This window comes from Arthrobacter sp. JDC6 (genome assembly GCF_056484025.1).
Window position 1 is genome coordinate 3479692 of sequence record NZ_CM151278.1, and the last position, 57671, is coordinate 3537362.

Genomic DNA, 57671 nt, shown 5'->3' on the forward strand with positions numbered 1-57671 from the left:
GCATCGGGGACCAATGGCCCTAGGGGGCGGATGGGGCGGCGGCCAGAATTGGAGCTCTCCATACCCCCGGCAGGCAGGACGAATCACGATGTTCACGAAACGCACCGCCCTTATTGGCACCGCAGTGGCGCTGGCCGCTGCGGCTTTTGCGGGACCGGCACAGGCAGCAAGCAGCGATGGCGCGCAAGTCAGCAAGCCCGGCGAATGCGGCACTTACAGCGATCCCCGGTTCTGCCATTCAGGTGTCACAGTCAGCACTGACGTCTCCACACCCAGCGGCCTGGAATCGTCGTCGTACAACTCCTCCAGCACCTATCCGGACGATCAGTCAGCCGGTTCCACCGTCCGGACCCGGATCAATACCCATAGCCTCGATCGGAATGGGGAGTCCATCGAAGTGGGCCAGCACTATGCGCAGACCACCGGGCGGTGCACCGACCGGGAAGACAGCCAACAGGTCAGGGACCGGCTCCTGTACAACCGCGAGGTGTACTACTGCAGGTGAGCGCAGGCTGGACACACCTTTCCGGGGGCACCCGCGCAACGCACCTAGGCCTTCTGCTGCCGCCAGAACACGGAGATCCCGAACGTCACGGCACAGAGCACCAGCATGGCCAGCACCATCCGCATCCAGCTGTCCTGGTGCACCCCGCCTGATGCGAACACGCCGATCATCACGGTGGCGGTGATCGCGCCCACGTAGCGGCAGGTCTGGTAGATCCCGGCCGCCACCCCGCGGTCCTGCGGCCGGGTGGACACGAACATGCCCTGGTTGGAGGCGATGCTGACCGTGCCGTACGGGATGCCCATCAACGCGGTCAGTACCACCACAACGGGGATGGCCAGCGTGCCGGTCAGCAGCCACATGAGCGCCGCCACCACGGTCAAAAGGACGACGCCGGCAAGCAGCACCCGCCGGACACCGAACCTTCCCATGGCGGAGACTGCCCACGGGGTGGCTACCACGGACATGCCGGCCAGGGGCAGCATCAGCAGCCCCACCACGCCGGGGTCGTAACCGCCGGCTTCCTGCAGCAGCTGCGGGAGGCCGAAAAAGACGAAGTAGTACACGCTGCTGAACACGGCGAACGCCAGGTACACGAGCATCAGCGGCCGGTTCCGGCCCAGCAGCCGCAGGTTCAGGAAGGGTTTGGCGAAGCGCAGCTCCCGCCAGGCAAACAGCCCCGCGACCACGGTTCCGGCGGCCAGCATCCACCACCGGTAGTCCGGCGCCACGTTCAGCGCAGCCATCATGACCAGGAGAAGGGCGGCGATGAACCCGGCAATCCCCGGGACGTCGGAGTCCCGCACCAGTTCCGCCAGGCTGCCGCGCTCCCGGACCTGGTCCGGCGGTGCGGCCTTCCGCACGGTCAGCAATGCCGCGAGTGCCAGCGGGACGTTGACCAGGAACAGCGACTCCCAGCCCACGAAGCCCACCAGCAGGCCGCCGACCACCGGGCCCACCGCGGCTGCGGACGTGTTGGCCATCTGCAACCGGCCCAGCGGGCGGGCCGAGTCCACCTTGGCCCGGTGCGCCAGAGCGCCCACCATCACCACGGCACTGGGATATGCGGTGGCAGTTCCCAGAGCCATGACCGCCCGTGCCACGCAGAGCAGCGCGAAGTTCGGGGCCAGCGGGGCCAGCGCGCAGGTGACGGCTACCAGCCCCATGCCCAGCATGAACATCTGCCGCGGGCCGAACCGGTCGGCGAGCCGGCCCATCACCGGCTGCCCGGCTGCGGAGGCCAGGTAGAACGAGGTGACCACCCAGGTGACGGCAGCAACGTCGAGCCCGAAGTCGGCGCGCAGCACCACCAGGGCCACGGCGATCATGGAGGAGTTCAGTGGGTTCAGTGCCGTGCCCAGGCTGAGTCCGGCGACGGCCAGGGCAGTCCGGGGGTTGTTGCTCACGGTAACAGTCTGGCCTAAAGCTTCCACCGCAGGCGACTCGGCGGGTCTCCCGCGCAGGGTGGCGTGCGCTATTTTCCTGCCACTCCCACCGGGAAGAGTGCGTCCTCCACCGCCCTGGTCAGGTCCCGGATCACCTCGGCCTGGCCCTCATCCGCCCCGCCGGCGGGGTTCTCCGTATAAATGACCAGCGCGAAGGTCGAACCGCGGTAGCTCAGGAGCGCGGCGTCGTGCAGTTCCCCGGACACTTCCCCGTACTTGTGGTACACGTCCACTCCGGACCGTGATCCCGCCGGGATGAGGTCCTCGTTGTTGGTGTCCTGCATGTAGCTGAGCAGCTGCGCCGTGTTGTCCTTATCCAGGAGTTCGCCTGCATAGAGCTTCTTCAGGATCAGGGCCATGTCCGCCGCGGTCAGGAGGTTTTCTTCGGGGTCGTAGGTGACGCCGATGGAGCCCGCGTAGGCGATCAACTGCGGGTACCCCACGGCATCCATCAGCAACAGCCAGGAGTCGTTGTTGCTGTCGTTGACCATGGCCTTGAGTTGGAACGCGGCGTCGTAGTCGCCCATGGGATCCTCCAGGCCCGCCTGCCCGTTTTCCACCAGGTGATAGTAGGCGGCAGCAGTGAGGATCTTGGCCGTGCTGGCCGCGGTGAACGTGTCCTGGTCGCCGAACGTCCGTTCCGCACCTCCGGACACATCGGCGAGCGCCAGCCCAATCCGGTATTCGGCCGCGTCACTGAGGATGTCGTCCACGCTGTCCTGCAACGACGGCGGAGCTGCCGCCACCGGCGCTGCGGGTACGGCCGGCTGGGTGGGGACCACGGCACCGGTGAGTGGCTCGGACCGGACCACGGCCAGGGTGATGGTCCCGACGATGACCAGTACTACCGCAAGGGCCAGCCACAGCAGCCTTCTGTGGCCCCGGTTCCTGCCCGGAGCTGGCTTGCCGTTTGATGGCCTGCCCGGCGGTTGCAGCGGAGCACCGCGGCCTGGTGTGGGCACCATGGGGTGCACGGACATACAAGGGCTCCTGTCCCGCCTCGGCAATCAAAAACAACACCAGCGCGGCGGTGGGCCGCGCTGACAGATGCTGATTAAATCACCGGCGGTTGGGAGCTTCCTGAAGGCTTGCGGGGTGTTCCGCCGGCTGTAATAGGGATGCGCTAGCCGCGGGCGCGGGCGGACAACGCGCTGTCCAGGAATTCCAGGTGCGCCGGCGCCACAGGCACCACGTTGGCCGAGTATTCCGGGTGCTTTGCAAGGAACTTCTTGATGAACGGGCATACCGGGATGATGCTGCTCCCGGCCTGGACCGTGCTGTCCAGGGCAGCCGTGGCCAGCCGCCCGGCAAGGCCCTGCCCGCCGTATTCCTCGTTGATCACCGTGTGGTAGAAAATCCGCTGCGGCGACTCCCCGCCGTCGTACTCCTTGTACACCGCCTTGCCGATCACGTTGCCGGCGTCGAGGATCTCGAAGCGTTCGCGCCCGGGATTGTGGCGGACGGTGATGTCACTCAAGGGAAACTCCTTCGTTTGCGGTTTGTGTTGCCCGTGCAAAGCCTAACCCGGCCCGGGCAACAGTTATTTCCGCAAGCAAGGGGCCCTTGGTGGCATCCCCGCCCGCCGCCGCGTCAGCTTAAGTAGCCGTTGGGATTGAGGACGTACTTGGTGGCTGCGCCGGCGTCGAACTCCGCGTAGCCCTTCGGTGCCTCCTCCAGCGGGATGGCCTTGGCGTTGACGTTCTTGGCGATGTTGACCCTGTCATTCAGGATGGCCATCATCAGTTGCCGGTTGTACTTCATCACCGGGCACTGGCCAGTGGTGAAGCTCAGCGATTTTGCCCAGCCGGTGCCGAGGCTCAGTGACAGTGCGCCCTTCTTGGCGGCCTCGTCGATGCCGCCCGGATCGCCCGTGACGTACAGGCCGGGGATACCCAGGGCTCCACCAGCGGCCGTGAGCTCCATCAGGGAGTTCAGGACCGTCGCCGGCGCCTCCTTGGCATCGTGGCCGTGGCCCTTCGCTTCAAATCCCACGGCGTCGACGCCGCAGTCCACCTCAGGGACGCCCAGGATCTGCTCGATCTGGTCCTTCGGATCGCCCTTGGTCAGATCCACTGTTTCGCAGCCGAAGCTGCGCGCCCGTGCCAGCCGGTCTTCGTTCATGTCGCCCACGATGACGACGGCGGCCCCCAGCAGGTGCGCGCTGGTGGCTGCCGCAAGACCCACGGGACCGGCCCCGGCAATGTACACGGTGGAACCGACGCCCACCCCTGCCGTGACTGCGCCATGGAACCCTGTGGGGAAGATGTCCGAAAGCATGGCCAGGTCCATGATCTTCTCCATGGCCCGGTCCTTGTCCGGGAACTTCAGCAGGTTCCAGTCTGCGTACGGCACCAGAACGTAGTTGGCCTGGCCGCCGACCCACCCGCCCATGTCCACGTAGCCGTACGCGGCGCCGGGGCGCGCGGGATTCACGTTCAAACAGATGCCGGTCTTGCGCTCCTTGCAGTTCCGGCAGCGGCCGCAGGCGATGTTGAACGGCACCGAGCAGAGGTCGCCCACCTTGATGAACTCGACATCGCGGCCCACCTCCACCACTTCGCCGGTGATCTCGTGGCCCAGCACCAGGTTGGGCGGAGCCGTGGTACGGCCGCGCACCATGTGCTGGTCCGATCCGCAGATGTTGGTGGCCACCGTTTTGAGGATCACTCCGTGGTTGACCGGGCGTCCCACGTTCGCGGGGTTGACACCTGGCCCGTCCTTGAGCTCAAACGTCGGATAGTCAATGTCGATTACTTCCACCTTGCCGGCTTCTTTGTAGGCAACGGCTTTGTTCCCTGTCATCTATCGCTCCTGTAGTCAGGCGTCCGGTGGGACGGCCGTGATCTGGTTGGGTGGCACATCCCGCGAGGGGAACAGCCCTGGCCGATTGGTGCGTCCTGATATGTGAAGTGGTCAGGCAACGGTTCCGGGTGGGGATTCGCCCAGTCTAGGCACGGCCCACCAAGGGGTCTAGGGGTATGAAGCCCCTTGTTTAGGGGAGCAATCCATGAGGGATACCCCTATAGTGGCGTACGCTGCACCAACCGGTTCCGCTGCCCTGGAAACGGCGCAGGCCAGCTGGTTTTCCGAACACGTTCTACCGTTGAGGAGCACCCATGAAAACGCGCACCATTGGACAACTCACAGTGTCCGCCCTGGGCCTTGGCTGCATGGGCATGAGCGAGTTTTACGGCGACGGCGATGAGCAGGAGTCGATCGCCACCATCCACGAGTTCCTGGATGCCGGCGGCTCCCTGCTGGACACAGCGGACATGTACGGCCCCTTCACCAACGAAAAACTGGTGGGCCGCGCCATCGCCGGCCGCCGCGAAGAAGCGGTCCTGGCCACCAAGTTCGGAAACGAGCGCCGCGAAGACGGTTCCTGGGTGGGCATCAACGGCCGCCCCGAATACGTCAGGTCCGCCTGCGACGCCAGCCTCCAGCGCCTGGGCGTGGACCACATCGACCTGTACTACCAGCACCGGGTGGACAAGACCGTTCCCATCGAGGACACGGTTGGCGCCATGGCGGAACTGGTCCAGGCCGGAAAAGTCCGGCACCTTGGCTTGTCCGAAGCATCCGCCGCGACCATCCGGCGGGCCCACGCCGTGCACCCCATCACCGCCCTGCAAACCGAGTATTCGCTGTGGGAGCGGGAGCCTGAAACCAAGGTGTTTCCCGTGCTCGCGGAACTGGGCATCGGTTTTGTGCCCTACAGCCCGCTGGGCCGTGGGTTCCTCACCGGGCAGATCCGCAGCGTGGACGATTTCGCCGAAGACGACTTCCGCCGCCACTCCCCGCGTTTCCAGGGCGACAACTTCACCCGCAACCTGGAACTCGTGGACCGGGTCAGGGAGCTGGCCGACAGGAAACAGTGCACTCCCGGCCAGCTGGCCCTCGCCTGGCTGCTGGCGCAGGGGGAACATATCGTCCCCATCCCGGGCACCAAGAAACGTGAACGGCTGCGCGAGAACCTGGGCGCCGTGGACATCGAGCTCAGCCAGGACGAGCTTGAGCTGCTGGACCAGCTGGCACCGGCCGGAGCAACTGCCGGCGCCCGCTACCCCAACATGTCCACCATCGACACGTAAACGCACCAACGGCGCTAAGGAGAACCATGGCAATGAACGACGACGAAGCACGGGTGCTGGACCAGTGGAGCCACCGGCTGGCCCAGGCGCTGCAGATCCTTGACCTCAACATGGACCAGGAGCTGCTCCTTGACCTGGCCCGCAAATCCTCCGAGAACGTAATCCATGCCGCCGCCCCCGTCACCACGTTCCTGGTGGGCTACGCGGCAGCGCTGGAGGCAGGCACGGGCAGCGCCGGGAACAGGGAAGCCGCTGGTGAAGCCATCGAGAAGGCTGCCAAGGTGGCGTTCCAGCTGATCGACGACGGCGCCCACGGCGGGCCGGCGGGCAGCGGGTGGGCGGACACCGGTCAATAGCCGGCGAGGACAGTCAGCCCGCGGCGGTGGGCTCGTCCTCCAGTACCTTCACCGGCTCCAGGCGGACGATGACCGCCTTGGACACGGGTGTCTGGCTGCCCTCGGCCACGCTGTCCAGCGGAACCAGGACATTGGCCTCGGGGTAGTACGCCGCGGCACAGCCCTTCGCGGACGGATAGGACACCACGCGGTAGTTCCAGAGGACCCGTTCCACGTTGTCCTTGTATACGCCGCGGATGTCCACGCGCTGCCCGTCGGCCAGCCCCAGTTCGGCAAGCTCTGCCGGATTGACGAAAACCACTTCGCGGCCCTTCCTGATGCCACGGTAACGGTCGTTGTTGCCGTAGATGGTGGTGTTGAACTGGTCATGCGAGCGCATGCTCTGCAGGATCAGGGTGCCGGCGGGGCGTTCCACGTGCTCAAGTTCGTTGACCGTCAGGATGGCCTTGCCGGTGGGAGTGTGGAAAGTCCGTGAATCCCGCGGGCCGTTGGGCAGCACGAAGCCGCCGTCCTGCCGGATCTTGCGGTTGTAGTCCCCGCACCCGTTGACCACGCGGGAGATGTGGTCCCGGATGAGGTCGTAGTTCTTCTCGAAGCCGGCCCAGTCGGCGTTGATGGTGTCTCCCAGCGTCGCCTTTGCCAGCCGGCAGACTATCGCCACCTCGGACAGCAGGTTGGGTCCCACCGGTTCCACCGTGCCGCGGGAAGAGTGCACCGCGCAGACGGTATCCTCCACTGAAACAAACTGCGGCCCGGTTTCCTGGCGGTCGATCTCCGTCCGGCCCAAGGTTGGCAGGATGAGCGCTTCAGCCCCGGTGACTCCATGCGAGTGGTTTAGCTTGGTGGAGATCTGCACGGAAAGTTCGGTGTTCTCCATGGCGCTCTCGGCCGTTGAGGTGTCCGACATCGCGCCCACGAAGTTGCCGCCAAGCCCCACAAAGACCTTGATGCCACCGTCGCGCATCTGCCGGACGGTTTCCACGGCATCCGCGCCGTGTTCCCGGGGCGGTTCGAAGCTGAACTCCTTGCCCAGGGCGTCCAGGAAGGCAGGCGGCATCTGTTCCCAGATGCCCATGGTGCGGTCACCCTGGACGTTGCTGTGGCCGCGGATTGGGGAAGCCCCGGCGCCGGGTTTTCCGATGTTGCCGCGCAGCAGCAGGAGGTTGATGATCTCCTTGATGGTGGCGACGCCCTTTTTCTGCTGGGTTATGCCCATGGCCCAGGTGATGATGACCTTGTCCGCAGCCAGATAGCGGGCCGCCAGTTCATCGATTTCCCCGCTGCGCAGACCCGTGGCTTCGAGGACCGCGGCTTCGTCGAGGTTGGCCAGGTGCGCCCGGAGTTCAGCCAGCCCCTCGCAGTGTTCCTGGAGGAAGGCGTGGTCCAGGACGTTGCCCGGATTGGCATCCTCGGCATCCAGCACCCGTTTCGAAACGGCCTGCAACAGGGCCATGTCCCCGCCGATCCGCACCTGCAGGAACTGGTCGGCAATCTGGGTGCCGTGGCCGATGACGCCCTTGACCTTTTGCGGGTTCTTGTACCGCATCAGTCCGGCCTCGGGCAGCGGGTTGATGGCGACGATGTGGCCGCCGGCCTCCTTGGCTTCTTCCAGTGCCGTCAGCATGCGCGGGTGGTTGGTGCCCGGGTTCTGGCCCATGACGATGATCAGGTCGGCCTTGCCGAAGTCGTCGTAGGAGACGGTCGCTTTGCCCACGCCGATGGTCTGGCCCATGCCCCAGCCCGAGGACTCGTGGCACATGTTGGAACAGTCGGGCAGGTTGTTGGTGCCGTAGGCCCGGATGAACAACTGGTACAGGAAGGCGGCCTCGTTGGAGGTGCGGCCGCTGGTGTAGAACGTTGTCTGGTTGGGGTTGGGCAAGGACTTCAGCTTGTCCGCGATGATCGTGAAGGCATCCTCCCAACTGACCGGACGGTAGTGGTCCTCCCCCGCGGGCTTGTACACCGGTTCGGTGAGCCGGCCCTGCATCCCCAGCCAGTACTCGGTGCGCCGGCGCAGTTCGCTGACGGGATGCCCGGCCCAGAATTCGCTTCCGACCACCACAGGGGTGGCTTCCCAGGTGACCGCCTTGGCCCCGTTCTCACAGAATTCGAAGGTCTTGCGGTGGCCCGGGTCCGGCCACGCGCAGCTCATGCAGTCAAAGCCGTCCTTCTGGTTCAGCGCCAGCAGGGTCTTGCGCGAGCGCTCCACGCCCATGTGCTTGAGGGCAGGCTGCATCGAGTGGTAGACGCCGGGCACGCCGGCAGCCCAGGTCTTGGGATGGCCGCTCACCTCAAGTTCGGATTCGTCGGGTTCTTCGACCTTCGGGTTTTCGCGCGCCACGTTGGGTTCTCCTTGCTTGCCGGTCCCAGATGCGCCTGCTGCCCAGCCGTTTCGGTAATTTCCACAGTTGTTGAGGCTGCCCCTGAAGTCAAGGACGGCCGCTGGCCGGCAGGCCCGTGGGCTGACACCCTGTCCGGCCTGCTTTTCCACATACGCCCGAAGGTTTACGACGGCGGCGCGGGGCTGGCGTAGGGTGGTTCCTACGGCTGAAGCAAGCGGCCGCAGTTTTCTTCTGTGCGGAGCCGCTTTCCATGGCCGACGAACCAGCCCTCCGGGCCCTTGCTGAATCACCCTTCTCGCTGCCCCACCTGCGGGACGGCCAATTGGCTGGCATGGCAGCCCTTGCGGACGGCCGCGACGTCCTGGCCGTGATGCCCACCGGATATGGCAAATCCGCCATCTACCAGGTCGCCGCCCTGCACCTGCACAGGACCACCGGACGTCCCGCCGTCGTGGTTTCACCGCTTATTGCCCTGCAAGAGGACCAGTTGGACGGCCTGGCCCAGGCGCTCGGGCCGGATGCCGCTGTGGCCATCAACTCCTCGCACAGAGACGCCGAAGTCGAGGCTTCATGGCAGGCCGCCGAGGATGGCCGGGCCGTGTTCCTGTTCCTCGCCCCCGAACAGCTGGCCAAGCAGTCAACCGTAGACCGGATCAAAGCCCTGAACATCTCCCTCTTCGTGGTGGACGAGGCCCACTGCGTTTCCTCCTGGGGCCACGATTTCCGACCTGACTACCTCGCCCTCGGCAATGTCCGGGAACAGCTGGGCAATCCGCCCGTGGCTGCCTTGACCGCTACGGCCTCCCCGCCGGTCAGGGACGAGATCGTGGAGCGGCTGGGCATGAACCAGCCACTGGTCCTGGTCCATGGCTTCGACCGGCCCAACATCAGCCTCGATGTGGTCCGCCACCATGAGGACAAGGGCAAGCGCAAGGCCGTCCTTGAGCAGGTGGCGGAGCTGGCCGGGAAGGGTCGAGGCCTGCTGTATGCGGCCACCCGGAAGGACACGGAGAAATACGCGGCCAAGCTTGTCAAGGAGGGGCTGCGCGCGGAGGCTTACCATGCCGGCCGTTCCGCGAGGGACCGGGAACACATCCATGAGCTGTTCCTGGCTGACCAGCTGGACGTCGTGGTTGCCACCACGGCGTTCGGCATGGGCATCGACAAGCCGAACGTCCGGTTCGTGGTGCATGCCGACATTCCGGAGTCGCTGGACTCCTACTACCAGGAGATCGGACGGGCAGGCAGGGATGGCGAACCCGCATCCGCCGTGCTGCATTACCGCTCCGAGGACCTGGGCCTGCGGAAGTTATTCGGCACCCACTCCCCCGACCCCGGTTCCCTCCTGGCCGTGCTGAAGATTCTCAAGGCCGCCAAGGCTCCCGCGCCGAAGGCGTCCCTGGCCGAGCTCACCGGGTTACCCGCCCGCCGCATCACGGGACTCATCAACCAGCTGGAAGAGGTTGGCGCCGTCAGCACAGGCAAGCGGGGCATCCGGCTGACCTCCAAAGCCAAGCTGCCCGCCCTGGTGGACGACGCCGTCGAACTCGCCGAAGCCCGGCAGCGCGTGGACCAGTCCCGGCTGACCATGATGCGTGCGTACGCGGAGACGGACGGCTGCCGGCGGCAGTTCCTGCTGGGCTACTTCGGCGAGGACCTGCCGGAGCCGTGCGGAAACTGCGACGGGTGCGCTGCTGCCGCTTCGGGGGACGCGGGGCAGCCGGACAAGGGGAAGGCGGGAAAGAAGTCCCACGCCAAGCAAAAGCAGGGGAAGAAACAGCCGGGCAAGGCGTCCGACGGCGGCGGGCCGGCTTCCGCCGCCGCCGAGCCTTTCCCGCTGCAGTCCGCGGTGGTGCACAAGGAGTGGGGGCCCGGCCTGGTGATGCGGCACGAGGACGACGTCATCATGGTGCTCTTTGAACAGGAGGGGTACAAGACGCTGTCCCGGACCGCCGTCATGGAGCACGAACTCCTGAAGCCCGCTTAGGTAGGCTGGAGGGACCCTCCGACGAAAGGCCCGCCGCGTGGAAGTATCTGCTTATATCTGGACCCTGACCATTGCGGGAATCGTGGGGCTGCTGGCCTTCGACTTCTTCTTCCACGTCCGTAAGGCCCACACGCCCTCCCTCAAGGAATCCGCCACCTGGTCCGCGATCTACGTGGGAATTGCCGTGCTGTTCGGGCTGGCCGTACTGGTGTTCGGCGGACCCGACATGGGGACAGAATATTTTGCCGGCTACGTGACGGAGAAGGCGTTGTCAGTGGACAACCTCTTCGTCTTCCTCATCATCATGGCCAGTTTCAAGGTGCCCCGCGCGGACCAGCAAAAGGTGCTGCTGTTCGGCATCGTGTTCTCCCTGATCGCCCGCACGGCGTTCATCTTCCTAGGCGCGGCACTGATCAACAGTTTTGCCTGGGTGTTCTACATCTTCGGGCTCATCCTGCTGCTCACCGCCGGCAACCTGCTCAAACCCGACAGCCACGACGACGACTCCGAAGGCCTGGTGGTCCGGCTCGCCAGGAAGCTCCTGCCGGCGTCGCAACACTACGACGGCGACAAACTCTTCACGGTGGAGAACGGCAAGCGGGTCCTGACGCCGATGCTGCTGGTGATGGTGGCCATCGGCGGCACGGACATCCTGTTCGCCCTGGATTCAATTCCGGCCATCTTCGGCCTCACCCAGAACGTGTTCATCGTGTTCACCGCCACCGCGTTCTCGCTGATGGGCCTGCGCCAGCTGTTCTTCCTGATTGACGGCCTGCTGGACCGGCTGATCTTCCTTTCGTACGGCCTGGCGGTCATCCTGGGTTTCATCGGCGTGAAGCTCATCCTGCACGCCCTGCACGAGAACACCCTTCCCTTCATCAACGACGGCAAGCACGTCAACGTGGTGGAGGTCAGCACCGTCGTCTCGCTGGGCGTCATCCTGGGTGTCCTGGTGGTGACCATCCTGGCGTCCATCTTCAGCCCCAAGGGCAAGGCCAAGAACGCGGTGTCCGGGGCGCGGCGCCACGCCACGGAATACATGGACCTCAACTACGAGACGGACATGGCCGAACGCGACAAGATCTTCGCCAAGATGTGCCGCGAAGAAAACCAGATCCGCAAGCTTCCCGAGAAGTACAAGCGGCTGGTCCGCAACGAAACCGAGTTCATGGAGCTGCTGCGCAACGCCCACGCGGAGCACGACAAAGCCCAGGTCCGGGCTGCCGCAGCCGAGAGCTGACGCCCGGCCGGCTTGCGGGGTGGATTACCGGCCCAGCGCGGCCGCCCCGCTGGCCAGGCTGGTGATCCGCGCCCAGTCCTTGGCCGCGACGGCGTCCGCCGGAGTGAGCCAGCTGCCGCCCACGCAGGCCACATTCGGCAGCCGAAGGTAATCCGGGGCGGTGGCCAGGCTGATGCCGCCGGTGGGGCAGAACTGCACGTGCGGGAGGGGCGCCCCGATGGCCGCCAGATAGGACGGACCGCCTGCAGGCCCGGCGGGGAAGAACTTCATCGCATCCAATCCGGCTTCCAGGACGGCCATTACCTCGCCCACGGTGGCGACGCCGGGCAGCACCGGGACGTCCAGGGACAGCATGTGCTTGAGCAGGGCCGGGGTGACACCGGGGCTGACCAGGAATGTGGCACCCGCTTGGACGGCGGCGTCGGCCTGGCCCGGCGTGAGGATGGTGCCGGCGCCCACCAGGATGTCCGGCACCTCCTCGGCGATCAGCTTCAGCGAGGTCAGCGCGGAGTCGGTGCGCAGCGTCAGCTCGATGGTCTTCACGCCGCCGTCCACCAGGGCACGGGCCAGGGGCACCGCATCCTGGGCGTCGTCGATGGTGACCACCGGGATGACAGGTGAAACGCCAAGGACGCCTGATGCGTCAGCCATGGTTGATCTCATTTCCCAGGCCGTCCGGCCCGTTGGTTTCGATGATGCGGTACCAGTGCAGGAGCAGGTTGCGGAAGCCGCCATGTTCCGCCAGGTCCTGGTCAAAAACGGGCCGGAAGCCCAGCAGTGCAGGCACCACGCTGTCGGCGTCCCTGGCGGCCGGCAGTGTTGCGTTCAGCTCCGCGGCCAGCGGATCGTTGAGGTCGGTTTCCAGGGTGGCGGCCACATGGTGCATCCACGCGGCAATGGCGAGCGCAGCCCAGCGGGGTTCGCGGCCGGCGTCGAGCGTTCCCCTGATGGTGGGCAGCAGGCGCAGCCCTATCTTCTGGGAACCGTCGCTGCCCACTTTCGCGGTGGTGTGGCCCAGGGCGGGGTTGGCGAAGCGGCGGAGCACCTCGTCGCAGTACTGCTCCCCGCCCAGCCCGGCCGGGAGGGTGATGGTGGGCAGCGCTTCCTGGAGCATCATGCGCCGGCAGGCGGTGTGGAACGCGTCCACGGCCACGGCGTCGCTGATGGTTTCCTTGCCCGCGGCGAGCCCCAGATAGGCCAGCATCGAATGGCTGGCGTTCAGCAGCCTCAGCTTTGCTGCCTCCCACGCGGCGACGTCGGTGCTGAACACCGCCCCGGCATCCTCCCAGCGCGGCCTGCCGGCGGCGAAATTGTCCTCAATCACCCATTGCTTGAAGGGTTCGGCCACCACGGCGGCTTCGTCCCGAAGGCCAAGTTCACGTTCGACGCCGGCCAGGTCGCCTGGCGTGCTGGCCGGCACCATCCGGTCGACCATGGTGCTGGGGAAGGTTGCGTTTCCTGCCAACCAGGCCAGCAGGGGTTCGCTTTCAGGTGCGGGCAGGGCGGCCGCGAAATTCCGGACCAGGGTTCCGGTCAGTTCGCCGTTGCCGGGCAGGTTGTCGCAGGACACCACGGTGATGGCTCCGGCACCCGTGAGTGGCCGTTGCTGCAGGCCACGGACAATTTGCCCGATGGCGGTACGCGGCGGGCGTCCCGAGAGGTCCGCCTGGACATCCGGGTCCTGCAGGTCAAGGGTGCGGGTTTTCGGATCGAACCGGTATCCCTTTTCCGTGATGGTGAGGGTGACGATTTTTGTGGCCGGTGCGGCGATCCGCTCGACCACCAGTTCCGGGTTGTCGCGCCCGGATATGGCGTCGACGATGCTGGAGACCACACGCAGCGGGGCGGCGTTGCCTCCCCGTTCTGCCACGGTGAACAAGCCATCCTGGGGCGCCAGTTGCCGGGCCACGGTGCTGGAACGCTGGGTGACCCCGATGATCCCCCACTCGAAGTCGCCGGCGGCAAGCATTGCGTCTTCCGTGAAGACCGCGGTGTGGGCGCGGGCGAAGGCTCCCAGGCCCAGGTGGACGATGCCGGGCTGCAGTTTGTCCCGCTTGATGCCGGCGTGGTGTCCGCTGGTTGCCAGGGAAGATGTAGTCAGGCGTTCGATGGCTGCGCTCCTTCGGAGAAGTTCCCGGAGGCGTGCGCCCTGGTCTGTTCGAATGTGGGGATGCAACCGGTACCGCCCTTACCGCCCACCACCAGCGACGATGCGGCAGCCCCGAAACGTGCCGCCGTCGGGAAGTCGTCGCCCAGCACCAGACGCGCGGTGAGCGTCCCAACGAACGCGTCCCCGGCACCGGTCTGGTCCACCACGGCGGGGGCGGGAACCGCCGGCACCCACGCAGAGCCGGCACCTTGGGCGGCGTCGCCGCTCCATTCGAGCTGGACCCCTTCCGCCCCACAGGTGACGGCAACGTTGGCGGTACCCAGCGAGCGCAGCTTGGCCGCGGCCTCCTGCGGAGAGGCAACGCCCAGCAGCGCATCCGTCTCGCCGGGGAATGACGGCGTGACCAGGAAGGCCTGCGGCGCCAGGGCGGTGAGTGCCGCCGTCGCCTCTTCCACGGTGGTGAGGCGGGGGCGGTAATTGGGATCGTAGACAAAGCGTGTGGCCAGGCCGGCAGCTTTGACGACGGCGGCGCGCGACGTTGGTGAAATGGCGCAGGCGATGCCGCCCGCCACCAGGGCCCCGGCTGCCGCGACAACTTCGGGATCGACGTCCTCCGGGCCCAGGGTGGAACCCACGCTGCCGCTGCGGGCGTAGGAGAACTCGCGTTCGCCGGCGGGATCGCTGTGGACCAGGTAAACGCCCTGCTGGCCGCGCCGGAACTTTAGAAGGTCGGTCGAAACGCCCAGTTCGGCGATACGGGCGGCAATGGCGTGGCCCAATTCGTCATCGGTCAGCACGGACAACAGGCCTACCGTGGCGCCTGCGGCGGCGGCGGAGGCTGCGACGTTGAGGGCGTCGCCGGAGATGCCAAGCTGCGCGGGAACGCCGTGGGCAAAGGGAAGGTCGGTGGCGACTTCGACGAGGATCTCCCCCATCACCACCACGTCAAAGGGTTGGTGGGCTGCAGTGTTCACCAGTCGTGCACCGATCCGTCCAGGCGCCGGTTCACCGGCAGGTACTTGGGGTCGAAGGGGAAGCGTACGGCGGCTTCCTCATTGAACTCTACGCCGATGCCGGGAGCGTCCCCAGGGTGCATGTAGCCGTCGCTGAAGGTGTAGGAGGTGGTGAAGACTTCCCCGGCGGGGTCGCGGTGGCCCATGTATTCCTGGATGCCGAAGTTGGGGATGCTCATGTCAACGTGCAGTGCGGCTGCGAACGAGGCCGGCGACAGATCACCTGCGCCGTGCGAGCCCGAGCGCACGCCGTAGAGGTCTGCGAGGGAGAAGATGCGGCGCAGGTGCGTGATGCCGCCGGCGTGCGAGACGGAGGTGCGGATGTAGTCGATCAGGCGTTCGGTGATGAGCTGCTGGCAGTCCCAGATCGAGTTGAACACCTCACCCACGGCCACGGGGGTGGTGGTGTGCTGGCGGATCAGGCGGAATGCCGACTGGTCTTCGGCCGGCGTCGGGTCCTCAATCCAAAACGGTCGGTACTGCTCAAGGGAGGCGCCAAGCCGCCCTGCTTCGATGGGCGTGAGCCGGTGATGGACATCGTGCAGGACGTGGACGCCGTAGCCGAACTCCCCGCGGACGTGGGCCATCATTTTCGGGGCGAAGTCCAGGTAGGCGGTGGTCTCCCAGGTGTCTTCCTGGGGCACGTTGCCGCTGGCCGGCTCGTAGAGTCTGCCGTCCACGGGGGCGATCCCGTAGGTCTTGTCCAGGCCGGGCACGGCTGCCTGGGCGCGGATGGCCTTGTAGCCAAGGTCCAGGTGATGCTGGAAGTCTGCGCTGAGGTCCTCAAGGGTGGTGCCGCTGGCGTGTCCGTAGACCATCACGCCCTCGCGGGCCGCGCCGCCCAGGAGTTCATAGACCGGCATGCCGGCCGCCTTGCCCTTGATGTCCCAGAGTGCGACGTCGATGGCTGCGATGGCCGTCATGGTCACCGGGCCGCGGCGCCAGTAGGCGCCCTTGTAGAAGTACTGCCAGGCATCCTCGATGCGGCGGGCATCGCGGCCGATGAGCAACGGGCAGAGGTGCTCGGAGAGATAGGAGGCTACAGCCAGCTCGCGACCGTTCAAAGTGGCGTCGCCGATGCCGGTGATGCCGTCCTCGGTTTCAATTACGAGCGTGACGTAGTTCCGTCCGGGCGACGAAACCACAACCCGTGCGTCGGTGATCTTCACTGGGAGTCCTTCTCATGGTGGTATGCAATGTTAGGTGGCGGTAAGTGCCCGCTGTGAGGGTTCAGAACGGGCACTTACCGCTGTTTTGGTGGGGTGGGTGTCAGTCCGAGCTGAGGTGGAGCATGACCTTGCTGCTGCCGGCCGCGGGGTCCGCGGCCGTTTGCATGGCTTGCGCCGCGTCCTCGATGGCGAACTTGTGGGTGATGATGGGCGAGACGTCCAGGCCGTCCTTCATGGCCTGCAAGGCATCGGTGATTTCATCCACGAACCTGTAGGACCCGATCCAGGTGATTTCCCGGGTGACCAGGTCCCCCAGCGCGGAGGCCGCAGGGGTGCCGGGCAGGTTGCCCACCTGGACGACGGTGCCGCCGCGGGCCGTGGCGCGCAGGACTCCGCCCAAAACGGCAGGGATCCCGGTGGCCTCGAAGACGAGCTCCATGTCCGTGGGGAGCGCAGTGTCCGAGACGTTCAGTACCTCGTCTGCGCCCATGGCCTTGGCAATCCGCAGGGACGCGTCGCTGATGTCGGTGGCAATCACGGTCCGGGCTCCGGCGTACTTGGCGGCCGCCGTGACCAGCGACCCGATGGGCCCGGCACCGTTGACCAGCACGTCGCGGCCTCGAAGGCTGCCGGCGCGGCTGACGGCATGCATGGCAACGGCGAGCGGCTCCGCCAGTGCCCCACGGAGGGTGTCCACCCCGTCCGGAAGCGGCCGGACCTGGAATGCCTTGGCGAGTTTCCGTTCGCTGAAACCACCGTCGGTGTGGGGGTCGAACGCCGCCGAACCGAAGTACCTGATCTGCGGGTAGAGGTTGGTCCTGCCCTGCAGGCGGTCCGGCAGCGCGCCGTCCCCCACCAGTTCGGCCGGGTGCACCGTGACGGGCTGGCCCACTTCGAGATGTTCGACGCCGGCGCCCAGCTTGGCGATCCGGCCCGCCACCTCGTGCCCCAGGATGAGCGGTGACTTCAGCGCCGCGGTACCCGACGCTCCGTGGCGCCAGTACGAAAGGTCGCTGCCGCAAATGCCGCCCCATTCGACGTCGAGCACTACCTCTCCCGGCCCGGCGACGGGCTCGGGCCGGTCATCGATGCGGAGGTCGTTGGCACCGTGGACGACGACTGCCTTCATACTGCGTCCTCCAGGCGGACCATGTCGCGGCCGCGGACCTCGGGGCCAACAGCTGCGGAGACCAGGGTGATCAGCGAGTAGCCGATGACCATGGCGGCGAGCGGCCACCAGTGTCCGGTGACTGCGGTAAGCGTTGCCGCCAGCAGCGGGCCGATGGCTGTGGCCAGGATGCCGCCGATCTCCTTGGCGAGCGCCAGTTGCGTGAAGCGGGTGCGGGCACCGAAGAACTCGGCCATGGTGACGCTTTCCATGGCGAAGAGGCTCAGCACGCCCAGGTTCAGGCCGATGACCATGGCGATGGTGATAAGCGCCGAATTGCCGCTGGTGATCATGAGCATCATCGGGATGGCGTAGAGGGCAGTGAGGGCGCTGAGCACCAGGTACAGGGGGCGGCGGCCGAAGCGGTCACCAAGGAGGCCAATCAAGGGGATGGTGACGAAGCCGAGGATCGAGCCGTACATGATCGCGTTGGTGCCCACGCTCTTGTCCGTCATCAGGACGGTGGCCAGGTAGCCCACCAGGAAGGTCTGCACCAGTCCGGAGTTGCCGGCCTGGCCAAAGCGCAGGCCCAGTGCGATCAGGAACGCCTTGCCCTTCTTCTGGTGCAGGGCAGCTTCGATGGTGCTGGTTCCCGCGAGTTCGGGGGCCTTTGCGGCTGCGCTCTTGATCTTGTCCTTGGTGAGTGCCACGCCGTCAACCACGTCGGCACGCTGTTCGAAGACCGGGCTTTCCTTGATGGAGCGGCGGATCCAGACGGCGAACAGCATGATCACGAAGCTGGCAAGGAACGGGACGCGCCAGCCCCAGCTCAGCAGGTCCTCCTGCGAAAGGGAACTGACCAGGATGGCCCACAATGCCGAGGCGCCCAGGGTTCCGGAGTTGGTGCCCAGGCAGACCAGGGAAGAGATGATGCCGCGTCGGCGAGCCGAAGCGAACTCCGCCAGCATCACCGTGGCACCCGCGATTTCCGCGCCGGCCCCGAAACCCTGGATGAGGCGCAGGGCCACCAGGAGGATGGGTGCCCAGATGCCCACCATGGCGTAGGTGGGAAGTACGCCGATCAGGGTGGTGGAGGCACCCATCAGGGCGATGGTGATGTACAGGACCTTCTTGCGGCCGATGCGGTCGCCCATGCGGCCGAAGTAGACAGCACCGAAGAGGCGGGCAACGTACCCCACGCCGTAGGTGGCCATCGCGGCGATCAGGCCGATGACGGGGCTGACGTCCGGGAAGAAGATCTTGTTGAAGACGATGGCGGCTGCCAGGGAGTACAGCTGGAAGTCCATGAATTCCATGGCCGTGCCAAGCCAGCCGGAGACGGCCACCTTTGCGAGGTCGCGGGTGTTCCGGGCTTCAACCTTGCTGCTGGTAGGCGGTGCAATGCTTTCGGTCATCAGTTGCTCCTTTGCAGGTGATGCTGTCTAGGGGGAGGAAAAACGTTGAAGGGGATTGAACAGCGGAAAGCTGTGGACTGCCCGGCCGGGCCCCTCGGATGGGCATCAGTGAACCGGCAGCACTTCGATTTCTACTACCATACAAGCACTACCATTCTAGTGTGTCAACGGGCTAGACTAATGGCATGGCAACGGACAAAAGAGGTGCTTCCCCCCGGCTTTCGGTGCGCGACCAAACCCTCGAGACGCTCCGCAGCAGGATCATCTCGCTGCAACTCCCGCCGGGCGAGCCCCTATCCGAGAACGAGCTGGCGCAGGAGCTGGGCGTCAGCCGCACGCCGGTACGCGAGAGCCTCATCCTGCTCCGCGAGGAAGGACTGGTGCAGGTCTTTCCCCAGATCGGCTCGTTCGTCTCGCTGGTGGACCTGGCGCGGGTCTCCGAAGCGCAGTTCATCCGCGAAGCCATCGAGTGCGCGTCGCTCCGGGATCTCGCCGTGGACGCGGAAGGCATCGGCGTCCTGCGGGGTATTCTCAAGGCGCAGTCGGATGCTGACGCCAGCGGCGACGTGGAGGAATTCTTCCGGCTGGACGAGGATTTCCACCGGGAACTCCTGCGCCTGGCCGGACACGAATCCGCCTGGAGTGCGGTCAACTCCGCCAAGGCACACCTGGACCGGGCGCGCCGGATGAGCCTGCTGGACACCCGGCCCGTTTCCACCTTGATCGAGCAGCACACGGCCGTGGTGGACGCACTGGAAGCCAACGACCTTTCCGATGCGGACAGCCGCCTGCGCCTTCACCTTCGCGCCGTCTTCGAGGACGTCCAGCGCATCCAGGAATCCACCCCGGAGCTGTTCTCCGACGCGGCTGCCCGGCGTCCTTCACGGCGGAGCGTTGCCCGCCTGACTTAAGTCACCCAAGGTGTGCGGCCGACGACGGCGGGAAGTCCCGCCGTCGCGCGCGCCCTGGTCAGGCTGGCTGATCAGGAGCTAATCAGGAAGGCATGCCTCCATCGAGCCGTAGTGCAAGTGCGCACCGCCTTGGACGAATTGCCCGAAATTGGGTGCGTCTTCGTCATCAGCCAGGTCCTTGAAGTAGTTCACGTCAAGCTCCCCTGCCTGCGCCTGGGTGGAAACAATAATTCCGACGCAACTGGCGGCGTCGTTGGTTGCCTGGGCCGGAGCGGCGCTCCCAGCGAGGATGGACAGCCCGGCGAGGCTGAAGATGGCAGCGCGGCGAAGAAGGACAGTCATGACTGGAACCGTTTCTGGGATATGGGATTTCCGTTAGCTGCCGGCGGCGGCCAAGGCCCGCAGCAGCCGATAGGGCCGGTTGGTTGCCCCCAGATCGCAGACCCAAACGCGGCGCCGGAGTTGGATGGGCGCCTTCTTCATCTCCCGGCCAGGCGCTTGTGGCGGCTGCCCGCACTGAAAGGGTACTGCTGCGGGAGTCCGGCGTCCACGGAAATTCCAACCACCCAAATGGGCTAACCAATTACCCACGGTGCCTGTTTGTCAGTCCCTCTTGCTAGGTTTGATTCCAGGCCAGGGAAACCGTCTCCGGGCCCGCAAACAGTTGGGGAGGCCCCGTGTTTCTGCTGGACGCTGCCGGTCATCATGCCGGATCCGCTGCGCCGCCGGACCTGGTCTTCTCCGCCAGCGACCTTGTGGCAGCTTCCGAGTGTGAGTACCGCACGCTGCGAATCCTGGACGAAAAGCTGGGGCGTACTCCCAAGGCAGAGTTCCCGGTCGATGAGATGCAGAAGCGCGCCGGCGAACTGGGCGACCGGCATGAACAGACCGTGCTGGCCAGCCTGGTGGCCAAGTACGGCCAATGGGACGCGGGCCGCGGGTCCGGCGTCTACTCACTGGACCGCGGCCAAAACCTCCGGGGCGAGCTTCAGGCGAAACACGCAGAGACCGAACTTGCCCTGCGGTCCGGGGCGGACGTCGTGTTCCAGGCCACCTTCTTCGACGGCGAGTTCCTTGGTTACGCGGATTTCCTGGTCAATGAGGCGGCAGGCACCGGGAACCCCGGCCGGTACGAGGTCTGGGACACCAAACTTGCCCGGCACGCCAAGGTGGGGGCCCTGCTGCAGCTGGCTGCCTACGGCGACCAGCTCCTCGGGATGGGGCTGGATCCCTCCCCCGCCGTCACGCTGGTCCTCGGCACCCGCGTCGGCGACGATTGGCTGCGGAGCAGCCATTCCCTGCCGGACCTGCTGCCCGTTTTCCGTGAACGACGGCGGCGCTTCCGCCAACTCACAGCCACCCACCGGGCGGCCGATGGTCCCGTCCAGTGGCAGCAGCCCGGCGTCGTGCATTGCGGGCGCTGCGACTACTGCGCCGAGCAGGTGAAGTTGCACAGGGATCTGCTGATGGTGGCGGGCATGTCCGTGGTCCAGCGACGGAAACTTCATGCTGCGAAGATCACCAGCATCGATGAACTGGCAGCCATGCCGGCCGGCGAAGCCAGGAACTCCGTGGCCCGGCTCCGCGCCCAGGCGAGGATGCAGCTGGGCCTGGACCAGCCCGCAGGCTCGAGGACATTTACCAAGGATGGCCAGCCGCACACGGTCTCCTACACGGTCTTTCCGGACAACACCATCGGATCGCTGCCCGCCCCCAGTGCCGGGGACATCTTCTTCGACTTCGAGGGCGATCCGCTGTGGCAGGACCCGGCCACCGGCGCGTGGGGCATTGAGTACCTCTTTGGCGTCATCGAGGCCCCGGTGCCTGGTGCGGAAGGCGATCCCGTCTTCCGCCCGTTCTGGGCGCACTCCCGTTCCGGGGAGCGCCGCGCCTTCCTGGACTTCCTGGACTACGTGGAAAAGCGGCGTGCCCGGTACCCGGACATGCACGTTTACCACTACGCCCCGTACGAAAAGACCGCGCTGCGGAACCTTTCGCTTGCGCACCAGGCGGGCGAGGACACGGTGGATGACTGGCTCCGGCAGGGGCTGCTGGTGGACCTGTACGCCACGGTGCGGCATTCCCTTCGGATCTCGGAGGCGTCGTACTCCATCAAGAAGCTTGAACCGCTGTACATGGGAGACAACCTCCGGTCCGGGGACGTCAAGGACGCCGGCGCTTCGGTGGTGGCCTACGCCGCCTATTGTGCCGCCCGCGATGAAGGGCGGCAGGACGAGGCCGACACCATCCTGGCGTCGATTTCCGACTACAACCGGTACGACTGCCTCTCCACCCTTCGGCTGCGTGACTGGTTGCTTCGAATCGCTTCCGTGGCCCGTGCGGACGCCCAAGCGTCAGGGGACGCCCCTGCGGCGGCTGCTTTGACCGTTGCTCCCCCGACAGATCCCGCAGTCGACGGACGCCAGGATGCACAGGACGAAACCGCCGAAGAACGTCGGCTCCGCGAGTATCTTGCCGGCCTGCCGGACAACCGCCCGTGGACTGACGACGAGCGTGCCATCGCCATGGTTGCGGCAGCCACCGGATATCACCGGCGTGAGCGCAAGCAGTTCTGGTGGCAACACTTCGACCGGGTCGAGGCGCCGCTGGAAAACTGGTCCGACCAACGCAACGTGTTCGTTGTATCGTCAGCGGAAGTCGTCTCGGACTGGGCGTTGGCCAAGCCCCGGGAACGGATGCAAACCCGCGTCCTGAAGCTCCGAGGCACCATGACGGAGGGCTCCGATTTCCGCGCCGACTCCAACTGGTGCCGGCTGTACGACGCCCCGGGACCTGATGGCATGACCGCCCCGGACGCTGCCCCGGGGACCAGGGCCTACTCCTTCGGGACCAGGATCAGCGAACTGGAGCCGGCACCGGACAGCCCGGAACACTTCGTGACCATTGCCGAGCGGGAGACCGGGAAAGTTCGCGCCTATCCGCACCTTCCGGTGGCACTCACGGAGGACCAGCCCCTGGCCACCGCCAGCATTGAAGCAGCCATCGCGGACATCGCCAGCGCTGTCGGGGCTTCGGTGCCGTCCCTCCCCGCGCAACCGGGCCTGGACATCCTGCGCAAGTTGCCGCCGCGGTTCCACTCGCTGCCAGGGCCGGCGGACGTCCGGCATGGCGACGATGGTTCAGCCGATTACGCGGGGGCCATCACCGAATCTTTGCGGGACCTGGACCACTCCTATCTGGCCGTCCAGGGTCCGCCAGGGACAGGCAAGACCTACGTTGGTGCCCACGTCATCGGCAGGCTGGTGGCCGAGGGCTGGAAGGTCGGGGTGGTTGCCCAGTCCCACAACGTGGTGGAAAACCTGCTCTGCCGGGCAATCGAAACCGGCGGAGTGGACCCCCAGGTGGTGGGCAAGAAACTGGCCGCACCCCATCCTGTCCCCTGGAACCTCACCTCAGAAGGCGACGTGTCCCGCCTGCTGGCATCCCCGGGCGGATGCCTGGTGGGCGGCACCGCGTGGACCATGACCGGCAAGGAAGTCCCCGCCGGGTCCCTCGATCTCCTGGTCATTGACGAGGCCGGGCAGTTCTCGCTGGCCAACACCCTGGCGGTCAGCGTCGCGGGTACGCGGCTGCTCCTGCTGGGCGACCCCCAGCAGCTCCCGCAAGTCACCCAGGGCGCGCACCCGGAACCAGTGGACCAGTCCGCGCTTGGCTGGCTCGCGGCCGGCCACGCCACCCTTCCCGTAAGCCTGGGCTACTTCCTCGCCGATACCTGGCGGATGCATCCGGACCTGTGCCGGGCAGTGTCGAACCTCGGCTACGAGGGAAGGCTGGCATCGGCTCCGGCCGCGTCCCTTCGCGAACTGGAGGTCCTGGCGCCCGGGGTGGAGACGGTGTTCGTCAACCACACCGGCAACGCCACCGCGTCAAAAGAAGAAGCTACAGAAGTGGTAAGCCAGGCCCGCCGGCACCTGGGCCTGAAATGGACCTGCGGCCCGGACACCGAATCCCGCCCCCTCGGGCAGCAGGACCTGCTGGTGGTGGCCGCCTACAACGCCCAGGTCCACCTGATCCGCAGGCACCTGGCGGAGGCCGGACTGCCCGATGTCCGGGTGGGCACCGTGGACAAGTTCCAGGGCCAGGAAGCTCCCGTAGTGCTGGTCTCCATGGCATGCTCGGCCGTCTCAGAGGCTCCGCGGGGAGCGGAGTTCCTGCTCAACCGGAACCGCATCAACGTGGCGGTGTCCCGCGGCCAGTGGCGCGCGGTCATCATCCGTTCCCCCGACCTCACCAGCTACATGCCGCACAAGCCCGCGGGGCTGGAGGAACTCGGGGCCTTCATCGGGCTTAGTCCGCGGGATTAGTGCGGGACAGGCCCCCTGACGGCGCCGCGGGAACGTCGCTGCCGCGGGAGCGACTCAGTGCGCCCGGAAGCCGCGGAATTGACCGGAGGCTTCGGATATCGATGCCTCCACGTTGTCCACCCGGCCCGGCGTGCGGCCGGATTTGAGCCACTCCAGGAGCTGGCGCACCTTCGGCTCGGGCCCCTCGGCCACCACGGAAACCGAACCGTCGTCGAGGTTCTTCACTTCGCCGGAAAGTCCAAGGTCCTCAGCCTGGCCCATGGTCCGGAAGCGGAAGCCCACAGCCTGCACCATGCCGGATACGCGCGCGTCCAGCCGGATATTGGCCTGCGCCGGGTTTTCCTGCGCGGGCCCTGCGTGCCTACCCATGGTGGACCTCCTCGTCCGCAGCTTGCCGTCCCGGCCGGGCCGCGCTACCTGTCACCGTTGTTTGGAAACGACAGTCAGCGCGGCCCGGCCGGGCGGATGCATCCCTTAGTTGATGGTGATGTCGCGGGTGGCGTGGTTGTAGCGGATGGTCACCTTGCCGCCGGCGTGGTGCAACTCGTGGTTGGGACCGTCGAACGTGCCGAAGGCACCGTAGTTCTCAGTCCAGGATCGGTTGAGGGCGATCTTGAAGGTGTAGAACCCGGCGGGAAGCTCGGCGCTCTTCTTCCACAGCTGGTCCAGGAAATCGAATTCCATCTGCGCTTCGTCGTACTGCGGTGCCCAGTTCTCCGGGGCACCCAGGATGGTGTTGAAGTCACCAGCCAAGGCCACAGCTTCGGGCTGCGGAAGGGTTTCAACGTCCGGGCCCTCGAACGGCTCGGTGGCGGCGGAGGTCTCGGCAGCGGGGGCTGCTGCTGCCTTGTCCTTGGCCGAAGCCTTGCCCTTGCGTACTGCCTTCACTACGGGTTCGACGGCGTCTTCGATCGCCTTGGCTGCCTTGCCCACCGCCGAGGCGGCCTTCTTCGCGGGAGCCTTCCTGGCGGTCTTCTTCGGAGCCTCCTCCTTGGCCGGAACCTCCAGCGTCGCCGCGGCGGCGGAGACCGGGCGGACAAAGCCTTCGGGAGCCGTGGGAACGGGAGTATCGGCAGGGACGGGAGTGCCGGCGTCGAGCGCTGCGGCGAAGGAATCAGCGTCGGGGAAGGCGACGGTAGCGCGCATGCCGTCCTCGGTGATGGTCCAGCCCGAGCGGCCCTTGATCAGCCAGCCGGCCTTGACCAGCTTGGCGGTGGCGGAGGTGAGGGTCTTGTGGCCGCGCGGGATTCCGCCGCTGAGAAGTTCTGCCTCATGCTCGTTGAACGGCACGCGGGCAGTTGCTTCCGCCAGGACCTGGCCTGCATTCAGTGCATCGCCGGACCACACGCCTTCGGTCAGGACATCGAGCACGGTCTTGAGTCGAAGGTAGGTGTTTTCTGCGGTGGACTTGGCCATGATTCCCCTTATATAAAAGCGATCGGTCTTAGGCATCTTGCCAACAGCCCATTAAATCGCGCGACTTTAATTGGTAAATTCTGCGTGTCGTGACCGACTATGAAGCGGATTGTGCCGCAAGTGAGGCGGAGGTCTCGGGTAAGGGCTGTCTGCATAACCCTCAAGTGCTGGCATGGATGCTGCCCTGCACTCCCCAGACACGCCTGCGGCACTTAGTTTACCGGGCAGAAAGACCGGCTGTTGCCCCCGACACAGCAGCGGTCAGTCGGACACTTCCCTGCCGTTCAATTCCGCCAGCAGCTCCGCTTTCCGCTCCTCTGACGCGAACGAGGAATGGATGGAGTTCGCTGCGAGGCGTGCCCTGTCGAAATCAGAGAGTTCAAACACCGAAGTCAGCTGCGCAAAGTTGTCATCCACGTAGCCGCCGAAGTAGGCGGGATCGTCTGAGTTGACCGAGACGTTGAGTCCGGCGGCCAGCATCGCGGGCAACGGATGGTCGGCCAGGGTGTCTACGGCACGGAGCCGGACGTTGGACAGGGGACAGACCGTCAGGGGAATGCGTTCGTCCACCAGGCGCTCCACCAGGTCGGGGTCATCCATGCAGCGGATCCCGTGGTCGATCCGCTCCACGCCCAGGAGGTCCAGGGCTTCGATGATGTACGACGCCGGGCCCTCCTCCCCCGCGTGCGCCGTCAACCGCAGGCCTGCTTCACGCGCCTTCGCGTACAGCCGCTCAAACTTGGACGGCGGGTTTCCCACTTCGGCCGAATCCAGGCCGATGGCACCGATGGGCGCATTCATGGCCAGCAGCCGGCCGAGGACTTCCAGCGCGGAGTCCTCCGGCAGGTCCCGGAGGAATGCCGCGATCAGGATGGTGGAGAGACCGTAGTCCTCCTCCGAGGTCTCCAGCACCGATGCCACACCCCTGACGCACGCCTCAAGGGGAATGCCGCGGGAGAGGTGCGCCTGCGGGTCCATCATGATTTCCGCGTGCCGGACCCCGGCGGCAGCAGCCCGCTCCAGGTAGGCCCGGGTCATGTCCGCAAAGTCCTGCTCGGTTCGCAGCACCGCCATGTTGGCGTAGTAGAGGTCAAGGAAGGACTGCAGATCCGTGAACTCATACTTCTCGCGGAGTTCGTCCAGACCGGAATACGGCAGCGCAATACCGTTGCGCTCGGCCAAGGCAAAGATGAGCTCGGGCTGCAGCGTGCCCTCGATGTGCAGGTGCAGTTCTGCCACCGGGAGGGGCTTGGCAGGGGCTGCGGGTTCCGCAGGGTCCGTTTCGGTTTCGGGCATGGTGCTGCCGCCGGCAAAGTTGTCCATCCGGTCAGGATAGTGCCCCTCCCGGTTTTGCGCCTGCCCGGGACTTCGACGCCTTAAAGACCGCCGGCTCCCCGCAGATGCACTGCACCTACCCGACACCCCTGCTGGAATCTCGATTTGATAACGCCAAAGCGATGTCCTAGCGTGAAATGCATGCCCGCCCGGCGGGCTCTTTGATTGCCCGGTGCTGCCTCCACCAGAACTGCCCAGCGGCAGCCACCGACAGTGACCTCTATTTGTCAGGGGCGGGCAGTGGCGCGACGATCTCCGGGGACGGAACCAGCGCTGGTGGCCTTCAGGAGCATCACCATCATGAAAAACACCAAATTCCGTACTGCCGCACGCCGTGGAGTCACCCTGGCCGCCGTCTCCGCGGCAGGTTTGGCCCTCTCAGCCACGGCGGCCAACGCAGCCACCCCGACCTCCACCTGGGATGCACTCGCCCAGTGCGAGAGCGGCGGCAATTGGTCCATCAACACCGGTAATGGCTTCTCCGGCGGCCTGCAGTTTACCTCCAGCACCTGGGCCGCTTACGGCGGAACCGGCTCCCCCGCGGATGCCAGCCGTGAACAGCAGATCGCGGTAGCGGAGCGGGTCCAGGCCTCCCAGGGTTGGGGTGCCTGGCCCTCCTGCGCGTCCCAGCTCGGCCTGAGCGGTGGCGGCGGAGCCCCGGTCCAGAGCGCGCCCGTCCAGGCTGCTCCCACGCAGAGCGTCCAGGTTCAAAGTGCCCCGGCTCAAAGTGCTCCGGTTAAGCAGGCACCGGCGCCGCGGCATGCTACGTCGGTTGCCCTTAGCGGCGAGACCTACACGCTGCAGGCCGGGGATACCCTGAGCATTGTTGCCGACAAGCTGGGCATCCAGGGCGGCTGGCAGCATCTTGCCGACGCCAACCTGGACACTATTTCGGATCCGAACCTCGTGTTCGAGGGACAGGTTATCCAGCTTCCCGCGTAACGCCTGAGGCGGCATCACCAGCGGCCCCCTGGCCGCCCGCCTTTTGGAAGGCGACACAGACAGGTCGGCGATAGACAAATTCCGTTGACCAAAAGACGACGCCGGCACACCCCCACAAGGGATGTGCCGGCGTCGTTCTTTTAATTCCCGGGCCGCTGCCGGAGTCGGCAGGGAACCGCCGGTCAGCTGGCCGGCAGTTCGCGGACGATCCGCACCTTCCAGGCGGAGTCGTCGCTGGTGTCCAGCAGGGCAACCGTGCCGTGCGCAAGGTTCAGGGCGACACGCTTGACGGCCAGCAACTCCAGGTAGAGGTGCTCGTTCATGCGGCTGGGGGTGTCGATCATGTATTTCACGGCGTCGCGCACCTTGCGGTAGTTGGCGCTGCGTTCGCGGTGCATGTGCAGTTCCAGGGCGGAGCGCTGCTTGAGCCGCGGTTCGTGCCGGTTGAGCAGCGTCACTGCTGCGTGGACCGCAACGACCAGGGCGAGTGAGACTCCGTAGATCCACACGCCGCTGGACAGCAGGAACAGGGGCAGGTTGCCAATGGCCACAAGCGCGATGACCACGCGAAGGGCGGCGATCCGCCGGACCGTCCTGGCCACGGTGGCCATGCCGTCGCGGAACCGGTGCTGGTCCTTGCGCGCGGCGGCGGGATCGATGGTGAACTCGTCGAGGACCAGGATTCCCTGGGCTTCCGGGGCCAGCATCTGCCCGAAACGGGGCAGGGCGGTGCGGGCGTGGGCGACTGCTTTGTCAGGTGTAGATGTCATGAGAGAGCTTCCGAAACGCGGTTGGGGTTGCGGTGATCTTAGTGGTTTAACCTGAACGTCGTATGCATGCGTCCACTATTTGGACATTAACCCCTCCCCGATGTGGCCGTTGGCACAGCAATTGGCACTTCCGCCGGGGACCGTCAGACTGAATAGATGCAAACCTTCCTCCCGTACCCTGACTTCCGCCAAAGCGCCAAAGCCCTGGACACTGCACGGCTGGGCAAGCAGCGGGTTGAAGCGCTGCAGACCCTCCGCGCCCTGGTGATTCCCGGGTACGGTTGGCAGACCCACCCCGCGATCCGCATGTGGATGGGCCACGTGCCGGCCCTCACCATGTATGGGCTGGCGATGGTGGACGAATGGATCGAACGTGGCCACCCGGACAACACCCGGGCGAACATCGCCGAGTTTGCGCCGCAGGCTGCCCATCCGGACTACGCCGCCAAGATCATCCTGCCGCCCTGGCTCGGGGACCCCGACTTCCACCTGAGCCACCGTTCCAAGCTGGTGCACAAGGAACCGAAGTTCTACACGTCCGTTTTCCCGGACGCCATTCCGGACATGGACTACGTCTGGCCAGAACCCCGGCACGAATTCCTGCCGCAGGAACCGGAGGGGGACATTCTCTGGATCCTGCGGGAGCCGCATGACGACGTCGACCCCCAGTCGCTCAGGACCGTTGCGCTTCCGCCGGTGAACCGGAGCGCTGCTGCCGCGGCCGCGATGTCGGCCGGAGATGACGGTTACTCCCCTGTCTACGTGGACGACGGGTCCCGCCGGCCGTCACGGGCGCCCAAGAAGGCGCCCCCGAAGCCTCAGGAGAAGAAGCCCACCCGCAAGCGCGCGGCGCAGGAGGAGGCGTTCCGGACCCTCCCGGGGAAGACGCCGGTTGCGGTTCCGTTCGAGAACGGAGCCAGGTTCGCCGTGGGACAGGTCGTGGGGCGCCCCATCACCCTCGATGACGGCCGCTTTGGCAGGAATTTCGAGGTCATGGAGATCATTGACCGCTCCGCGTTCGCGTACCCGGCGCTGTTGCAGGATCCGCGCGTGTTCTTCCCGGTTGAGGCGCCGTAGGCCGTGACGATTCTTTTGGCAGGGTGCGGCGACCTGGGTACCGAAGCGGGGCTCAGGTTCGCTGCGTCGGGGCACAGGGTTGTGGGCTGGCGCCGGTCCCCTGCGAAGCTTCCGGCAGCCATTGAAGGTGCTGCGGCGGACCTGGGCTCGCCCGAACTGCCGCCAGTCCCTGCGGACACCACCGCCGTCGTCATTGCCGTCGCTGCCGATTCCCCCTCGGAGGAGGCATACCGGACGGCGTATGTACGTGGTGTGGCACATGTCCTGGATGCGCTCGAGCGTGACGGCGTGCACCCGGACCGCGTGTTATTTGTTTCCTCCACGGCCGTCTACGGCGATGCGGGTGGCGGCTGGGTGGACGAATCCACGGCGCCGGATCCGGGCGGCTTCTCCGGACGGGTGCTGGTGGAAGCCGAGGATCTCCTGCACAACAGGCTTGCGGGAACCGGGACCACCGCTATTGCGCTCAGGTTGGGAGGCATCTACGGGCCGGACCGGACGCGGCTGATTGACCAGGTGAAGACAGGCTCGGCCGTTGTTCCCGAGGACGTGCGCTACACCAACCGGATCCACCGTGACGATGCAGCGGCCGCCATTGTGCACCTTGCCACCATGGAGGCTGCGCCCGCGCCGGCATATAACGGCGTGGATGATGAGCCGGCCGAGCTGGGTTCCGTGTTGCGGTTCCTTGCAGCCGAACTTGGGCTTCCAGAACCCCGGGTGGGTGACGCCGGTCCCGCTCGTGGAGGCAACAAGCGTTGCCGTAACCACCTGCTCCGAAGCACCGGGTTCACCTTCACGTTTCCCACGTTCCGGGAAGGGTACAGGGACGTCATAGCAGGGAACGGCATCCGCCATCCGTGACGAAGGCCGCCGTCCAATGGGTTACAGCCAGGTTGGCCGCGGGATGCCTGGCCCGAGCTAAGGCGGGGCATGGAATTTCGGCAGGTCATTGAGGCAGTTGGGCAGCTTGTCGACTTTGCGGGAGTCGCGGTGATGGTGATCGGGGCCGTGGTGTCCCTCCCGCTGGCGATCCGTGGCCATCAGCCGCGCCAGCTTCCGCCGGGGGCCGGGAAGCTGGGTTTCTACCGGTCCTACCGCCAGTTGCTGGGCCGGTCCATCCTGCTGGGCCTTGAACTGCTCGTCGCCGCCGACATCATCCGCACCGTTGCCGTCACGCCCACGTTCGCCAGCGTTGGGGTGCTGGCCATCATCGTGCTGATCAGGACGTTCCTCAGCTTCTCCCTGGAATTGGAAATCACGGGGCGCTGGCCCTGGCAAAAGGAGCCGGCCGCGGCCCGTACCGGCTCCGCCGCCGCCCCACGCTGAGCACCCGGGGTTGGGTTTTCCACATAGGTGTTTTGGGGGCTCTTGATTGTCGGTGGTGGCTGGCAGAGTTGGGTTATGGAGGCCATTGGGGAGCAGCTGGACGGGCCGTTCGGCGGGTTATACGGTGGGTTGCTCGGCGGGAACGCTGACGACGCCGGCAGCCGGCGGACGAGTCCGGCCCGCCTTCGCGCCGTCCCCGGCGGGGAGGGATCCGGCCCTGCCATCGTCGGGGCACTTGCCGAAGAACTCGCCACCGCCGCCCTGGCCGCCCCGGGCCTCCTGGCCACCGCCACCTATGTCGAGGCCGCCGATTACGCCGCCCGGGTCGAGAACATTGCCCGCACCGTGGAGTATCTACAACTCCTGGCCGCCGCCGCCGTGGACCGCACCCGTACCCAGGCCATCACCCAGGCCACGGCCAGGACCACAGCAGCCCGCAGACCCCTGGCCCCGCCCTCCCCTGCCGATGACGGCTGCCGCAACACCGCGGAGTTCCTCCGCCTCAGGCTCCGCATCCCCATCCGCGAAGCACGCCGCCGCCTCACCCTCGCCCAGCACACCCTGCCCCGCACCAGCCTCACCGGCCAACCACTCCCACCAACCCGGCCCCACCTCGCCACCGCCCTCACACCCCACCCCGCCACTGACGGGACCACCCCGCAACCGCCCACCGGAACCACCCTCCAGGCACCGGCCGTGTCCTCCTACGCCGCGACCCTCATCACCGCCACCCTGGACCGGCTCCAACACCACACCACCCCGGACACCCTGGACCGGATCGAAGAGCACCTCACCACCGCCGCCACCAGCACCGACCCCGACTTCCTCACCCGCCTGGCCCAACGCTGGACCGACACCATCGACGCCGACGGCACCGAACCCACCGAAGAAGCCCTCCGCCACACGCAAGGCGCCTTCATCCGCAAACCACGCCACGGCCTGCACCACCTCGAAATCTTCGCCACCACCGACCAATACGAACACCTCCTCACCGTCATGAACACCGCCACCAACCCCCGCACCGGCACCGGGAACATCCCAACGGCGAACAACGCAACCGACCACACCGCCCAGCCGGCCCCGCCTGACCTGGACCGGCGCACCCGCGCCCAAAAACAACTCGACGGCATCATCACCGCCACCAAAACCGCACTCGCCACCAACACCCTGCCCACCACCGGCGGCAACAAACCCCAAATCATCGCCACCATCCACTACCGGGACCTCTTCCCCACCCACACCACAGCAACAGCGACAGGAAAACGGCCGGGAATACCCGCACCACCAGGGACACAGACAGGCACAGGGACAGAGGCAGGGACCGGGGCTTTCGCGTTCACCGGACCCGTCGCCGCCACCACCCTGCGCAAAATCGCCTGCGACGCCGACATCATCCCCGCGCTCCTGGGCACCCACGGCGAAATCCTCGACCTCGGCCGCAAAACCCGCCTCTTCACCCCCGCCCAACGCACCGCCCTCACCACCCGCGACCAAGGCTGCGCCTTCCCCAACTGCACCATCCCCGCACCCTGGTGCGAAGCCCACCACATCACCTACTGGTCACACGGCGGACCCACCACCACCAACAACGGCGTCCTGCTCTGCAGCCACCACCACCACCTCATCCACAAAGAACAATGGACCATCACCACCACCAACCACACCCCAACCTTCATCCCCCCACCCCACCTCGACCCCACCCAAAAACCCCAACAAAACCACTACTTCAAACCCCCACCACCACCCCACCAACACGAATGAAGACCAGACGGCCTTGCCACTACGGTTGCCCAGAAGTCCCGGCCGGGACCCCCCTTGCCATCAGGCTCTTTCGGCCCGGCCCTTCCTTCGACAACACCACCCGGGGACCGGCAGCCTCAGTTAGGCTTCAAGCATGACGGGCACATCAGTGCGAACGTTGCTGAATTTCTCTGCCTAGATCAGTCCAGCGAGCCTATTCAGCCGGGCCAATCGAAGGAGCACATGGGCCTTGACCGGAAACTTGGGTGCCCCGGCAGTGTGGCCGCGGCCACCGGAACTTCCTGCGCCGGTATTCTCCGACCAGCGGTGGCTCGACGCAGTCTTCCTCCACTGGCGCATCACGGAGGAAGAGGCAGCAACTTTCATGCCCGATGGCGTCCGGCCGGACGTGTTCGACGGCAGTTCGTGGGTGGGCCTGATCGGTTTCCGCATGGAACAGGCGGGACTTGGACGCGGGCCGGGCATTCCCTATCTGGGGAGCTTCAACGAGGTCAACGTTCGGCTGTATTCGCGGGAACCAAATGGGACCCGCGGCGTAGTGTTCCTGAGCCTGGATGCGAACCGGCTGCCCGTCGTTCTGGCAACGCGAGCGGTGGGAATTCCCTACGTGTGGTCCCGTATCCGGCAAAGGCCGCCTTTTCCCGGCAGTAGCGTCGTCCGGCGCCAGCATGGCCACAGCGAGGTCGAGGCCGCCGCGATCACTGATGAATTTCCTGTGGGCTACTCCGTGCGCCGGTTCGGCAGCGCGGCGGCACGCAGCGACTTCACGGTGGTTCCCAGACTCCGCGCCGCCGCCGGCGATCCCCTGTCAGTCTTTCTGACCGCCAGGTTCGGCATGCATGGGCACTTCTTCGGAAGGACGGCCTTCATACCAAACACGCACCAAGCGTGGCCACTGTTCGGAGCTAATGTCCACCAGCTCAGCGACGGACTCATCAAAGCTGCCGGCATCAGTGTGGGCGGGCCGCCCGAGTCTGTCCTCTACTCGCCTGGAGTCCGGACCAGATTCGGCAGGCCACGCCTGGTCTGCGCCAGCGCCACCGGCTAAACCTCACGATCCGGCTGATGCAAACCTTTAGACGTCCTGCCAGCCCTGGCCTTCGCTGAAAGTACTCACCAGCGTGCCCACCCCCGCCTGCAGGGAGTTCGACGGGTCGAAGTACAAGGATGCCTCCGAGGCGCGGCTGTGGGTGATCAGCTGCTCAGCCTCGAGCTTCGCCTCGGGCACGGTAGCTCCGATAATTGCCGTACGGGCCGGGAGCTCGGGCGTGTGCACCACGTCGGCGCCGGTCTGGGTCAGCGGAACCGTGGTGCCGGTGTTGATCTCGTCGTGCGGGAACTCGAACTCGGCATCACCGGGAGCGGCAGGAACTGTGTACTCCAGGAAATAGGTCATACTCCACCCTTGCAGAAAAGCCGCCACTGCCAAAAGCCCTGATGGACTACTTGCCCAGGCCGGCCTTCCTGAGCGCCTCCGCCATTGCCGTGTTGACGGGCTGGGCTACAGGAGTGGGACGGCCACCACCCGCGGTCCTGCCTGACGGCTGCTTCCCTGGCTGTTGCCGGTCCGGGCGTCCACTGCGCTCACCCTTGCCGCCGCCCGCTCCCCGGCGGTTGTCGTTCCCGCCCGGTCTCCCTGCCCCGGGCTTCGCCGAGCCGCTCCGCCCGGAACCTGCACCGCCGCTGGCCGGTTCGTCGTCGAGCCTTAGGGTCAACGAAATCCGCTTCCGCTCAGGATCAGCTTCCAGGACCTTGACCCTGACCACCTGGCCGGACTTCACCACCTCGCGCGGATCGGACACAAAGCGGTTGGCCAGGGCGGAGACGTGGACCAGGCCGTCCTGGTGGACTCCGATGTCCACGAAGGCACCAAACGCCGCAACGTTGGTCACGGTTCCTTCGAGAATCATGCCCGGCAATAGATCAGCGATCTTTTCGATCCCCTCCGAGAAGGTGGCGGCGGCAAAGGCGGGCCGGGGGTCGCGCCCCGGTTTGTCCAGCTCAGCCAAGATGTCCCTGACCGTCGGCAGACCGAAGGTATCGTCAACGAACTTCTGTGGGTCCAGGGACGACGCCGGGGCCGCGCCGGCGGCCTTCAAAACCTTGCGGGCGACGGCGTATGCCTCCGGGTGCACGCTCGACGCGTCCAACGGCTCGGCTCCTCCGGAGATCCTCAGGAAGCCGGCACACTGTTCGAAGGCCTTCGCGCCCAGCCGCGGTACCTTCTTGAGGTCGGTGCGCTTGTTGAAGGGTCCGTGCTCGTTCCGGTAGGCCACAATGTTTTCGCTCAGCAAAGGACCGACGCCGGCCACCCGGCTCAGCAGCGCGGGCGAAGCGGTGTTGACGTCAACACCCACGGCGTTGACGCAGTCCTCCACGACGGCGTCCAGGCTGCGGTCCAGCTTCGACGCCGTCACGTCGTGCTGGTACTGGCCCACGCCGATGGATTTGGGGTCGATCTTCACGAGTTCGGCCAGCGGATCCTGCAGCCGCCGGGCAATGGAAACGGCGCCCCGGAGCGAAACGTCCATTCCCGGCAGTTCCGCGGCGGCGAGCGCGGAAGCAGAGTAGACGGACGCGCCAGCCTCGGACACCACGAGTTTCTGCGGTTTCCGGTCCACGTCCGGGAGGAGCTTGATCAGTTCGGCAGCCAATTTGTCCGTCTCGCGCGACGCCGTGCCGTTGCCGATGGCTACGAGTTCGACGGCGTGCTGCCGCGCCAACCGCACCAGGGTGGCCAGGGCGTCGTCCCACCTGCGTGCCGGGGCGTGCGGGTAGACCGTGTCTGTGGCCACCACCTTGCCGGTGCCGTCCACCACTGCGACCTTGACGCCCGTGCGCAGTCCGGGATCCAGCCCCAGCGTGGCGCGGTTTCCAGCAGGGGCGGCCAGCAGGACGTCGCGGAGGTTTGCCGCGAACACCCTGACCGCTTCGTCTTCCGCCGCCGCGAATAACCTTGCCCGAAGATCAGAGGTGAGGCGGGACAGCACGCGGGAGCGCCATGCCACCTGCGCGGTCTGCAGCAGCCAGGCGTCGGCGGGGCGGCCGCGGTCGGCGACCCCGAGGAACCTGGCCACGGCGGACTCGTAGCGGGCGCGGGCGGCGGTGAGGGCGGCGTCGTCCGATGGATCGGCTTCGGCGAGGTCCAGCTCAAGGATGCCGTCCTTCTCCCCGCGGAACAGCGCGAGGACCCGGTGGGACGGCATCCTGTCCGGCGCCTGGGCGAACTCAAAGTAGTCCGCAAATTTCTGGCCTTCTGCCTCTTTGCCCTTCTTGACGCGGGACACCATCCGGCCCTGGACCCACAGCCGGTCCCGCAAATTTGCTGCGAGGTCGGGATCCTGGGCCACCCTTTCCACCAGGATGGAGCGTGCACCTGCGAGCGCGGCGGCGGCGTCATCAACGGAATGCGCGCTGTTGAGGTACTTCGCGGCCTCGCGGTCGGGATCCAGGTCCGGCCGCTTCAAGAGTGTGTCCGCGAGCGGCTCCAGGCCTGCTTCCCGGGCGATCTGGGCCTTCGTCCGCCGCTTGGACTTGAACGGCAGGTAGATGTCCTCAAGCCGCGACTTGGTGTCCGCCGCCAAGATTGCCTTGCGCAGTTCCGGCGTCAGCTGGCCTTGCGCTTCGATCGCGTCGAGGACGGCACGACGGCGGTCCGCCAGCTCCCGGAGGTAGCGGAGCCGTTCGTCGAGGTCGCGGAGTTGGGTGTCGTCCAGCGTCCCGGTGGCTTCCTTGCGGTACCGGGCGATGAACGGAACTGTCGACCCGCCGTCGAGCAATTCAACTGCAGCCTTCACTTGCCAAGCCTTGACCCCCAGCTCAGCAGCGATCTGGGCAAAGAGTTCGTCCTCCCCTGATGCGCTGGGGCGGACGGAAGCGGCGGAAGGTCCTGGCATTTGGGTCACCAGAACATCTTGCCTTACCGGCCTGCGGGGCTCCACCGCCGCCGTACTCGCTGAGGCGCCATAGGGAGAAGCAGGTATTCCCCTGGGACGCGCAAAGTGCTGTAGTGGACTAGCCATCACTGGCACCCATGCTCGAGGAAGAGGCCACCATGCGGGAATTGCTGGTTGTGTTTCAGGACGGGTTCGACGAAGCGAACATCACCGTGACCGTGAACGGGAAGGCTGTGCGCAGGGATGTGGGGATTTCCACGAATCCGCTTCTCGGCATCGCGTCAGAGGTCTCGGTAGAGCTGCCGGCCAAGGGTGCCCAGGTGGGCGTTGAGGTCACCAACCGTGGGCTGAAAGCCATCACCAAGGTCAGCGGCAGGCCCAAGAGTGTGCTGGTGTCCATCGAGGACGGGCGCTTGGTGATGAAGGAAGGGACCGGCCGGGAAGCCGTGCTCTAGCGCTTTTTCCTTGCGGCAAAACTGGCTCTGGTAAGAGTCCATTCGTTGGAGTAGCATCTGATCACCGCCGGCATCCGATGGAGTCCGGCGGGCCACATAATTCTTCAGCCGTGAGGTCGTCGGATGACCTTCCGGTGTTGCTGCCCGGGACCAGCACCCCAGACAGCCAACGACGGCGGCACCCATGATGGGTGCCGCCGTCGTCGTTTTGTTCGGCTCAGCCGATCCGCCGCTCAGCCCTGGTAAGCCGCTCAGCCCTGGTAGGCCGGGTAATCCGTGTAACCGGTGGCGCCTTCGGCGTAGAAGGTGGAGGCATCGGGCTCGTTCAGCGGAAGGCTTTCCTTCCAGCGGCGGGCAAGGTCCGGGTTGGCGATCGCGGGGCGGCCCACCACCACGGCGTCCGCATGGCCCTCAGCCACCAGGCTCACGGCTTCTTCCCGGGTGGTGACCACGCCGAAGCCTGTGTTCACCAGGAAGGTGCCGCCGAAGCGTACGCGAAGGTCCTGGACAAGTTCGCCGGCAGGTTCGTGGTGCAGGATGCTCAGGTAGGCGAGGTTGAGCGGCGCAATGCTGTCCACGAGGACTTCGTACGTAGCACGAACATCCGCGGCGTCGGTCTCGGCAATGCCCTGGACGTTGTGCTCCGGGGAAATGCGCAGGCCCACCCGGTTTGCGCCGAGGGCGGCAACCACTGCGTTGACCGTTTCGATCACAAAACGGGCGCGATTCTCGGGTGATCCGCCGTAGCTGTCGGTCCGGATGTTGGAATTCGGCGCCAGGAACTCGTGCAGGAGGTAACCGTTGGCCGAGTGCAGTTCCACACCGTCGAACCCTGCCTCAATTGCGTTCAGGGAGGCGTTGACGATCTCCTGGATGACGACGGGGAGTTCATCGGTGGTCAGTGCCTGCGGCACCGGGTAAGGCTTCTTGCCGGCCGGCGTCCGGACGTCGCCGTCAATCGCTACTGCACTGGGGGCGACAATGGGCAGACCGCCGGTGATGTCAGGGTGCGAAACCCGGCCGCCGTGCATGATCTGGGCGAACATGCGCCCGCCTTCGGCGTGGACGGCATCCGTAACCTTTTTCCACCCTGCAACCTGCTCCTGGGTGACGATGCCCGGCTGGCCGGGATAGGCCTGTCCTGCGGGGGTGGGGTAGGTGCCCTCGCTGACGATGAGGCCAAGGGACGCGCGCTGGCGGTAGTGCTCGACGACGAGCGGGCCCGGGATGCCTTCCTGACCGGCGCGGAGGCGGGTCAGGGGTGCCATCACCAGCCGGTTGGGAAGTTCAAGTTCGCCGAGGGTGAGTGGGGAAAACAGCATGCGCAGTTCCTTTCGAAGGCTGAAGACGTACTGCCTTTGCCAACTGTGGGGCGCGTGCAACTATTCCGGACTTTCGCTGGTGCGATGGGGATCACAGCCAGTTCTGCCCTGCTTTTGAACCTAACGTGGTGCTCCGGCACCCGGGCAGCCCTGCCCCTGGGGATTGGCGTTGCAGTCGTCGGCGTAGTTGCGGGTGAGCGAGCGCCAGACGCTGATCCCTTGCGGGGGCGCGCTGAACTGGCCCTGGCCGGGTATCGGAAGGGGTGGACCGGAGTTCACCGAATAGGTGCCTTGGAACGAGGTTGTCAGCACCACCTGGAAATCGCCGGTGGATGCGTAGGCGTGGCTGGTCCGGGTCTTCTCGCCCCACCTGTCCTGCGGCAAGGCGCCGCCCATTGACGGCTGGGGGCCGAAAACCGTGCCGTCCCCGTAGTTCCAGGTGTATTGGACGGGTGTCGCCACCACGTGTACCTGTTGGCCGAACATGGTGATGTCGAACTGCTGTTCAATCGCTTCCGCGTAAAAGTTCGTCTCCGCGCCCCGGAGGGTATTGGGGCTGGGCTGCGCCACAACCTTCCCGGCGTTGACCGGCAGGTTCTGGAACTGGCGCTGGATATCGGCGGCGATCCGGGGCAGGAGGTCCTCGGGCTTCGGATCGTAAAGGCAGGTGGGTCCTGATTGATGCGCCCAAACCGCGCCGGGTACGCCCCGCGGCCGCGACAGCCACACGACCGGAATGCCCTTGGCACCGTCCTCCCGGTCCTTGCAGTCGAGCTGGCGGGCAAGACAAGGGGTGTCAAAGTCTCCTCCGCCGAGGTGGCATTGGAGCTCGTACTTGTACTCGTTGGGGTCGGTGCTTACAGTCCCAGGTTCAGGTGGAGAGATATGACCGGTGACTGGATCCTTAGTCCAACTGTCAACGTCTATTCCCACCTCACCGAAATCAGCTTCAAGACCGTCATCCGCAAATCCTGGGGGCACGAGCCCGGCGTTCAAAACCACCAATATGATCAGGAACGAAACAATGCTTCGCGAGCTTAATCGAAGCATCAGCGTAAGGGATGCAGATCGTTGACGCGCCAGGCGCCAGCCTCGAAGTTGGCCAACAGTACGTTGCCCGTGTTCGAACCGTTACTGGCAGTTCTAAACTCCCTGCCGCCGGGCTCGTAGTAACTGATAGGACTCTGCAGGACCTGCAAAATGACTTGGAAGTTTCCATCAGCAGATCTCTCAAACGTAGTCGTTCTGACGGGAATCGTGATCTTCCCACCCGACAGCCAGCGATTCCCTTGATAGTTGGTAATCAGAGAAGTGCTTAGTTTCGAGCAATAGTCACAGCCTGGCGAGGTTACTGACTCTAGGCCCGCCACATCACCAGTCTGGTAAGCGTAATTGAGTAGTTCAAACCAATAGGCAGTAAACGCCTCTAGTCCTTCCTTCGTTTCCGTCTTGGCTACTTCCGGCAACACGGGGACGGGAACGTTTTGGGCGGGCCCGGACGCGTCGGCTGGCTTATAGACGGCGCTGGGTGTGGGGGTGGGAGTCGGCGTGGTGCTGGCTGTGGGCGTCTCGGCCGCCACGGGCGACGAAGTGCCGCCCGGCCCCGGAGAGCCCCCGGAATTGCAGCCGGACAGAGCCAGTGAAAGACCAATAACAAGGGCTGCTGCCCCGGACCGCACAGCGCGGGACGTAAAGAAGTTCTGTGATGTCATGGGCCGCTGTACCCCCAGTAAATTTCAAGACGGCTTGCTCCGGACAGTGAGTTAAGGGTAGCCCACGTCACAATTCGGCGACCGAACTTATCCACAGGCGGACCCGGTTCCGTTTCTACCATCCGGAATGCGACAGAAGAAGTCATAAAGGAAGCCGGCACACCACGTGCACCGGCTTCCTTTTTGTAATGACCGCCAGAACTAAAGCGCCTATTTTCCGGCTGGGAGCACCAACTCCCCTGTCTTGTCCGTCGACAAGGCGAGCGAAGAAACGTACTGGATACCGCCGTCGGGAGCGTCCTGCGCGGAACGCACCATGTCCGGCCGCTCGAATTCCAACCCCGTCACGTGGCACAGGAGCTTGGCGTCGCTCGGGTTCCCATCGGCGTCGAACATGGGCAGATCAATGCCGTCTTCGGTGCGGCGAAGATAAAACCTGCCGCGGGTCAGCACAGCGAGAACCGGCGGCAGGACCAGCGCCAGGCCAACCGCGAAAATGGGCGAGTACGGCTGGATTGCGGCACCGAACGCACCAAAGAACACGGCAATGGAAATTCCTGCGGACACCAGCATGGAGACGAATCCGACCGGGTTCACGGCGTACAGCATGCCGCGGCGGAACTCCGGCACCTTCGGCGAGATCTTCAGCAGGTACTTGTTGATGGCGATATCGGACGCCACCGTGACCACCCAGGCCATGGCGCAGTTGGCGTAGAAGCCGAGGATGGTATTGAGGAAATCGAACATGTTCGCTTCCATCAGAACCAGCGCAATCAGCAGGTTCACCACGACGAACACCATCCGGCCCGGGTACGTCTTAGTGATGCGCGTGAACGAGTTGGTCCACGCCAGGGAGCCCGAATAAGCGTTCGTGACGTTGATCTTAATCTGCGAGATGACCACCAGCACCACGGCCAGCGTCATGGCCAGCCAGGCCGGCATCATCTCCTGGTAGACGCCCAGGAACTGGTGCACGGGCTCATTGGCCGTGGCAGAGGCGGCGGGGTCCAGTGTGGCGATCAGGTAGATGGCGATAAACAGTCCCACAATCTGCTTGATCGCCCCGAAGATCACCCAGCCCGGACCGGCAAGGATCACCGCGCGCCACCAGGCTCCCTTGTTGGCCTCGGTACGCGGCGGCATGAACCGGAGGTAGTCGATCTGCTCGGCGATCTGCGCCATCAGGGACAGGCACACTCCGGCTGCGAGCATCACGGATGCCAGGTTCGGTCCGCCATCGCCGGACGCACCCGTGTACGCGAAGAAGCTGTCGATGCTCTCCGGATGGGACATCAGCAGGTAGCCCACGGGAACCACCATCAGCAGCAGCCACAGCGGAGTGGTCCACACCTGAAGTTTGGCCAGGGTGTTCATCCCATAAATCACCAGCGGGATGATGATCACGGTGGAGGCGGCATACCCCAGCCACTGCGGGACGCCGAGCCCCAGCTCCAGGCCCTGCGCCATGATGGAGCCCTCCAGCGCAAAGAAGATGAAGGTGAAGGTCGCGAAGATAACGTTCGTGACCACCGATCCGTAGTAGCCAAAGCCGGAACCGCGGGTGATCAGGTCCAGGTCGATGTTGTACCGGGCCGCGTAGTAGGCCAAGGGGAATCCGGTGGCGAAGATGACGACGGCTGCCACCAGGATCCCCAGGATCGCGTTGACAGTGCCGTACGAGATCCCGATGTTCGCGCCGATCGAGAAGTCCGCCAGGTAGGCGATGCCGCCCAGCGCGCTCGTTGCCACCACTCCTGCACTCCACTTGCGGTAGGAGCGCGGCGCGAACCGCAGCGTGTAGTCCTCCAGGCTTTCCTTGGTGGCGTTCAGCGCCGCGGTGTTGCCTGCCGTCGGGGTTGCCGGGGAATGTCCGACGACGGCGGCACCGGATGGTGCCGCCGGTTCCAGTAATTGCGTTGTATCTGTGTCGTTGCCCATTAGGTGCGTCGCTTTCGTTTGCGTTTAGCCATCACGGCCCTGCGTGCGACGCTATCCAGCAGGAAAGACAGTCCGGTCACAAGCCTGTTTCGGAAGTGTTAAGCCTTGACGGACCTGTCACAAACAGGCGGAGATGGGTACAAAGCCTCTGGCGCATTTCTACTGCGAGTAGAACAATGGCCGCATGATGTTTGAACACGCGGACGGCAATCCCGTCCTGGAACTCGATGACGAGCAGTCCTGGCGCCTGCTGGCGGCAACGCAGCACGGGCGGCTGGTGGTTTCTGTTGCGGGGGAACCGGACATTTTCCCGGTGAATTACGTGACCTCAAACCGGAAGGTCTACCTGCGCACGGCGCCGGGAAACAAACTCGCGCAACTGACCATCAACGCCCAGGTGCTGTTCGAGACCGACGGCATCCTCTCGCAGGAGGCCTGGTCGGTTGTCCTGAGGGGCACAGCGCGTGTGCTCAGCAATTCGGATGAGCTCGCAGCCATTGAGGAGCTTGGCCTGAAGACCTGGGTTCCAACACTCAAGGACTTCTACGTGGAGATCGAACCGAAGTCCGTCAGTGGCCGGCACTTCGTGTTCGGCGAACAGCCGGAACGGGAGATCTAACCGCTCCTAGACTGGAAGGATGGCGGACAGGTCCACTGCAGACAAGCTCACCCCCGAGCAGCGCAGCTGGAACATGTCCCGGATCCGCGGCAAGAACACCAAACCCGAGCTTCTCGTCCGCAGGTTGCTCCACGCCAAGGGCTATCGGTACCGCCTGCACGGCAGGTCCGGCGGCACCAAACTTCCGGGAAATCCGGATCTCGTCTTCGCCGCCCGGCACAAGGTGATCTTCGTCAACGGCTGCTTCTGGCATTTCCATGACTGCAGGGTGGGCCTGCACGCTCCGAAAACCAACGCCGAGTTCTGGGCCGCCAAACGCATCCGGACGCGAGAGCGCGACGAAGGTCAGCGCCGGCAGTTGGAAGACGCCGGCTGGGAAGTGCTGACAGTCTGGGAGTGCGAGCTGAAGGACCGTTCAGCCCTCGAAACCCAGTTGGTGAACTTCCTGGACGCCGGCGGCTGACGCAGGAATTCTTGAGGAAATCTTAAGCCGCTGCCAGCACTGTCCTTGATCCTGGCGAGGCAGGATGAACGGGTTGCCGCGATCAGGCAGCACGCCACTGACAGTTTCGGAGCGGCTATCCCCTATCCCCTAGCTTCTCCGGGCCAACAGGGCGGACTTGAAGGCGGATGCCGACGAGTCACTGCTGTTGATGCGCCAGTCCGTTTCCTTCTGCAGATGGAACCAGACGAAGCCCATCACGTCCGGCTGCGCGGCCAGATAAGACACGAGGTCCGTGTTCCAGGCGGCTTTGGAACCACCCAACTCACTGGACGCTGTCTCCGCGATCAGGACGGGTTTTCCGGGTGCCAGGGTGCGGAGCTGGGAGATGCCGGGGCCAAGGAGATCCACCGGGGAAACCCAGCTGCTCCAGGTTTGGGACGTGCCCCAGTTGTAGCCGTCCAGCGCCACGATGTCCACGTAACCTGCCCCCGGGTACAGGCCGGCCAGGTCGGTCGAGCCCCAGTAGGGCACGTTCGGGGACCAAACCCACTGGACATTGGCGGCACCCGTCGCGGCGACAACGTCGTGCACATGACGCCAAGCGGCCACATAGTCTCCGGGCTGGTTGCCGTTGACGCCCTCGGCCCACGGGTACCAGTTGCCGTTCATCTCGTGCGCAAAGCGCAGCATGACCGGCTTGCCCCAGGCCGCCAGCGACTGGCCCCACTGGGTGATATTTGCGTCGAAGTCACCGGCAGCCACCCGGTCAAGCGAATAGGCCGGCTGTTCCACCCCGCCGCCCCAAGCCCACGGCTCCCAGGTCACCAGGGGCGTGGCACCCCGCGAGCGCACCGCATCCATCTCGGTGATTGGCGGAGACTGCAGGAAATCCTTGTAGATCATGACCATCGAGGGACTTTCCCCGGCCAGGGTGGCCACCTCGTCAAGCTCGGTGCCGGCCAGCGCTCCCCCGGCGGTTGCCACTCCGAAGCGCAAGGGAGCCGTGCTGACTGTGGGCGGCTGCGGGGCGGGCGCTGGTGCTGGAGCCGGGGCAGCCTGAACCACGAAAATCGCGGAAGCCTTGATGGACGAGGTCTTGGCAGTGATGGTGAGGTTTCCGGTTGACGCCGCTGGAATGGTGATCCCCGTACTGAAAGCACCCGTCGATGTGGTCTGGAACGCGAAGGTCGTGGAACCCACAATCACTGTCCCGGTAGTGGAGACCTTGAACCCTGTTCCGGTAACGGTCACCGCGGAACCGGCCGGACCGGAAGCCGGGTTGAGCATAACTTGAGGTGAAGTGGCTGCGCTGGCCGGCTGGATTATGGACACGGCCAAACCAGCCACGATTAAGAGCGCGGCAAATAAGGTCCTGAGCGTTCGGAACACGGCAATCTATCCCCAGATTGAAGGCGGTTTTGGGCCGCTGTTGACGTCAATGCGGAAAGCACTGGCCTTGATCCTATGGGCAGCAAACCGCACTCCCATCAAGAAAACCACAATTCTTGCCGAGTCTTCTGCAAGGTAAAGGGAACGGTCCTAACCTGAAAAAAGACGAAGCACCTCCGCATTACCACCCTGTTTTCCGAGTCAGCAATTCCAGCAGAAAGGAGTGTCATGAGCACTTCAGATGATGCGCCCAGGCCGCTGGTAGACCAGTCCGTCCTGGACCGGCTGCGGGAAGAGCTTGAGGAGGAAGAAGGCTACAGCAGGGTCTTCGTGGGGAACTTCATCGAGTACCTGCCACAACGGCTGGCCCGTTTGCGGCTTGCCCTGACCACCGGAGACCTCGACGGATCGATGGATGCCGTCCTCAGCTTGAAGACCTCAAGCCAGATGGTTGGAGCCGAGCGGCTGGCGGGGCTTGCCCTGGAACTGGAGAACGAGATCCGGGCCGAGGCGCGACACGCTGACATGACGGTGGCATTGCCCAGGCTGGCAGCCGCGTACCTGCGGCCCATCACCCAGTGCAGCAGGCAAACCACGCACCGGCTGCAGGCTCAGTGCTGCCCGGGCGCCAAGCGATAACCCACTCCGCGGACTGTTTGCAGCCACCGCGGCTGCTGCGGCGAGTCGCCCAGCTTTTTGCGCAGGTTTCCCATGTGGACCTCGACGGAACGTTCGTCGGCCTCGCTGATGTAACTGCCGACGTCGTAATCCTCATCCCGAAGCCTGCGCACCAGGTCGGACTTGGTCCGGACCGTCCGGCCGGCTTCCAGGAGCGCGTACAGGAGTTCGAACTCCGTTCGGGTCAGGTTCATCTCTTTGCCGTCGACGGCCACCGTGCGGGACGCGTAGCTGAGTTCCAGCCCGTTGTGGCTGAAGTTTCCACGCTCGGGGTGGGCGGTTCCGTCTTGGGAAGCATCCACCGTTACCTCGCCGGGCTCGGGAACGGAGCGTGGCCGCCGCATCATGGCCGCGACGCGGGCGCGCAATTCGCGCGGCCGGAACGGTTTGGTGAGGTAGTCGTCCGCACCCGACTCGAGCCCGATCAGGGTGTCCAGTTCCTCGGTGCGGGCCGTGAGCATCACGATGTAGGCATCCGAAAACTCGCGGATCTGCCGCGACACCTCGAATCCGTCGATGTCCGGCAACCCCAGGTCCAGGGTGATGACGTCAGGATTCAGGCTCTTTGCCATCAGGACGCCCTCCGCGCCGCCGCTGGCGACCGAGACGTCGAATCCAGCCTGGGTCAGCACAGTGCGAACCAGTTCCCGAATGTCGTGGTCATCCTCGATGACCAGACCCACACGTGCCTCACTCATAGAGCCCCCTCAGTGCCAACGTCAGAAGTATAGCTGGCTGCGGATATCCTGCTGGTATGGCCCTGCAAACCCCCACATCCGCGTCTTCCACCCCATGAGCGACCCCACAGCCTGGTCCTCCGGACGGCTGCGGTTTTTCAAGCGGCCCTTTCACGAGTACCGGCTGACGGACCGGGTGGCCATGAGCCAGATGCCGTTGTTCGTGACCACCATCCTGACGGCCCTGCTGGTCTGGGCGTTCTTCCCGGACACCATGGACAACCCCCTTTTCGTCACGTTCCTCATCTCCCAGCTGGCGATCATGGCGCTGTGCTACCTCATCCCCTGGGAGCGGCTGCCCTACACCAGCTTCCTGGCCATCCCGCTGCTGGACTTCATCTCGATCGCCGCCGGCCGGGAGGGCGGACAGGAAAGCCTCGCGGGTATCAGCCTGCTGGCCGTGTTCCCGGTCATCTGGCTCTGCGCGTCGGGCTACTACCCGCGGGCCGCCTTGTGGCTCTCCTTCCTGGGACCGCTGGCCATTATCTGGGTGCCGTTGCTCGTGAAGGGAAACTACACGCCACAGGACTTTGCCCGGTCGCTCCTGCTGCCGGTCATGATGCTGGGCATTGGCGTCTCAGTGAGCGTCCTGACCCTGAGCATGATGCGCCAGCAGACGCAGCTGGAGGAGAAAGACGAGCAGCTGAGGGCCAACCTGCGCATCAGCAAGCGCCAGGAGGCCCTGTTAAACACCGTGCTGGAAACCGTGCACCTGGGCGTCCTTGCCGTCGACGCCGACGGCCACGACGTCCTGATGAACCGGAAACAGCGCGCCAACCATGAACTGGCCAGGCCAAAGAATATCGCGGACCCCAACGAGTCACAGCTGCTGGTCTTCGGCCCTGACCGCAAGACGCTGGTCGCCGTGGAGGAGCGGCCGGTCCGCCGGGCTGTCCTGGGGGAAACCTTCACCGATTACCTCGTCTGGCTGGGCGAGGGGAAAGAACAGCGGGCCTTTGTCACGACGGCACGCGCCATGAAGGATTCCGATGGCAACCTCGGCGGCTCCGTCATCGTCTTCAGCGACGTCACGGACCTGGTGAACGCGCTCACCGCCAAGGACGACTTCGTCTCCAGCGTCTCCCACGAATTCCGCACGCCATTGACCTCCATCCTCGGGTACGTGGAGATCCTGCTGGCCGATGAGCTGGAAGGGCCGCAGCGCGAGATGCTGGAGATCATCCGCCGGAACTCCGAGCGGCTCCTGACCCTGGTGTCGGACCTGCTGTCCAGCAGGAACGGCCAGTTGATCGTCACGCCCCACGCCGTGGATGTGGCCGAACTCGTGCGCAGCAGCGTCTCCTCCGCGATGCCGCGGGCCGCCGCCGCCGGCGTCGAACTGCGGGCCGAAACCCCGGAGCGCCTGGAAGCTCACGTGGACAGCGCCCGGATCTCGCAGGTCCTGGACAACCTGGTGTCCAATGCCATCAAGTACTCACCGGACGGCGGCGAGGTGGTGGTGTCGCTGGCGCAGGAGGACGGCCACGTGGCCTGCCGCGTCACCGACACCGGCATGGGGATGAGCCCGGAGGACGCCTCCGAAGTGTTCGCCAAGTTCTTCCGCACCAGCAGCGTCCGCCGCACCGCCATCCCCGGCGTGGGCCTGGGCCTGCCCATCAGCAAGGCGATCGTCGAGGCACATGGCGGCACCATCGGCGTCGACAGCACGCTGGGCGAAGGGACCACCTTCATGTTCCGGGTACCGGTGTAGCGGCCCCGCGCCCGCGGGGTTACCTGGCGGGGCCTGCAGGGGCAGGACGCGGGTGGGAAACCACCTCGTCCCAGGACTGGCGGGCGAGGTCCCTGACGGAGGCAAGGATGGCCGACGGCGGCTGGCTGAGATCCAGCGGGAACTCCACGATGTCGATATCGGTGTTAAGGATGCGGCGGAGTTTCATTTCGCCCTTGCCGGCATAGACGAGCCAGGCGGTGGGTACGGCCAGCGCCGTGCAGTGCGCCAGCATCTGGTAATGGTCTGCGGTGAGGGACGCACCGGCGTCCGACGCGGCCCGGTACTTGGCGTTATACGCCACCACCGGCCGCCCACCCAGCAGGTGGACAGCATCCGGGCGCACGGACAGGCGGTCCGAGTCGCGCACCGCCTCGCTGAGGAGGGCGTTGTACCGCAGCCGAAGCTCCCCCGGATACGCGGCCATCGCCGCCCGCAGTGCGGTGCCCACGAAGTCCCCGAACACCTGGGCCATGTCCACCACGAACGAGGCCGTCCGCTGCCTGCCCTCCCCCGCTTCCGCGGACGCGTTGCGCAGGATCAGCTCCGCCAGGCGCAGCACGGCGTGGTAGCGCAGGTTCATCCTGGTGGGCTTCCACGGCGGCACCGGCGCCCCGGACGGAAGGCGCGTGACGGCGTCGAGCTTTCCCTTCAGCTGCCGCAGCCGGCCCAGCACCTCCGGCCGTACCCCCGGCACCTGCCCCATCCGCTCCAGCGCAGCGCGCAGGATCCGGTTTTCCGCGATGTCCTCGGTGAACTCGTCGTAGGAGACCTCCAGGGGAACCAGCATTCCTGGACGGCGGGAGATCTGGTCCGAAATCCGGATGCGTCCCTTGACCGTCCGCAGCGACTCGTCCACGGTGAGGTAGCCCTGCAGGACACCACGGCCCAGGGCCCGTTCGGCCAGCTGCGCCAGCGACTCGGCCAGGGCGCTCCACAGGTCCCGGTCCTCGTCAGCGGCCACCAGGTCCGGCCGGAAGCCCTGATCCCCCGCATAACTGAGGAGGAAGAGGAGCCGGCTGAGCCCCAGCCTGTCCTTGGGCCGGACGTCCAGCTGGAGCGTGGGGGTCCGGACGGAGCCCACCTTGCCCACCGGTTCAATCCGGTACAGCCCCATGCCCATGGGGGATGCCTTGGCCAGCCCGCTGGAGTTCAGGAAGGAAGCACTTGGCGCGTCCAGCCGTTCCACCAGGCCGCCTGACAGCTCGTCCAGGACCAGGTGCCGCACGGACGCCCGGGGATCAGCGCGCTGCAACGCGTCCCAGCAGCTGGTCCAGCCCCAAGCGCTCCTCCAGCTGCGCCCGCGTGAGCTGGCCGTGGTAGTGCTCCTCCAGCAGCGGCATCAGCTCATACTTCCAGATCCGGCGGAGCCCGGCCGGGGTTTGGGCCGCCGGCTTCATGAAGTAGGACGGCCCGATCATCAGGTCCCGGTCCCACTCGTCGATGGCACCGTTCAGCGCATCCAGCAGCAGCGCCGGGGTGGTGTCCAGCTGCCGGGCCTGCAGGAACCGGAGCAGGGAGCCCTTGACCGGCTCGGTCTGCGGGTGCAGCTCAATGAAGGAGAACCGGCGGCGGATGGCTGCGTCCATCATGGCGATGGAGCGGTCCGCAGTGTTCATGGTGCCGATGATGTAGAGGTTGTCCGGCAGCGTGAACGGTTCGTTGGGGCTGTACTGCAGGTAGATCCGGTCGTCGCGGTATTCCAGCAGGAAGTACAGCTCGCCGAACACCTTGGCCAGGTTGGCGCGGTTCATCTCATCGATGATCAGGAAGTACGGCTTCTTCTCGTTCCCGGGCTTGGCGGCTTCCTCGGCCAGGCGGCGCAGCGGGCCAGCCACCAGCTTGAAGGACACCTGGCCCTCGTCCGTCTTGTCCGGCCGGTAGCCCTCGAAGAAGTCCTCGTAGGCATAGGACGGGTGGAACTGGACCAGCTTGACGCGCTCGTCGGTGGTGTCGTCCGCCAGCTCGGCGGCGAGGTGCTTGGCCAGGTAGGTCTTGCCGGTGCCCGGAGGGCCGTAGAGGACCAGCTGGCGGTTCTCCTCCAGCAGGTCCGCGATCTCCTGGAGCGGTTCCAGCTCCATGTGCAGCGACGCCGCGAATTCCTGCGTGAGCGGGCGGAAGCCCTCCTGGACAGGCTGGACGACGGCGGCACCGTCAGCGTCGCCGTCGGGCTCGGTTTCCGCCTCGGCAGGCAGCAGCGCCTGCAGCGCCTGGACCACCCGGGTCACGTCCACCACGATGCCGGGGGTGGCGAGCTGGCGCTGGACGTGCCGGGGAAGGCTGGTGGTGGTGTGCCCGTCGTCGAACCAGCGCACCTTGCGCCGCAGCCGGCGGTTGTCGTCGTTGTACTCGGGCTCCCCCAGCACGCCGCCCAGCCGGACAGTTCCGGCGTGCTGGTAGAGCACGAGATCACCCGGTTTCATGACGGTCAGGAAGGCAAACACCGCAGTCTTGGTGTCCTCGCGTTCCACGTAGCCAAGGTGTTTGTAGTCCTCGTCCACGGAGTGCTGGACCAGGCCGGCGGTGACGCCGGGGTCCAGGTGCCGGAGATGTTCGACGTCGAGGGTCACCTTTTCCTCGCCGTGCCAGGCCGTGAGCAGCTCGGCGTGGTCGCTGTGCGTGCGGAGCAGCCAGGCCCGCCGGCCGGGGTCGCCCACTTTGCGCCACTGGCTGACCAGCTGGCGGGAGTACCAGTCCGTGCGCTGGCCCGCCTGATCGTCCAGGTGCAGCCGGATGCGGTGGATGTCCGCCGTGATGTCCTCTTCGCTGTCGCCGTTGGCCCCGCCCACCAGCGACGCGAACGCGTCCCGGATTTCCTGCCGCTCCACGTCCGCCACCACCGGCTCGAAGTAGCTGGGCCAGGCCAGGAACTCAATGCTGCGGCGGATGGCGGGCTGATCGTCGGGAGTTGATGCAGCGAGGCGGTGGAACTGCACGGGGTCCTTGATGGCCGCCTGCACCACGCTTGCCGGCCGCTGCGCAACGTTCTGCACAAACCGGCACAGCCACTTCAGGTGGTCCCAGATGGTCCAGTTGAATTCGGCGGTCCGGTCGCGGATCACGCCGTGGTCCGTCATGCCGGCGTACAGCTCCTCGGGAAGCTCCAGCGGCGGCTCAAGCCAGCCCGCGGCCTCGGCCACGCGGGCGCGCTTGACCTTCAACGACTTCACTTCGTGGGCCAGCGGAAGCGACTGCAGGAACAGCAGCTCCACGGCCAACTGCTTGGCCCCGCGGGTGGCGCCCTCCAGGTTCTCGCGGAGGTTGGTCATCATCGGGGCCTTGGAGTCGGCGATGCCCCGGTCCAGGCGGTCGAGCAACTCCGCGGCCGCCGGAACCGACCAGGTCCGGGTGCGGCCGTCCAGGGGTGAAGCCTTGCCTTGGAGACCGGGCCCCAGCACGAACCACGCCGCATCCTCGATCTCCTTGGAGATGCCGAGGGCGCGGGTCATGGCAACAGTGGCAGTGGGGGTCATGCCTCCAAATTTACAGGGTCAAGCTGGGCGGCCGCTCCAAACCGTCCGGCCGCCCATCCGCCATGCCGGGCTAAATGCCGGTGGCGGGCCGCTTCCTGCCGAAGACGAAGTACCCCATGGGGCCGATGAAATTGATGAACGAGGCCGCCCGCCAAACAGCCTTTGGGCCGTTAATCAGCTCGGCGGGCCTGCGCGAGATGTCCCGTTGGGCGGCAACCAGCAGGGACACCTGCATGATCGCGGTAAGGATGATGCCCGCCCTGCCGGATGGGGACATTTCCTTCCATGTCTTCTTGTTCCGGCGGCCATGGGTCTTGTTCTTGGCCATCTTGTTTTTAGCCATCGGGGCTTCCTTTCACCGTTCGCTGGTTGTTCCAGTCCAGTGTGTCCAGACCGGCCCTGTCCAGAGGCTTACTGCCTGTAGGGGGCCATCCGTTCCTTTTGTTCCTGGCTGAGTCTCTGCACCCGGCCGGTCGTTTCGTCCACGAACGCCAGGTGGCTGCTCGCCTTCACGCAGTCCTCGCGGGTGACGGGGTCCTGGAGCAGGTAGTGGATATCGAAGCTGGCTCCCTTGACGGCGCCGATCCAGAGCTGCACCACCGCCGGAATGTTGCGGTACTCCAGCGTCCGGACGTAGCGGATCCTGTGATCCACCACCAGCGCCATGGTTCCGGCCGGAACGTCGTTGAACAGCGATACCGGCGGCTCCACACCGGGCAGACCCGCGCCCCGGGGCGGCCCGAAGGCGGCGATCCTTGCCTCCTCCAGCATCCTGACGATCTGGACATTGTTGATATGGCCGTAGGCGTCCATGTCTCCCCAGCGCATCGGCACCAGGACCTCAATGCGCTTACCGCCGTCCGGCCCGGCCCCTTCCGCGGCCTCCCGTCCGTCTTCCTGCCGCTGCAGCTGCTGGGCTGCCTCGGCCTGCTGGGCGCTCAGCTGCGCACCGCCGTCGAATCGTCCACCGGTACTTCTCCGGCATCTGCACCCGCGAACTGTGACATGTAGAGGCGGTGGTAGGCGCCCCGGGCATCGAGCAGCAGCTGGTGGTTGCCCTGTTCCACGATTTGTCCGTTTTCCATGACCAGGATGGTATCGGCATCGCGGATGGTGGAGAGCCGGTGGGCGATGACGAAGCTCGTGCGGTCCGAGCGCAACGCGGCCATGGCCTTCTGCACCAGGAGTTCGGTGCGGGTGTCCACGGAACTGGTGGCCTCGTCCAGGATCAGCAGCGAGGGGTTCGCCACGAAAGCACGGGCGATGGTGATGAGCTGTTTCTCGCCGGCGCTGACGTTGTTGCCCTCCTCATCAATCACGGTGTTGTAGCCCTCGGGCAGCGCCCGCACGAAGCGGTCCACGAAGGTGGCCTTCGCGGCGGCCATCACCTGCTCGTGCGTGGCGTTGAGGTTGCCGTAGCGGATGTTGTCGTAGATGGAGCCGCCGAACAGCCACGCGTCCTGGAGGACCATACCCACTTTGGAGCGCAGCTCGGAGCGGCTGAGGTGCGTAATGTCCACGCCGTCGAGCATGATGGAGCCAGCGTTGAGCTCGTAGAACCGCATAACCAGGTTCACCAGCGTGGTCTTGCCGGCGCCCGTGGGCCCCACAATCGCCACTGTGTTGCCGGGCTCTGCCGTGAAGGACAGGTTCTCGATGAGCGGCTTGTCCGGGGTGTAGCTGAAGGTGACGTTCCGGAAGTCCACATGCCCGTCGGTCTTCGGCGGCAGGTGTTCGGTGGCGGTCTCGGCGTCCTGTTCGTCGGCGTCCAGGAATTCGAAGACGCGCTCGGAGGATGCCACGCCGGACTGCAGCATGTTGGCCATGCCCGCCATCTGGCCCAGGGGCTGGGTGAACTCACGGGAGTACTGGATGAACGCGGTGGCATCACCCAGGGACATGGTGCCGGATGCCACCCGCAGGCCGCCCACCACTGCGATGCCCACGTAGCTCAAGTAGGAGACGAACTGCATGACGGGGAAGATGATTCCGGACACGAACTGCGCCCCAAAGCTTGCCTTGTAAAGGGCCTCGTTGCGTTCCTCGAACCGGGCCAGCATGTCCGCATCGCGGCCGAAGACGCGGACCAGGTCGTGCCCGGAAAAGGACTCCTCGATCTGGCCGTTCAATGACCCGGTGTTCTTCCACTGGGCAGCAAAGAGCTTCTGGCTCCGGACTCCGATCAGGCCAGCGGCCACCCCGGACAGCGGAAGCGCGATCAGGGCAATCAGGGCCAGCTGCCAGGAGACGATGAACATCATGATCACGATGCCCACCACGCTCAGCACGGAATTGACCAGTTGGGCGAAGGCCTGCTGGAGTGCCTGCTGGATGTTGTCGACGTCGTTGGTCACCCGGGACAGCACGTCGCCGCGCTGCCGGGTGTCGAAGTAGTTCAGGGGAAGCCGGTTCAGCTTGGCCTCGGTGTCATCGCGCAGCCGCCGGATGACCTTCATGACGATCCGGTTCAGCACGTACCCCTGCAGCCACATGAAGATGTTCGCCACGAAGTACATGAGCAGCACGATGGCGATGAGCATGGTGAGCTTGTCGAAGTTGATGCCGGTGCCGGGCACAAGTTCCATGCGGGCCACCATGTCCGCAAAGTTGTCCTGCCCCTGCTGCCGGAGGCCGGCAACGAACTGTTCCTTGCTGGCCCCGGCGGGAAGTTGTTTGCCAACCACCCCGGCGAAGATCACGTCCATGGCCTGGCCCAGGATCTTGGGGGCGATGACGTTGAGGACCACGGAGATGACCACCAGGCCCACCACGGCGTAGATGCCCAGCGCTTCGGGCTTCAGCAGCCCCATGAGACGTTTGGCAGACGGCCAGAAATGCTCGGCTTTCTTGGCAGGCATGGCACCGAACATGCCGCCGTCGGCTTCGGTGGGCTGGAACTCCTCTTCGACGTAGTCGTCATCCTCCGGCTGCCCTGCGCCCGGTTGTGCCTCCCCCGCGGGCGGCTGGACGGACATTGGCGTCTCTTCCACGGGACTGGAGTCCTTCTTGCGCGGGCTCATGCCACTTCCTCCACACTCAGCTGGGATTCGACGATTTCCTGGTAGGTGGGTGAGGTTTCCAACAGTTCCTCATGGGTTCCACGGTCAACGATCCGCCCGTTGTCCAGGACCAGGATCTGGTCAGCCTCGGTAATGGTGGAGATCCGCTGGGCCACGATGATCACCGTGGCGTCCGAGGTGGTGCGTTTGAGGGCGGCACGGAGCCGGGCGTCGGTGGCAACGTCCAGGGCGGAGAAGGAGTCGTCAAACAGGTAGACGCGCGGTTTGGTCACCAGCGCGCGGGCGATGCACAGGCGCTGGCGCTGGCCGCCGGAGACGTTGGTGCCGCCCTGCGAGATCCGGGAATCGAGTCCGTTCTTCTTTTCCCGGACAAATGATTCACCCTGGGCTGTCCGGAGCGCCTCCCACAGTTCCTGGTCGGTCGCCTCGGTCTTACCGAACCGGAGGTTGTGCCCGATGGTGCCGGAGAACAGGTAGGGACGCTGCGGCACCAGGGCGACGCGTTTGGTGATCTCCGCGCGGTCCAGCCTGTCCACCGGGACGCCGTCAAGCAGCACCTGGCCTTCTGCGGCGTCGTACAACCGCGGCAGGAGGGAAAGGAGGGACGTTTTGCCGGCACCGGTTGACCCAATGATGGCGATGGTCTGGCCGGGGCGTGCAGTGAAGCTGATGTTGCTGAGCACCGGGGACTCGGCTCCCGGGTAGGCAAACGTGACGTTGCGGTACTCAACCACGCCTTGCAGGGAGGCCGGGGCTTCGGGACGCTCGGGGTCGTGGATGGAAGGTTCGACGCCGAGCACCTCGCCGATGCGGTCAGCACAGACTGAGGCGCGCGGGATCATCATGGCCATGAACGTGCCCATCATGACGGCCATCAGGATCTGCAGCAGGTACTGCAGGAATGCGGTCAGCGACCCCACCTGCATGGCACCGGCGTCCACCCGCTGCCCGCCAAACCACAGCACAGCGGCAGTGGAGAGATGCAGGATCATGCTGATGGCCGGGAACATCAGGACGAACAGGGCGCCGATGCGGAGGGAGACGTCCGTGAGTTCCTTGTTGGCGCCACCGAACCGGTCCGTCTCATACGGTTCGCGGACGAAGGCCCGGACCACGCGGATACCGATGATCTGTTCGCGCAGGACGGCGTTGATCCGGTCGATCTTCCGCTGCATGGAGCGGAACAGCGGCATGAGGCGGACCACCAGGTACCCCACCACCACGGCCAGCAGCGGGACGGACACCCACACCAGCCAGGAGAGGTTGATGTCCTCACGCAGCGCCATGATGATGCCGCCGATGCACATGATGGGAGTGGCGACCATAAAGTTCAGCGCCATCAGCAGGAGCATCTGCACCTGCTGGACATCGTTGGTGCCGCGGGTGATGAGCGTGGGAGCGCCGAACGCGTTGACGTCCTTGGCGGAGAAGCTGGTGACTTTGCGGAACACCGCGCGGCGCAGGTCGCGGCCCACCGCCATGGCCGTCCTGGAGCCGAAGTAGACGCCGGCAATGGCCGCAGCTATCTGGGCGAAGGCCACCAGGAGCATCACTGCACCGGTGCGCCAGATGAAATCGGTGTCTCCGCGGGCCACTCCTTCGTCAATGATCTGCGCATTCAGGCTGGGCAGATACAGGGCGGCAATGGTGGACGCGAGCTGGAAAACGAGGACAGCCAGGATGTACGGCAAATACGGTTTGGAGTAGCGCCGTATAAGGGTGAGGAGCATGGACTCAACTCTAGTGATGCCCACCGACATTGGGTCCCCTTGGAAGCAGGTTTTCCGGCCGGAGCCACTGGTGGAGGGCCAGTCTACGGGGGCACCATGGGCAGCGGCATTCCCCGCAGTCCGCAGTAGAAGCCGCAGCCCGCACCGGGAAGTGTCTTCCCAGTGCGGGCTGCGGCGTTGGTGTTGCCGGTGCGGGGCCGCGCCCTGCTGTCGATGGCCTGGCAGGCGCTGCTAGGAGCCGGCCTCGGCGGACGGAGCCTCGGCTGACAGGGCATCGGCCGACGGTGCGTCAGGCGCTGCGGCACTGTGCTTCCCGTGCCCTGCCAGGTACAGCGCGGCCGCTGCCTGGATCTTGCGCTCCTTCAGGAGCTTGCGCTGCAGCCTGCTGAGCTCTGCCGCGGTGGCCGCCTGCCTGGCCGCCACGTCCTGCTGGGAGCGCAGCTGTTCCTGGATGTCCAGCACCAGGCCGCCCAGTTCCGCCTGCTGGCGGGCCAGCAGGTGCTGGGTGTCCTGCAGTTTCTGCAGGGTGGCGGCGGCGCTGGCCACCGCGTCGGCAGCCTTGTCCATCGTGTCGGCAGAGCGCAGGTCCAGCCCTTCGGAACGGAAGCTCCTGGCGAAGACTTCCTCGAAGTCCTCCGTGGCCACCCGCCCGGACGCCGCCGCAGCAGCGGCAGCACCGCCGTCGTACATCTTGGCCGGCGCTGAACCCAGCCCCGCAGGTGTGGCACTCCTTGCGGGCAGTCCGTTCCCGGGGGCGTTCCCGGCCGGCGGGACCACGGGCAGCTGGCCGGTCATGGCGGTCATTCCGGCTTCGCCGGCGGCGTTGGCCTGCAGTGTGGCCTCGGGGGTGATGTCCACGGTCCTGCGCAGCGGCACCTCCTTGATGAAGATCACGGCGATGAGGGCAACCGCGCTCACGACCGCGGAAATCATGAAGATGCCGGCAGTCGCGTCACCGTAGGCCGCCCGCATGATGTCCGCGACCGGTGCGGGCAGGTCCTTGAGGTCCATGCTGGCGCCGCTGTTGCCGGAAGCCTGGATGCCCAGCTTCGACAGTCCATCGGTGGCCAGGTCCTTGACGTGGTTGGCCATGACGGCGCCCAGGACGGACACGCCGATGGCGCCGCCCACCGAGCGGAAGAACGCGACGGAGGCACTCGCGGAACCGATGTCCTTGGCCTGGACCGTGTTCTGCACGGCGAGGACCAGGTTCTGCATCAGCATGCCCAGGCCGATGCCGAAGATGCCGGTATAAAGGCCGGTCAGCCAGAGTTCGGTGGTGTGGTCCATGGTTCCGGCTAGCGCCAGGCCGCCGATCAGCAGGACGGTGCCGCCGATCAGGAAGCGCTTCCACTTGCCGTAGCGGCTGATCAGCTGGCCGGACAGGACGGAACCGACCAGGTTGCCGGCGATCATGGGCAGGGTCAGCAGGCCCGCCTCGGTGGGCGTGGCGCCGCGGGCCACCTGGTAGTACTGGCCCAGGAAGGTGGAGGAGCCGAACATGGCCACGCCCACGGCAACGGATGCCACGATGGCCAGCGCGGTGGTGCGTTCGGAGATGATCTTCAGCGGGATGATCGGCTGCGAGACCTTGGATTCAACCAGGACCAGCAGTGCGAGCAGGAGGACGCCGCCGCCCACCATTACCGCGGTCTGCCAGGACCACCAGTCGTAGTAGTCGGCTTTGCCTGCGAAGGAGACCCAGACCAGGAGCAGGCTGACGCCGGAGGTGAGCAGGATGGCACCGAGCCAGTCGATCTTGGCCGGGCGCTTGATGTGCGGAACCTTGAGCGTGACCTGGAGCAGGATCAGGGCGACGACGGCGAGCGGCACGCAGACGAAGAACGTCCAGCGCCAGCCAAGCGAGCTGTCCACGATGAA

49 protein-coding genes (1 of these 49 running past the window's edge) are annotated in these 57671 nt (G+C 65.6%); 18 read left to right on the forward strand and 31 right to left on the reverse strand.

All coding sequences use genetic code 11. The annotated features are described in order from the left end of the window. Positions 1–88: 88 nt before the first annotated feature. Positions 89–505, forward strand: a complete 417-nt coding sequence (locus ACV095_RS16125) for a hypothetical protein (RefSeq protein ID WP_056389367.1) — start codon at positions 89–91, stop codon at positions 503–505. Between the two features lie 44 nt (positions 506–549). Here ACV095_RS16125 and ACV095_RS16130 read toward each other — a convergent pair whose 3' ends face one another. The 4 genes from ACV095_RS16130 to fdhA all read right to left on the reverse strand — a co-directional run bounded on the left by ACV095_RS16130 (position 550) and on the right by fdhA (position 4752). Next, positions 550–1911 carry an MFS transporter gene (locus ACV095_RS16130; protein WP_223993971.1) on the reverse strand — a complete coding sequence of 454 codons (1362 nt, stop codon included), beginning with the start codon at positions 1909–1911 and terminating at the stop codon, positions 550–552. A gap of 68 nt (positions 1912–1979) precedes the next feature. Next, positions 1980–2930: a serine hydrolase gene (locus ACV095_RS16135; RefSeq protein WP_056389361.1), complete on the reverse strand. Its 951-nt coding sequence runs from the start codon at positions 2928–2930 to the stop codon at positions 1980–1982. 143 nt (positions 2931–3073) lie between these two features. Next, positions 3074–3427, reverse strand: a complete 354-nt coding sequence (locus ACV095_RS16140) for a GNAT family N-acetyltransferase (RefSeq protein WP_018771376.1) — start codon at positions 3425–3427, stop codon at positions 3074–3076. Positions 3428–3540: 113 nt separating this feature from the next. Continuing rightward, positions 3541–4752 (reverse strand): formaldehyde dehydrogenase, glutathione-independent, encoded by a 1212-nt coding sequence (gene fdhA, locus ACV095_RS16145; protein WP_018771377.1) that lies wholly within the window; start codon positions 4750–4752, stop codon positions 3541–3543. Between the two features lie 314 nt (positions 4753–5066). Between fdhA and ACV095_RS16150 the strand changes: the two genes are divergently transcribed. Further along, a complete protein-coding gene (locus ACV095_RS16150) occupies positions 5067–6041 on the forward strand; it encodes an aldo/keto reductase (RefSeq protein WP_056389358.1) in 975 nt (324 codons plus the stop codon). A 26-nt stretch (positions 6042–6067) separates the two neighbouring features. Next, positions 6068–6397, forward strand: a complete 330-nt coding sequence (locus ACV095_RS16155) for a DUF6457 domain-containing protein (protein ID WP_478222280.1) — start codon at positions 6068–6070, stop codon at positions 6395–6397. Positions 6398–6410: 13 nt separating this feature from the next. Here ACV095_RS16155 and ACV095_RS16160 read toward each other — a convergent pair whose 3' ends face one another. Next, a complete protein-coding gene (locus tag ACV095_RS16160) occupies positions 6411–8738 on the reverse strand; it encodes an FdhF/YdeP family oxidoreductase (protein ID WP_478222281.1) in 2328 nt (775 codons plus the stop codon). Between the two features lie 251 nt (positions 8739–8989). On the opposite strand from ACV095_RS16160, the gene ACV095_RS16165 reads away from it, so the two are divergent. Together ACV095_RS16165 and ACV095_RS16170 are read left to right on the forward strand one after the other, a co-directional pair. Further along, positions 8990–10726 (forward strand): RecQ family ATP-dependent DNA helicase, encoded by a 1737-nt coding sequence (locus tag ACV095_RS16165; protein WP_478222282.1) that lies wholly within the window; start codon positions 8990–8992, stop codon positions 10724–10726. Between the two features lie 37 nt (positions 10727–10763). Beyond that, positions 10764–11966: a TerC family protein gene (locus ACV095_RS16170; RefSeq protein WP_018771382.1), complete on the forward strand. Its 1203-nt coding sequence runs from the start codon at positions 10764–10766 to the stop codon at positions 11964–11966. A 24-nt stretch (positions 11967–11990) separates the two neighbouring features. Here ACV095_RS16170 and eda read toward each other — a convergent pair whose 3' ends face one another. The 6 genes from eda to ACV095_RS16200 form a co-directional block, all read right to left on the reverse strand. Continuing rightward, positions 11991–12617, reverse strand: coding sequence for a bifunctional 4-hydroxy-2-oxoglutarate aldolase/2-dehydro-3-deoxy-phosphogluconate aldolase (gene eda / locus ACV095_RS16175; protein ID WP_056389346.1), 627 nt, complete (start codon positions 12615–12617; stop codon positions 11991–11993). After that, positions 12610–14142, reverse strand: a complete 1533-nt coding sequence (locus ACV095_RS16180) for a mannitol dehydrogenase family protein (RefSeq protein WP_478222283.1) — start codon at positions 14140–14142, stop codon at positions 12610–12612. The genes eda and ACV095_RS16180 overlap by 8 nt, the downstream gene beginning before the upstream one ends. Further along, entirely contained in the window at positions 14064–15050 is a 987-nt protein-coding gene (locus ACV095_RS16185) for a PfkB family carbohydrate kinase (protein WP_235509746.1), read from the reverse strand. The genes ACV095_RS16180 and ACV095_RS16185 overlap by 79 nt, the downstream gene beginning before the upstream one ends. Beyond that, on the reverse strand, positions 15047–16258 hold the full coding sequence (gene manD / locus ACV095_RS16190; RefSeq protein ID WP_144601318.1) for a D-mannonate dehydratase ManD: 1212 nt from the start codon (positions 16256–16258) through the stop codon (positions 15047–15049). The genes ACV095_RS16185 and manD overlap by 4 nt, the downstream gene beginning before the upstream one ends. A 100-nt stretch (positions 16259–16358) precedes the next feature. Next, positions 16359–17387 (reverse strand): L-idonate 5-dehydrogenase, encoded by a 1029-nt coding sequence (locus ACV095_RS16195; protein WP_478222284.1) that lies wholly within the window; start codon positions 17385–17387, stop codon positions 16359–16361. Beyond that, complete coding sequence (locus tag ACV095_RS16200) at positions 17384–18781, reverse strand: MFS transporter (protein WP_018771388.1); 1398 nt, start codon at positions 18779–18781, stop codon at positions 17384–17386. The genes ACV095_RS16195 and ACV095_RS16200 overlap by 4 nt, the downstream gene beginning before the upstream one ends. A gap of 185 nt (positions 18782–18966) precedes the next feature. Here ACV095_RS16200 and ACV095_RS16205 point away from each other — a divergent pair, with 185 nt between their 5' ends. Then, the gene (locus ACV095_RS16205) at positions 18967–19692 is read left to right on the forward strand and encodes a GntR family transcriptional regulator (RefSeq protein WP_056389338.1); all 726 of its coding nucleotides are present in this window, start codon (positions 18967–18969) and stop codon (positions 19690–19692) included. Positions 19693–19770: 78 nt separating this feature from the next. On the opposite strand, the gene ACV095_RS16210 is transcribed toward ACV095_RS16205, so the two are convergent. After that, the gene (locus ACV095_RS16210) at positions 19771–20034 is read right to left on the reverse strand and encodes a hypothetical protein (RefSeq protein WP_018771390.1); all 264 of its coding nucleotides are present in this window, start codon (positions 20032–20034) and stop codon (positions 19771–19773) included. Between the two features lie 335 nt (positions 20035–20369). Between ACV095_RS16210 and ACV095_RS16215 the strand changes: the two genes are divergently transcribed. Next, positions 20370–24017, forward strand: coding sequence for a TM0106 family RecB-like putative nuclease (locus ACV095_RS16215; RefSeq protein ID WP_478222285.1), 3648 nt, complete (start codon positions 20370–20372; stop codon positions 24015–24017). Between the two features lie 54 nt (positions 24018–24071). On the opposite strand, the gene ACV095_RS16220 is transcribed toward ACV095_RS16215, so the two are convergent. The 3 genes from ACV095_RS16220 to ACV095_RS16230 form a co-directional block, all read right to left on the reverse strand. After that, positions 24072–24386, reverse strand: coding sequence for an acylphosphatase (locus tag ACV095_RS16220; protein WP_056389332.1), 315 nt, complete (start codon positions 24384–24386; stop codon positions 24072–24074). Positions 24387–24491: 105 nt separating this feature from the next. Further along, on the reverse strand, positions 24492–25433 hold the full coding sequence (locus ACV095_RS16225; RefSeq protein WP_018771393.1) for a pullulanase X25 domain-containing protein: 942 nt from the start codon (positions 25431–25433) through the stop codon (positions 24492–24494). A gap of 261 nt (positions 25434–25694) precedes the next feature. Beyond that, positions 25695–26756 (reverse strand): adenosine deaminase, encoded by a 1062-nt coding sequence (locus ACV095_RS16230; RefSeq protein WP_478222286.1) that lies wholly within the window; start codon positions 26754–26756, stop codon positions 25695–25697. A 312-nt stretch (positions 26757–27068) separates the two neighbouring features. On the opposite strand from ACV095_RS16230, the gene ACV095_RS16235 reads away from it, so the two are divergent. Then, on the forward strand, positions 27069–27710 hold the full coding sequence (locus tag ACV095_RS16235) for a LysM peptidoglycan-binding domain-containing protein (protein WP_056389450.1): 642 nt from the start codon (positions 27069–27071) through the stop codon (positions 27708–27710). A gap of 182 nt (positions 27711–27892) precedes the next feature. On the opposite strand, the gene ACV095_RS16240 is transcribed toward ACV095_RS16235, so the two are convergent. Beyond that, positions 27893–28480 (reverse strand): hypothetical protein, encoded by a 588-nt coding sequence (locus ACV095_RS16240; RefSeq protein WP_018771396.1) that lies wholly within the window; start codon positions 28478–28480, stop codon positions 27893–27895. A gap of 156 nt (positions 28481–28636) precedes the next feature. Between ACV095_RS16240 and ACV095_RS16245 the strand changes: the two genes are divergently transcribed. From ACV095_RS16245 to ACV095_RS16265, 5 genes are all read left to right on the forward strand, one after another. Next, a complete protein-coding gene (locus ACV095_RS16245) occupies positions 28637–29557 on the forward strand; it encodes an MSMEG_6728 family protein (RefSeq protein ID WP_142068461.1) in 921 nt (306 codons plus the stop codon). Between the two features lie 3 nt (positions 29558–29560). Continuing rightward, on the forward strand, positions 29561–30421 hold the full coding sequence (locus ACV095_RS16250) for an SDR family oxidoreductase (RefSeq protein WP_478222287.1): 861 nt from the start codon (positions 29561–29563) through the stop codon (positions 30419–30421). A gap of 69 nt (positions 30422–30490) precedes the next feature. Further along, positions 30491–30886: a DUF1622 domain-containing protein gene (locus ACV095_RS16255; protein WP_478222288.1), complete on the forward strand. Its 396-nt coding sequence runs from the start codon at positions 30491–30493 to the stop codon at positions 30884–30886. Positions 30887–30961: 75 nt separating this feature from the next. Next, positions 30962–32647 (forward strand): HNH endonuclease signature motif containing protein, encoded by a 1686-nt coding sequence (locus ACV095_RS16260; RefSeq protein WP_478222289.1) that lies wholly within the window; start codon positions 30962–30964, stop codon positions 32645–32647. Positions 32648–32876: 229 nt separating this feature from the next. Beyond that, positions 32877–33695 carry a YqjF family protein gene (locus ACV095_RS16265; RefSeq protein ID WP_223993952.1) on the forward strand — a complete coding sequence of 273 codons (819 nt, stop codon included), beginning with the start codon at positions 32877–32879 and terminating at the stop codon, positions 33693–33695. 27 nt (positions 33696–33722) lie between these two features. Here the strand turns inward: ACV095_RS16265 and ACV095_RS16270 are convergent, their stop codons facing one another. Next, on the reverse strand, positions 33723–34043 hold the full coding sequence (locus ACV095_RS16270) for a hypothetical protein (protein WP_018769623.1): 321 nt from the start codon (positions 34041–34043) through the stop codon (positions 33723–33725). A gap of 46 nt (positions 34044–34089) precedes the next feature. Further along, the gene (locus ACV095_RS16275; RefSeq protein WP_478223467.1) at positions 34090–36543 is read right to left on the reverse strand and encodes a Tex family protein; all 2454 of its coding nucleotides are present in this window, start codon (positions 36541–36543) and stop codon (positions 34090–34092) included. Between the two features lie 137 nt (positions 36544–36680). On the opposite strand from ACV095_RS16275, the gene ACV095_RS16280 reads away from it, so the two are divergent. Then, complete coding sequence (locus ACV095_RS16280; protein ID WP_478222290.1) at positions 36681–36998, forward strand: hypothetical protein; 318 nt, start codon at positions 36681–36683, stop codon at positions 36996–36998. A 251-nt stretch (positions 36999–37249) separates the two neighbouring features. Here ACV095_RS16280 and ACV095_RS16285 read toward each other — a convergent pair whose 3' ends face one another. The 4 genes from ACV095_RS16285 to ACV095_RS16300 form a co-directional block, all read right to left on the reverse strand. After that, positions 37250–38320 (reverse strand): alkene reductase, encoded by a 1071-nt coding sequence (locus ACV095_RS16285; protein ID WP_134165609.1) that lies wholly within the window; start codon positions 38318–38320, stop codon positions 37250–37252. Positions 38321–38440: 120 nt separating this feature from the next. Next, the gene (locus ACV095_RS16290; protein WP_478222291.1) at positions 38441–39049 is read right to left on the reverse strand and encodes a PKD domain-containing protein; all 609 of its coding nucleotides are present in this window, start codon (positions 39047–39049) and stop codon (positions 38441–38443) included. A gap of 320 nt (positions 39050–39369) precedes the next feature. Beyond that, complete coding sequence (locus ACV095_RS16295) at positions 39370–40032, reverse strand: DUF6318 family protein (RefSeq protein WP_478222292.1); 663 nt, start codon at positions 40030–40032, stop codon at positions 39370–39372. A 210-nt stretch (positions 40033–40242) separates the two neighbouring features. Continuing rightward, positions 40243–41970, reverse strand: a complete 1728-nt coding sequence (locus tag ACV095_RS16300; RefSeq protein WP_478222293.1) for a purine-cytosine permease family protein — start codon at positions 41968–41970, stop codon at positions 40243–40245. A gap of 184 nt (positions 41971–42154) precedes the next feature. Between ACV095_RS16300 and ACV095_RS16305 the strand changes: the two genes are divergently transcribed. Both ACV095_RS16305 and ACV095_RS16310 read left to right on the forward strand, forming a co-directional pair. Further along, the gene (locus ACV095_RS16305; RefSeq protein WP_026265824.1) at positions 42155–42589 is read left to right on the forward strand and encodes a pyridoxamine 5'-phosphate oxidase family protein; all 435 of its coding nucleotides are present in this window, start codon (positions 42155–42157) and stop codon (positions 42587–42589) included. Positions 42590–42608: 19 nt separating this feature from the next. Then, positions 42609–43052, forward strand: a complete 444-nt coding sequence (locus ACV095_RS16310; RefSeq protein ID WP_223993948.1) for a very short patch repair endonuclease — start codon at positions 42609–42611, stop codon at positions 43050–43052. 129 nt (positions 43053–43181) lie between these two features. Here the strand turns inward: ACV095_RS16310 and ACV095_RS16315 are convergent, their stop codons facing one another. Continuing rightward, positions 43182–44321, reverse strand: a complete 1140-nt coding sequence (locus ACV095_RS16315; RefSeq protein WP_223993946.1) for a glycosyl hydrolase — start codon at positions 44319–44321, stop codon at positions 43182–43184. 330 nt (positions 44322–44651) lie between these two features. On the opposite strand from ACV095_RS16315, the gene ACV095_RS16320 reads away from it, so the two are divergent. Then, positions 44652–45062 carry an Hpt domain-containing protein gene (locus ACV095_RS16320; RefSeq protein ID WP_018769614.1) on the forward strand — a complete coding sequence of 137 codons (411 nt, stop codon included), beginning with the start codon at positions 44652–44654 and terminating at the stop codon, positions 45060–45062. On the opposite strand, the gene ACV095_RS16325 is transcribed toward ACV095_RS16320, so the two are convergent. Continuing rightward, a complete protein-coding gene (locus ACV095_RS16325; protein ID WP_186447835.1) occupies positions 45035–45799 on the reverse strand; it encodes a response regulator transcription factor in 765 nt (254 codons plus the stop codon). The two genes, ACV095_RS16320 and ACV095_RS16325, sit on opposite strands and share 28 nt — an antisense overlap. 94 nt (positions 45800–45893) lie before the next feature. Here ACV095_RS16325 and ACV095_RS16330 point away from each other — a divergent pair, with 94 nt between their 5' ends. After that, entirely contained in the window at positions 45894–47549 is a 1656-nt protein-coding gene (locus ACV095_RS16330) for a sensor histidine kinase (protein ID WP_018769612.1), read from the forward strand. A 19-nt stretch (positions 47550–47568) separates the two neighbouring features. Here ACV095_RS16330 and ACV095_RS16335 read toward each other — a convergent pair whose 3' ends face one another. The 7 genes from ACV095_RS16335 to ACV095_RS16365 all read right to left on the reverse strand — a co-directional run. After that, a complete protein-coding gene (locus tag ACV095_RS16335; protein ID WP_478222294.1) occupies positions 47569–48822 on the reverse strand; it encodes a 5-methylcytosine restriction system specificity protein McrC in 1254 nt (417 codons plus the stop codon). Next, positions 48809–51040, reverse strand: coding sequence for an McrB family protein (locus ACV095_RS16340; protein ID WP_478222295.1), 2232 nt, complete (start codon positions 51038–51040; stop codon positions 48809–48811). Before ACV095_RS16340 ends, ACV095_RS16335 begins: the two co-directional genes overlap by 14 nt. A gap of 70 nt (positions 51041–51110) precedes the next feature. Further along, on the reverse strand, positions 51111–51368 hold the full coding sequence (locus ACV095_RS16345) for a PLDc N-terminal domain-containing protein (protein ID WP_026265820.1): 258 nt from the start codon (positions 51366–51368) through the stop codon (positions 51111–51113). An 83-nt stretch (positions 51369–51451) separates the two neighbouring features. Beyond that, a complete protein-coding gene (locus tag ACV095_RS16350; RefSeq protein WP_268003354.1) occupies positions 51452–51868 on the reverse strand; it encodes an acyl-CoA thioesterase in 417 nt (138 codons plus the stop codon). Positions 51869–51978: 110 nt separating this feature from the next. After that, a complete protein-coding gene (locus tag ACV095_RS16355) occupies positions 51979–54015 on the reverse strand; it encodes an ABC transporter ATP-binding protein (protein ID WP_478223468.1) in 2037 nt (678 codons plus the stop codon). A gap of 41 nt (positions 54016–54056) precedes the next feature. Then, positions 54057–55790 (reverse strand): ABC transporter ATP-binding protein, encoded by a 1734-nt coding sequence (locus tag ACV095_RS16360; RefSeq protein WP_056389055.1) that lies wholly within the window; start codon positions 55788–55790, stop codon positions 54057–54059. Between the two features lie 231 nt (positions 55791–56021). Next, positions 56022–57671, reverse strand: partial view of an MDR family MFS transporter gene (locus tag ACV095_RS16365; RefSeq protein WP_478222296.1) — the 3' portion only. The gene runs 564 nt beyond the window's last position; 1650 of the gene's 2214 nt are visible here — the last part of the coding sequence; its start codon lies beyond the right edge, outside the window — the gene reads right to left on this strand; its stop codon occupies positions 56022–56024.

Coding starts and splice junctions, on each gene's coding strand:
- ACV095_RS16125 (WP_056389367.1), top strand. CDS start 89: ATGTTCACGAAACGCACCGCCCTTATTGGCACCGCAGTGGCGCTGGCC.
- ACV095_RS16135 (WP_056389361.1), bottom strand. CDS start 2,930: ATGTCCGTGCACCCCATGGTGCCCACACCAGGCCGCGGTGCTCCGCTG.
- fdhA (WP_018771377.1), bottom strand. CDS start 4,752: ATGACAGGGAACAAAGCCGTTGCCTACAAAGAAGCCGGCAAGGTGGAA.
- ACV095_RS16150 (WP_056389358.1), top strand. CDS start 5,067: ATGAAAACGCGCACCATTGGACAACTCACAGTGTCCGCCCTGGGCCTT.
- ACV095_RS16155 (WP_478222280.1), top strand. CDS start 6,068: ATGGCAATGAACGACGACGAAGCACGGGTGCTGGACCAGTGGAGCCAC.
- ACV095_RS16165 (WP_478222282.1), top strand. CDS start 8,990: ATGGCCGACGAACCAGCCCTCCGGGCCCTTGCTGAATCACCCTTCTCG.
- eda (WP_056389346.1), bottom strand. CDS start 12,617: ATGGCTGACGCATCAGGCGTCCTTGGCGTTTCACCTGTCATCCCGGTG.
- ACV095_RS16195 (WP_478222284.1), bottom strand. CDS start 17,387: ATGAAGGCAGTCGTCGTCCACGGTGCCAACGACCTCCGCATCGATGAC.
- ACV095_RS16200 (WP_018771388.1), bottom strand. CDS start 18,781: ATGACCGAAAGCATTGCACCGCCTACCAGCAGCAAGGTTGAAGCCCGG.
- ACV095_RS16205 (WP_056389338.1), top strand. CDS start 18,967: ATGGCAACGGACAAAAGAGGTGCTTCCCCCCGGCTTTCGGTGCGCGAC.
- ACV095_RS16210 (WP_018771390.1), bottom strand. CDS start 20,034: ATGACTGTCCTTCTTCGCCGCGCTGCCATCTTCAGCCTCGCCGGGCTG.
- ACV095_RS16220 (WP_056389332.1), bottom strand. CDS start 24,386: ATGGGTAGGCACGCAGGGCCCGCGCAGGAAAACCCGGCGCAGGCCAAT.
- ACV095_RS16225 (WP_018771393.1), bottom strand. CDS start 25,433: ATGGCCAAGTCCACCGCAGAAAACACCTACCTTCGACTCAAGACCGTG.
- ACV095_RS16230 (WP_478222286.1), bottom strand. CDS start 26,756: ATGGACAACTTTGCCGGCGGCAGCACCATGCCCGAAACCGAAACGGAC.
- ACV095_RS16235 (WP_056389450.1), top strand. CDS start 27,069: ATGAAAAACACCAAATTCCGTACTGCCGCACGCCGTGGAGTCACCCTG.
- ACV095_RS16240 (WP_018771396.1), bottom strand. CDS start 28,480: ATGACATCTACACCTGACAAAGCAGTCGCCCACGCCCGCACCGCCCTG.
- ACV095_RS16245 (WP_142068461.1), top strand. CDS start 28,637: ATGCAAACCTTCCTCCCGTACCCTGACTTCCGCCAAAGCGCCAAAGCC.
- ACV095_RS16255 (WP_478222288.1), top strand. CDS start 30,491: ATGGAATTTCGGCAGGTCATTGAGGCAGTTGGGCAGCTTGTCGACTTT.
- ACV095_RS16260 (WP_478222289.1), top strand. CDS start 30,962: ATGGAGGCCATTGGGGAGCAGCTGGACGGGCCGTTCGGCGGGTTATAC.
- ACV095_RS16270 (WP_018769623.1), bottom strand. CDS start 34,043: ATGACCTATTTCCTGGAGTACACAGTTCCTGCCGCTCCCGGTGATGCC.
- ACV095_RS16275 (WP_478223467.1), bottom strand. CDS start 36,543: ATGCCAGGACCTTCCGCCGCTTCCGTCCGCCCCAGCGCATCAGGGGAG.
- ACV095_RS16280 (WP_478222290.1), top strand. CDS start 36,681: ATGCTCGAGGAAGAGGCCACCATGCGGGAATTGCTGGTTGTGTTTCAG.
- ACV095_RS16285 (WP_134165609.1), bottom strand. CDS start 38,320: ATGCTGTTTTCCCCACTCACCCTCGGCGAACTTGAACTTCCCAACCGG.
- ACV095_RS16295 (WP_478222292.1), bottom strand. CDS start 40,032: ATGACATCACAGAACTTCTTTACGTCCCGCGCTGTGCGGTCCGGGGCA.
- ACV095_RS16300 (WP_478222293.1), bottom strand. CDS start 41,970: ATGGGCAACGACACAGATACAACGCAATTACTGGAACCGGCGGCACCA.
- ACV095_RS16305 (WP_026265824.1), top strand. CDS start 42,155: ATGATGTTTGAACACGCGGACGGCAATCCCGTCCTGGAACTCGATGAC.
- ACV095_RS16310 (WP_223993948.1), top strand. CDS start 42,609: ATGGCGGACAGGTCCACTGCAGACAAGCTCACCCCCGAGCAGCGCAGC.
- ACV095_RS16315 (WP_223993946.1), bottom strand. CDS start 44,321: ATGCTCAACCCGGCTTCCGGTCCGGCCGGTTCCGCGGTGACCGTTACC.
- ACV095_RS16320 (WP_018769614.1), top strand. CDS start 44,652: ATGAGCACTTCAGATGATGCGCCCAGGCCGCTGGTAGACCAGTCCGTC.
- ACV095_RS16325 (WP_186447835.1), bottom strand. CDS start 45,799: ATGAGTGAGGCACGTGTGGGTCTGGTCATCGAGGATGACCACGACATT.
- ACV095_RS16330 (WP_018769612.1), top strand. CDS start 45,894: ATGAGCGACCCCACAGCCTGGTCCTCCGGACGGCTGCGGTTTTTCAAG.
- ACV095_RS16340 (WP_478222295.1), bottom strand. CDS start 51,040: ATGACCCCCACTGCCACTGTTGCCATGACCCGCGCCCTCGGCATCTCC.
- ACV095_RS16345 (WP_026265820.1), bottom strand. CDS start 51,368: ATGGCCAAGAACAAGACCCATGGCCGCCGGAACAAGAAGACATGGAAG.
- ACV095_RS16350 (WP_268003354.1), bottom strand. CDS start 51,868: ATGCGCTGGGGAGACATGGACGCCTACGGCCATATCAACAATGTCCAG.
- ACV095_RS16355 (WP_478223468.1), bottom strand. CDS start 54,015: ATGTCCGTCCAGCCGCCCGCGGGGGAGGCACAACCGGGCGCAGGGCAG.
- ACV095_RS16360 (WP_056389055.1), bottom strand. CDS start 55,790: ATGCTCCTCACCCTTATACGGCGCTACTCCAAACCGTATTTGCCGTAC.